Origin of the sequence: Alcanivorax hongdengensis A-11-3 (assembly GCF_000300995.1) — a bacterium.
Lineage (GTDB): Bacteria > Pseudomonadota > Gammaproteobacteria > Pseudomonadales > Alcanivoracaceae > Alcanivorax > Alcanivorax hongdengensis.
In genome coordinates this window covers 1-57,281 of record NZ_AMRJ01000008.1, presented here as the reverse complement: position 1 = coordinate 57,281, position 57,281 = coordinate 1, and the positions used below count along the sequence as shown (strand labels likewise).

Below are 57,281 nucleotides of genomic sequence, written 5' to 3'. Positions count from 1 at the left end.
AAGTAGGAATTGACCACCGCAGATTCGTACTTGCTCTGGGTGCGGAAGGGCACCGGCTTGATGCCGTAGCGGCTGGCGGCTTCCTGGGCCACTTTCGGGTCGGATTGCGGATCCACGATCTCCACCTTCACGTTGCGACCGCCGCGCACGCCATATTCATGCAACAGATCCTTGAGCTGCGGCACCAGTGGTGCCAGTAGCGGGTGGGTCTTCTTGCTGAAGTAACCACGGATCAGCAGTGGCTCGCGCAGCTGTTGCAGGTAGGTGGTGGTGGTTTCCGACAGCGAGTAGATGTTGCCTTCGGTGAGGTCGGCGCGCAGGCCGCGAACCGGGGCCAGCCACAGGTTGAGCAATAGCACGTTGGCGATGACCAGGGCGGTGGCGATACGCCAGCGACGGTGGCTGCTGCCGCCGCCGCTGGACCAGCGCTGGCGTTCCAGCACCAGTACGTTGAGCGTCAGAAACAGCAATGTCAGGCTCAGGTAATAGACCAGATCACGCACGTCCAGCACACCACGGGTAATGCTGTCGAAGCGTGCGCCGGTGCCCAGGCTGCTGAGCAGGTCCGCCACCGGCTGGCTGGCCAGATCGGTGAGGGCGGCGGCGCCGATAAAGTAGAGCGCCAGCCCCACCAGCAGGGTGCCGATCAGGCTGACAATCTGGTTTTCGGTGAGCGAGGAAATAAACAGACCCAGGGAAATATAGGCACTGGCCAGCAGCAGGGTGGCCACATAGCCGCCCACCACCGGGCCCCAGTCCAGCGGACCGATCAGGGAAACGGTGATCGGCACCGGCAGGGTCAGCAGCACCGCCACGGCAACCAGGCCCAGGCAGCCGAGGAATTTCCCCAGTACCAGCTCCAGGTCGGAACGCGGTGCGGTCAGTAACAGTTCGAGCGTGCCGGAACGGCGCTCTTCACTCCAGCTTCGCATGGTAATGGCCGCCACCAGGAAAATAAGCAGCAACGGCATCCATTCGAACAGCGGCCGGATATCGGCCACATTGCGGGAGAAAAAGGTGTCTACCCAGAAAAAGACAAAAAGGGTGACTCCCAGAAACGCAGCCATGAACAAATAGGCTACCGGGGAGCCGAAGTAACCGCGCAGTTCGCGCAGGGTTACCTGTGCGGTGTTACGCATTGGCTTGCTCCTCAAGCTGAGTGTCGTTGACTTCCCGGAACAGGGCTTCCAGGTCCCGGCTGCGAGGTTGCAACTGGAACAGGGCATGGCCCTGGCCGACCAGGGTGCTGGCTACCTGCGGCGCCACCTGCTCCGCCGGCTCATTAAGGGTGAGCAGGTAATGGTGGTCCGGGGATTGGGGGTGAATGCCCTGTACACCGGGCAGTGATTGCAGTAGTGACTGCATCTGCGCGGCGCTCGCATCGCTGCCCACCAGCAATTGCTGGTCGTGGGCCAGGTCCGCCAGGGGCGAGTCCACCACCAGTTCGCCGTGGCGCAGAATCAGCACGTGCTGACAGACCGCTTCCACTTCCTGGAGGATATGGGTAGAGACAATCACCGTGGCATGGCGTGCCAGCTCACGGATCAGGTCTCGCATGTGGCGGATCTGCTGCGGGTCCAGGCCATTGGTGGGCTCGTCAAGAATGACGATGTCCGGGTCGTGGATGATGGCCTGGGCCACGCCCACCCGCTGCCGATAGCCCCGTGACAGGGTGCTGATGGGCGATAGCAGTTTGCTTTCCAGCTCGGCCTTGCGCACCGCCTTGCGAATGGCAGGCATGCGTTGCGCCGGCGGCACGTCCAGCAGGGTGGCGCGGTAATCCAGGTATTCGACCACGGTCATTTCCGGGTACACCGGGCAGTTCTCCGGCAGGTAGCCGATACGGCGCTGCAGGCTCTGGCGGTGGTCGGCCATGTCGCGGCCATGGATCAATACCTGTCCGGCATCCGGTTCCAGGGCGCCGGTGAGCATTTTCATGGTGGTGGTTTTGCCGGCCCCGTTGCGTCCCAGCAGGCCGACGATCTCGCCGGGTTGTATCCGGCAGGTGAGGTTGCTGACAGCGACATAGTCGCCGTAGCGGCGGGTGAGATTCTCCAGTTGGATCATCCTCATGCTCCCGTTCGTTGTTATGGTTCCCGGTGCGGTACACCGGATGGGAGAGGGCCGGGCGGCGGCGGAGGACTACAGGACCGTCGCAGACCGTCGCGCCGGTCCCGCGATGCCATTGAATGGCAACGACATGGACAGCCAGTCTGTGAGGGAGTTCACTGATTGGCCCGTGCGGGCCGCAAGGGATAAAAAGACGCAGGCCGGGGCGGCCTGCGGAGGGTTTTCAACATGCCAACAAAGGGAACATCCTGTGGCCTTGTGTGCCTGTGGGATAACCGCCCGGTTATCCCGGCAGGCCGATTGTTAGTGGATTAGGGCTCCGGTCAATGCATCACTGCCTGCAGTCGCGGCGGCTCCTGCTGATGAATACTGAGAATCAGCTGATCTTCCAGGGAGAACCGTTCTTCCAGGGTTTCCATCAGGTGGCTGATGCGGTCGGGCAGCTCATGGATCTTCTGCTGGCATCGTTCCGGTTTTTCGAACTCGGCATTGAACGCCAGGGCCTCATCGGTGGAACTGTCCAGCCGCGCCAGAATATGACGGGTGAGTTCCGGGTTGTCGCGCCGGAAGGAGCGGGCCTCGTTGACCAGCTCCCGATAAATCTCGAAATAACCGGCACTGATATAGTCCATCAATAACTGGCAGAAGGCCTGTACCTGCTGGTGCACCGGTTGCGGTTTTTCCTCACTGTAATTGCGCAGGCCCTGAATGGCGCACAGCAGCACGATCAATTGCCGGCGTTCATCCAGCCAGGCCTGCACCAATGCTTCGATCCGTTGCCATTGCCCCAGGGTTGTCGGTGTCGGGCTTGCCATGGTGTTCCCTCCTTGAAGAATCGCTCACCGGTTAACCGTTCCTTGCACACCTTTCTGGCGGACCTCCGAGACTAGCGGTCCGCTTTCGTCACCTGCAATGGACAGAAAGTGACGATCTTTCCCGGCAGGCCTGCAAACGGGGAAAAGCATTGGTGTCTCAGACAGTTGCGGCAAAAGACGAATTTTTCATAAAGCGGCGCTGCTTATAAGAACGGTGTGCCCTGAATGGGCATGTCGCTGATCGGCAACGTTTTCTTCAGCTTGTGGTCACCAAAGCGTCATTACCGCCTCCTACAGTCCCAGGGCAGCCGGCGTTGCCGGAGCCATGAAACCTGGGGGCAATAACAATGAAACACTTTCTTGCCGGTGGTCTGGCAATGCTGGGCGCGCTGGCGACCCTGCCGGTACAGGCCAATCCGGATGTGATTTCCCGCGAATACAAACTGATCCTCGATGCCAGCCAGTTCCATTACCAGAGTGAACAGACCGCGGTGCAGAGCCTGATGCAGGCGGTCAAGCCGGCCATCGAGAATGCCATCGACCGCAATGTCACCGGCACCGCCACCCTGGACCATGACCGGCAGGTGCGGTTTTTCGACACGCCGGGCTCCTGCATGCTGGAACAATTGGGTTACAGCTTTCGCGAGCGGGTGGAAAATGGCGATTCGGAAGTCACGCTGAAATTTCGCAGCCCGGACCGTTACATCGCGGATTTCGAGGATCTGTCTTCCAGTACCAACGGTGCCGAAAGCAAACTGGAAGCCGATGTCGGCGCCACCAGCAGCGTGCCGTTCAAGGTGGTGTACAGCCACTCCACCAAAGCGCCCAACAGTCGCACCCTCAATCACATGGATGATGTCCATGCCCATTTTCCCGGCTTCGAGGATGACTACGGCCTGGATGACAACCTGACCCTGTCCGTGGTCGGCGGCCTGACGGTAACAGAGCGCGTCTATCGCAATGTGGATATTGATCTGGGCCAGCACGATGCCGAGATCAGCATCACGCTCTGGTATGCCGGCACACCTTCCGGCAGTCAGTCACCGGCGGTGGCCGAGATTTCCTTCAAGTATGAAGACCCGTCTGCGGACTACACCCGCAAGGTGGTGAATCGCGCGCGGCAGGCCTTTGATGCCCTGCGTGGTCTGAGCAGCTGGGTGGAGCCCGATGGCCAGACCAAGACGCGGTTTGTCTACCAGTACGACAGCAGCTTCTGTCAGCCCTGATATTTCCCTGAAAAAAACACCAAGGAACGTGTCCATGTTCAAGAAAACTTTGCTTGCCTCCGTGGTCTCCGCCGCCCTGCTTTCCGGCTGCGGTGGTGACTCCTCCAGTAACAGTGCCGCCACCTCGTCCGCCTCGCTGGCCGACAATTTTCCGGCGCAAGGCGTGGCGCTGCCCTATACGGTGCTGCGTTCCGACCTGATCGATGCCAATACCCAGCAGCCCTTTGAAGTGCGCAATGGCGGTTATGGTTCCTCCATGACCGGTGATCCGGCCAACAAACGCCGTTTTTATGCACTCACTGACCGGGGCCCCAACGCCACCTTCACCGGTAACTATGGCAAGGGCAAGAAATTCCCCACCCCGGATTACACGCCGCGCATCGGTCACTTCGAAGTGACCGACGAGGGCAAGGTGGTGTTGCTCGATACCATCCTGCTCAAGCGCCCGGATGGCACCCTGATCACCGGGCTGCCCAACAGCAGCGCACTGGGTGGTACCGGCGAGACGCCCTACAACGCCGATGGCTCCCCGGTACTGGAAGACCCGGCCCAGCCCTATGATGCGGATACCAACCCACTGCGCCTGGATGATTACGGCCTGGATGGCGAAGGCATGGTGGCGCTCAGTGATGGCACCTTCTGGGTGTCTGACGAATATGGCCCGCACATCGTGCACTTCGATGCCGACGGCAAGGAAATCGGCCGTATCAATCCGTTCGCCGGCGACAGCCGCGACGATTACACCCTGCCGGCGGAGTTTGCCAATCGCCGTGCCAACCGCGGCATGGAAGGCCTGGCGATCACCCCGGACGAGAAAACCCTGGTGGGCATCATGCAGTCGACCATGGACAACCCGGACAAGGGTGTCCGCGACCTGAACCTTACCCGCATCGTCACCATCAACCTGGACGATGGCAGCATCGGTCAGTACCTGTACAAACAGGAGAAAAACCAGAACTCCAACTCCGAGCTGGCCGCCCTGAGTGCTACCCAGTTTCTGGTGCTGGAGCGTGACGGCAGCTTCCTGTATGGCGGTCCGGATGGCGCCGCCGCGGCCAAGCCGGCCGCCCAGAAAACCGTTTACCGCATCGACCTGAGCACCGGTACCAACCTGGAGACCCTGGCCACCGGCGGTGACCTGAGCCAGGACGCGGACCTGGGTCTGACCATTGCGGGCAAGACCCTGGAGGAAGTGGTGCAGGCAGACGGCTGGGCCGGCCTGGCCGCCCACAACATCGTGCCGGTGGAAAAGCATCTGGTGGTGGATATGGTGGCCCAGGTGAGCTACCCCCACGACAAGATGGAAGGCCTCTGGGTGATCGACAGCAAGACTCTCGGCGTGCTCAACGATGATGACTTTGCCACCTGGTCCACCGCCAGCGGTGAGCTGGAGCAGAAGATGCTCGACAGCAATACCATTGATGGCAACCGTCTCTACATCGTGCCGGCGGATCTGTCCGTCAAGTAAGGCGGGATGGTGCCTGGTGTGAACAGGCCCTAGCCGAGCAGGCCGGCAATCCAGGGCCACACCCAGGGCAGGGCCAGTGCGGTGAACAGTCCGCACAGGCCCAGCGCCAGGCCGGCAAAGGCGCCGGCCTTTTCCCCGTATTCAAAGGCCCGTGCCGTGCCAATGGCATGGGCCACCAGCCCCAGGGCAAAACCGCGGATGCGGTGATCGGTGACCCGCAGCAGGCGGAATACCGGCCCGGCGGCCAGGGCACCGACAATACCGGTGATGGCCACCGCCCCGGCGGCCAGCGACACATAGCCACCAGTGGATTTGACCACTTCCACGGCAATCGGTGTGGTGATGGATTTGGGCGCCAGCGAGCCGACCACGGCGGAGGGCGCGCCCAGCCACCAGGCCAGCCCCACGGCAATCCCCGCGCACAATACGGCACTGATGGCGGTGGCAATCAATATGGGTTTCCAGACACTGCGCACCGTGTGTAGCTGACGGTAAAGTGGCCAGGCCAGCGCTACCGTGGCCGGGCCCAGCAGGAAGGAAATGGCACTGGTCTGTTGCCGGTATTCGGTATAGTCCACGCCCACCAGTGGCAGAATCACGATCACCGGAATGGACGCGACAATAAAAGGATGGAACAGCGGCAGGGCATGGCTGCGCCCGTAGATCCACAGGGCCAGCCGGTAGCTGGCCAGGGTCAGCAGAATGCCGAACAGGGGCGTGTGTACCAGGCCGGTCAGCTCATTCATGGGGCGTTTCCCCCTTGCGGCCACCGTCGCGGAACAGCACCTTCAGCATCAGCGTCACCAGTACCAGGCTGATCAGCGTGCCCAGCACCACTGCCACGCCCAGAGCCAGGGCATTGTCCTGGTAACGGTCCCACTGCAGCACGATGCCCACGCCGAGCGGGAAGATCAGCAGACTAATGTGCTTGATCAGGCCGCCGGCGGCGGGGGCCACTCGCTGGGTGAAGGGCGTCTCCAGCAGCAGGGCCAGCAGCAACAGCACCATGCCCACCACTGACGCGGGCAGGGGCAGGCCGGTGAGGCGAACGATGATTTCGCCAAAGAACTGGAACAGCAGAAGAATCAGTAAACCGTCGATCATGGAGCAAGCCCGGGGCTGGCGTGAAGACGCGCCGCCCGGCAGCCGTTATCAGGCGGCCCGGGGCGGCAGGGGACGGAACAATTGTACCAGTGCCACGACCAGAAGACCGACAAACACCAGCAATGACCAGCCCGGCAAGCTCACGCCGAGCAGGCTCCAGTGCACTTCGGCACACTCGCCGGAGCCGGCCAGTACCTGAGCCAGTACATCCTTCAGAGGGAACACGTCGAGCATGTAGTTGAGGCCCGGACCACAGGCGGGGACCTGGTCGGCGGGCAGATGTTGCAACCAGATATGGCGAATGGACACGGCCCCGCCGGCCACAGCGGCCAGGCCAGTCAGGGCGCCATAGATCCGTACCCCAAGGGCCTTGGGGCCATGCAGCATGGCGACCAGTAGTATCAGGGCGGCGGCGATCACGCCCACTCGCTGGAAGATACAGAGCGGGCAGGGTTCCAGCCCTTCCACATGCTGCAGGAACAGGGCACCGCCAATGGCGACCATGCAGGCGAGAAAGGCAAGCAGATTGAGCAGGCGAGGGGACGGCATGGCAGACTCTTTTGCAGAAGACCGGAGAAGGTTAGGCAAAAGCCGGCACGGCGGCAAGCTTGCCGGGCCGGGGAGTGGTCAGCCGGGCTGTTCAAGGCTGCAAAGGGGGCGCGCCAAAACGGCTAGCAACTGGCCTTGGTCTGCTGATCACTGCGGTCCTGCCAGGCACTGTGGCCATCCTGCCAGCCAATCAGCCACCAGCGGGCCAGCTCCTCGTCCTGGTAAGGACAGTGGCTGTCATCATTCCCTGACATTCCCCACATGCAACCTCGGTTGTAGGCTTTTTCTCTTGCGGCGTTCTGATCCTGTGCTTCCGGGCCGTTCATGGCTTCCTCCATGCCGGGACGCTCCCAGACTAGCACTCGGGTACCATTGAACAAGGCGACCTGGCGCGCATTTTTGTAGGAAAAACGTGACATCTGGATGGGCGTAAGCAGCGGGTCGACCGCTGGTTGTTCATCCTGCGCAGAAACCGGTTCTCTGTGAGTGTGCGTGGGAGATTCTATGGTGCCTCGCAACAGTTAAAAGAGCTTTGCGGGGCAATACGCCTGTTGCTGCTTCATCAGGGCGAATGCGGTGCGAGCCATCTTCCTGGCCAGGATGACCAAGGCTTGAGTGGTTTTCAGCCCCCGATCCCGATAGCGCTGATAGAAGGCGCGCCAGACGGGGTGCCGTGATGCACTCATGGCGGCGCAGTGTAGCAGTCGCCTGACTTCTGTATCCCCTTGCTTGGTCAGCTTGCGTTTGCCTGTCAGTTTGCCCGAGTCACGGACTCTGACATCCAATCCCAGGAAGGCAACGAAGGCATCGCTATTCTTGAAGTCCCCTCTCAGGAAGGCCATGACCAAGGCAATGGCGGTGATCTCGCCGATCCCATTGATCGCCTCGCAACGTTGAACCTGATCCTGTAAGCCAGCCTCCTTCACCGCGTTCTTGAGGCGTTTTTGGATCAGACTGTCAATGCGATCCATCTCAGTGATCAGGGCATGCAGAGGGGCCTTGAGCGCCGGTTCTCCGCTCAGGCTCTGGCATAACGCCGTGCGGGCTTTGACCAAGGCCGCTCGGCGGCGCAGCAGACTCTGCAGCAGCCGGTACGCCTTGGGGGGCGGGCTCCACTGACGTAACTCGTCTTTCTCGTTGTGCAGATAGCGGGCCAGCAACTGGGCATCGGCCAGATCCGTCTTGGCCCGCCCGCCAACGCCTTTGCGGTAATTGCTGAGGCGGTAGCCGTCCACCACATAGACCCGATGGCCCTTGGTGTGTGCGCGCTCGGTGACGTCCATGTGATAGGTGCTGGTTGCCTCAATGGCGATATCACAGCCTTTGGGAAGGGTAGCCAGCCATTGGCGGATGGCCTGGGGAGTATTGTCGATGGTGAGGGTTTGATTGAGGCCCTGAAGATGGATAACCAGGTTGTCTTTGGCTACATCAATCCCGATCTCCGGGCGGCTTGCCGGCATTGCCATGGGGTGCCCCTCTCAGCTAGGTTAAACGGGCTTGTCGGGGCGCACCGTAACGCTGGCTTGCAAAGTATCGTCGGTCTGAGTGTGCGCTCAGCCGATGGATTCCTTATCGGCGTTTGAAGGTGCGGGGTGGGGCCATATCTCCCACAGTCTGTACCCAAGGGTCAGAAGCGTGCTTGGTCCCTCCACCCCGACAAGTCTTTTCCTTTTAAGACTCGCCGGGAAACCATACAAGCGTGCTTGCACGCGAATGCTCTTTCGTTTGCAAGCAAACTCCCACAGGCTGACTCGCTGGTTGCCCTGTCCAGCCGATGCGGCCATTACCCCTCATTGTGGGGGTGGACCTGAGGCGGCAGGGGCGTAGGCTGATAATAACGGACAGGATCGGGATGGAGACCGTGAAAGTAGGTTTGATTCTTGAGGATCATGAGGGGGCACAGCACTGGCTCAAACAGGTGCTCAGTGATGTGTTCCCGGCCATGACCATCAGCGTGGCCAAGGGGCTGGAAGAGGCGCGGGCCAAATGTGAACACCTGGCCGCCGCCGGTCTGACCGTGGAGCTGGCGCTGGTGGATCTCAGTCTGCCGGATGGCACCGGCATCGATTTCATTCGTCAGTTGCGCCAGGAAAACCCGGCGTGCCTGAGTGTGGTGGTTACCATCCATGACGATGACCGGCATGTTTTCCGGGCGCTGCGGGCCGGCGCCGCCGGTTATCTGCTCAAGCAGCAATCGCAGCAAGAGCTGGCCGGGCGTCTGCGCGGTATCGTCAAGGGCGAGCCGCCACTGTCACCGGCCATTGCCCACCGCATGCTGGCCACCTTCCTGCAGACCCAGGAACCGCCGGAACAGGAACTCACCCCCCGGGAAGAAGAAGTGCTGGAGCTGATTGCCAAGGGTTTCACCCTGTCCAAGGCCGCCGAAGCCCTGGCAATCAGTCGCCATACCATTGCCGGGCATGTGAAGAATATTTATCGCAAACTGGAAGTGTCCTCCCGCGCGGAAGCCACCCAGGAGGCCATCCGGCTGGGCATGATCCAGCCGGGCCTATGAACTGTTCAGCGGCATGGGCAGGCAGATCTCCAGCTGACAACCGCCATGGCGGTTGTTGCGCCAGGTAACGGAACCGCCCAGGTCGCGGGTGCGGGTGCGAATGGTCTTGGTGCCGTGGCCGGTTGACCAGTCAGTGGGCGAGCCGCCCTCACCATCATCATCCACCGTAATGGTGAGAAAGTGCCTGCTCATTTGCCAGTGGATCTTTACCTGGCTGGCGTTGGCATGGCGGATGATATTGGTCACCGCTTCGCGCAGCGTGCGGGTGATGTTGGCGGAGGCGCGCGCCGAGGTCATGCGCTCGGGCAGGGATTCGGGCACCCGCCAGTCCAGCGTCAGGGGCGTTTCGTTGAGCCTGGCCCGGGTTTCCCCTTCGCAATTGGTACAAAGATGCCTGAGTGAAACCGCCTGCCCCGCCGTGGTGTCCACCAGTCCGTGCAGATCCTCGATGGCCTGCAGCGCCATATCCCGACAGCGCGGGCTGTCTGCCGCGTAGACCACATCCAGCAGCCGGGCGCCCAGGTCATCATGGAGGTCACGCATCATGCGATTGCGTTCCAGCTCGGCGCCGGCTTCCCGGGCACGCAGTCCCTGCAGGGCCTTGGCGGTGAGGTTGTAGAGCAGGTCGGCAATGCGCAGGTCTTCCGGTGAAAAAAGCCGGCCGCCCTGGCTCGGGAATTCCAGCATCAGCGATACGCCCTGCGGTCCCAGTGGCGGTACCAGCATGCGAACCCCATCCGCGGAGATGGTCAGGCCTTCCACGGTCTGGTCATGTATCTTCAGTTGCAACGGCTGGAAGGTGTGCTTGAGCAGGCTTGGCCAGGCCGTGCTGATTTCCTGTTCGCCGGCGGCGGAGAACAGCTTGTCGACGATTTCCTGCAGGGTCTGTTCTCGGGAGGCACCGTGCTGTTTGCTGATTTTCTGCCACAGCTGCTGGCGTAGCGGAAAGTACACCCAGCCGGATACCGCCAGAGAAAGGGCCAGGGCGTAGTGATCCGCCAGTTTGAGAAAAAAGATCAAGGCGAAGTCGATAAGAATGACCAGCAGGCCGGCGGCAAACCACAGCCAGGTCTTGAACCACCAGCGTTCGATATCGAACAGCCGGTAGCGAAGTAACCCGGCGGCCAGACCCAGATAGACCATCAGGAAGCCGGAGTAGCCGATGGCGATCGGGACAAGGGGCGCGGCCCCGAATACCGGTGGAATGGTGACCATGCCGATCAGCATCACGGTACCGGTGAAGATGGCCAACAGGCACCATTTCAACGCCGCCCGATCGGTGGGGTGGTGGCGGCTGGCGCGCCATTGCAGGGCGGCGAACACCAGGCCGATGCCATAGCTGATCAGGATGGGCAGGTAGACGGTGGTGCGGGCTCCTTCACCGGTGCGCATCAGCGTCAGCAACCAGCAGATGCCTCCCGCCGTGGCCAGCAGGGCGGGCACCAGCATGGGGCGGTTTACCAGTCGACGCGGATAGACCCAGAAAAGAGAGACCAGCGATGCGCAGATGGCCAGTGAGCCCAGGTGATTGATCGCCGACAGGGTTTCGAACAGAGAGTGGCTGATGTACAGCTCACGGCTGTTGTAAATCGACAGTGGCAGTTCGTTGATCAGCACGCTCAGCCCGGACAGGGCGAAGAAGCGTGTGGCGGCCTGGCCCGGCCTCACCACCCAGATACCGACACTGATAAAAAAGGCCACCAGCGCATAACTGATTTGCAGAGCGAATGAGCCCAGCAAGGATGTCCACGGTGTGGGGCTTGTGCGAATAGGCAGCTGGCGCCCCTCATCGGTGGTTACCACCGGATTGTTGCGCAGTATGCGGCCAAGCCGTTCCTGATCTTCGAGAAAACGGTCAAGCCGGGGATAGGAGAGAATGTCCGGTTCGCCCAACAGTAGATCGGCATGCAGTCTCAGGGTTTCACCGGAAGAAGACGAGATGAATCGCAGCACCATGCCGGGTTTCAGGAGGCTTCGGTTGGGCGAGTCCGGTGCAATACGCTGAACCGTCATTCCCGCGCCCCGGTCAGCGGGGGTAAAGTCCATACCCAGCCAGGGGAGAGTCAGACGTACATAAGTGGTGGCCGCGGTGAGAAGAATCACCAGCACGGCCACGGCCAGCATGAAGGTGCGCGGTGCCACCCTGAGCCGGCGACCGTTTGTGGATTGTTGTGTTGTTGAAGTTCGGGTCATGATCCCTTTTCGCCTCCCTTCCCTTTGCCGACGATAGCGAAGAAGGACGGCGGTATCCATATTGGTTGGCCTGGGTACTGGAAACTGGCCAGCGTAACCATTGCTATTATGTAGGGAGGAAGGGTGAAGGGCAGACCATGTTTGAGGGGGGTGGAGAGGTACGTTGCCCCCTCGAATGAGGGGGCGGCAGATTGGTAGAGATATGTGCCTTTGAATTTCCCCTACCGTAGCATCAGAGTGTTGTGGTTTTATTCGAAACGGTTGGCCCGGATGTTTTCCCGGGTACCGTCATCCTGGTACCACACGGCGGTGGCGTTACCCTTGTCGTCAAAGGCGATTTGCGGGGCAAGAGCATCACCCTCATCGCCGTGATCAATCCGCGTCGCCGTGTCCCAGCCATTTTTCGGCGTATAGGTGTTGGCCCGGATGTTGTAATGGGCCCCATCATTCTGATGCCACACGGCGATGGCATGACCGTCGCCGTCAACGGCGATTCGTGGTCTTCTGGCGTCGCCGTCGTCGTCTTGCTCAATTAGCGTCGCCGTGTCCCAGCCATTTTCCTGCGTATAAGTGTTGGCCCGGATGTTATAGTGGATCCCTTCATTCTGAACCCACACGGCGATGGCGTGACCGGCGTGGTCTAAGGCGATTTGTGGAAATCCGGCGTTGCCGTCATTGTCGTGCTCGATTCGCGTCGCCGTGCCCCAGCCGCCATCGGGTGTATAGGTGTTGGCCTGGATGTCGTAGCGCACGTCCGTGCCGCTGGCGTTGTCCTGCGCCCACACGGCGATGGCGTTGCCATCACCGTCAAAGGCGATTTGCGGGGCAAGAGCATCACCGTCATCGCCGTGCTCGATCAGCGTCGCCGGCGTGCTCCAACCACTGCTGAATGTGGACGTTCTGGCGTGGATGTTCCAGCGCGTGCCGTCGTACTGCCGCCAGATGGCAATGACATTGCCCGCGCCGTCAGCGGCGATTTGTGGGCGCTTCGGGCTGCTGGCCGAGTTACTGTTGCTGATATCAAAGCTCGCCAGAGTCAGGGACGCGGCGTCCCAGCCACTGCCGGCGCTATAGGTGTTGGTTTGTATCGTCGCGGTTGAGTAGTCGACGATCCTGTACCAAACGGCGATGATATGGCCGGCGCCGTCGGAGGTGATGCGCGGGTTATAGGCATCCCCGGCATCGTCCTGCTCGACCAGCACCGATGACGTGCTCCAGCCGCTGTCGGGTGTGTAGGTGTTGGCCCGAATGTTCCGATGTGCCCCATCGCTTTGTTGCCACACGGCAATGGCTTTTCCGGTGTCGTTAACAAAGGTGATTTGAGGGTGGCTGGCCGTTTTGTCCCCGCTTTCGATGGTTTCGGCGCTGCCCCAGCCGGTTCCAGGTGTGTAGGTGTTGGCCCAGATGCTGTACATCATACCGTCGTGCTGCTCCCAGACGGCGATCGCGTTACCGTCACTGTCGACCGCGACTTGCGGATCATAAGCGGGACCGTCGCCCTGCTCGATCTTCATATCGGTACGCCAAGAGCGGCACAGTATCCGGATATCGTCCACATTTTCACCCGCCATCGTGCCGCGGGCGTTGTCAGTGGAACAGAGCTGGTGCCGTGGAGGTTTGGCGACGGTGACGGCGTAGTCGCCGCCATCAGACAAGGGGGTATCGAAGACAAAGCTGTTACCCGCCACCGCCAGGCTGTCGTCGCCGTTGTTTTCCAGTGTCAGGCCGGGGTTGACCAGGCCGGTGACGGTACCGCCAAGCGTGAAGGTTTCGGCGGGCGGGTTGCTCGTTGTGTCTGTGTTGGAAGTGTCGTTGTCGCCGCCGCCACCGCCGCCGCAGGCGGCAAGGCTCAGGCCGATGGCCAGGGTCAGTAGGGGCAAAGGCTGTCGGAGCATGGTTATCCTCCCTGAAAGCATGCGACTGCAATCGTCTGTTTGTGTTTTTGAAAGGTTGATGACGATTATCGCGAGGCGGCAGGGGGTGGTGTAGACCGCGTTTGCGGGGGCAGCGGCGATGCTTGCCCCCTTGTTTGAGGGGTAAAAAGAGAGAGCGTGACAGGAAACAGCCAGGACATTTTGCTCTCCCTCTCAGAGGGAGAGCGGGAGGGCGTCAGTCGCGGAAGTAGTCGGCCAGGTAGTCTTCGAAGCTCTGGGTATCCGCCGCTTCCCAGTTCTGTTGTTCGGTGAGGCTGTGTTCGGCCAGTTGCTCCAGGCGGCGATTGGTGTCGTCACAGCGTTGACGTGACAGGAAATGGTCGCGGTGGGCCAGGGCCTGGTTCATGGCGAACTGGAAGAAGCTCTGCTTGCGGCTTTCCAGTTTGTCGAGAATCCGGGCAGACGGAGTGGCATCCGGGGTGTGAATTTTCTCCTGCTGGCGCGCCAGAGCGTCGGCATAGTTGTGGCCGCCGTGGGTGCGGTCGAACAGTTCGGCGATGGGCTGCATCTGCGACAGTTTTTCGCTGGCCCAGTCCTTGAGGGTGCGGGTACGGCCCCAGTTGTTCAATTCCACGTTGGTGTTGCGACCTTCGTAGACCACCTTGCGCAGGTTTTCCTTGCTGGCGTTCAGGTCGCACTTTTCCAGCTGCGGCGATTCGCGCAGCAGGCAATAGGTGGCGAACAGATCCAGGAAACGGATTTCCTGCTGGTTGATGCCCACCGGTTCAAAGGGGTTGAGATCCAGCGCACGGATTTCGATGTATTCCACGCCGCGTTTCTGCAACGCGGTGGTGGGCCGCTCGCCCTTGTTGATGGTGCGCTTGGGGCGGATCGAGGAGTAGTACTCGTTTTCGATCTGCAGGATGTTGGCATTGAGCTGACGGTATTCTTCACCCACTTTCACGCCGATTTTTTCGTAGGCCGGCTCCGGCGTCTTGATGGCGTGGGTCAGGGTCTGAACGTATTCATCCAGGTTGTTGTAGCTGATCGCCAGGGACGACTGGGCATTGTTCTGGTAGCCCAGGTCGCTCATGCGCAGGCTGGTGGCGTTGGGCTTGAACAGGGTGTGGTCGAAGGTGTCCAGCTGATGCTCGCGCCCGGCCAGGAAGGAGCGGCACAGGGCCGGCGAGGCGCCGAACAGATAGACCAGCAACCAGGAGTAACGCTGGAAGTTGCGGGTCAGATCAAAGTAACGCCGGGAGATGTAGTCCTGCAGCGGCGCACTGTCGCCTTCCAGTACCTGATTGAGCTGCCAGAATTCTTCCGGGTAGGAAAAGTTGTAATGGATGCCGGCGATGGTCTGCATCTTGCGGCCATAGCGATGGCCCAGCCCTTGCCGGTAAATGGTTTTCATGCGCCCCACGTTGGAGCTGCCGTACTGGGCCACCGGCACATCACTGTCGTTGGCGATCATGCAGGGCATGGAGTTGACCCACAGCACCTCGTCACCGATGTGGCTGTAGACGTACCGATGCAGCTGTTCGAGAAACGCGATGGGCTTGTGCAGCTCGGTGCTGGGCGGGGTAATGAACTCCAGCAGCGCTTCCGAGTAATCGGTGGTGATGTAGGGGTGGGTCAGGGCGGAGCCCAGCGCCTTCGGGTGTGGCGTGTGCGCCAGGGTGCCGTCGGTGGTAATGCGCAGGCTTTCCTTTTCGATGCCGCGACGGATGCCCGCCAGGGTGGCGGCGGCATCGGAATCAAGCAGGGCGCGGATGCGCTGTTCAAGCTGTGTCATGGTCTGGCCCGGTCAGGGCGCCGGTGGGTCGGCGCGGGTGTGACGCAATTCGGACAATTGTGGGACTGCCCGGTGACAGTAACAAGACGGTCAGGCGCGACAAGCACCGACTAGCGGCGCTTGTCCTTCTTCTCGGCCATGGCGTTGGCCAGCAGCTGGCCGAAGGTACCGGTGCCATTGCCGCCGCCATTCTGCTGGCCCTGACGCTTGCCGCCGCCGTTGTTGCGGTTGCCGCGATTAGGGCCGCCGGCCTTGCGGGCGGCGGGGCGTTGCCCGGCCGCTTTTTCGGCGGGCTGGTCGTCCATGCGCATGGTCAAACTGATGCGTTTGCGATCCAGGTCCACGTCCAGCACCTTGACCTTGACGATGTCGCCGGGCTTGACCACTTCGTGGGGGTTTTCCACAAACTTGTCGGACAGGGCGGACACATGCACCAGGCCATCCTGGTGGACGCCAATATCGACGAAGGCGCCGAAGTTGGTCACGTTGGTGACGGTGCCTTCCAGGATCATGGAGGGCTTCAGGTCCTTGAGGGTTTCCACCCCTTCCTTGAACACCGCTGCCTTGAATTCCGGGCGCGGGTCGCGGCCGGGTTTTTCCAGCTCGCTGAGGATGTCGGTGACGGTGGGCAGGCCGAAGCTGTCATCGGTGAAGTCCGCCGCGTTGACCTTCTTGAGGAAGGGCACATCGCCGATCAGCTCCTTGAGCGGGCGGCCGTGTTTCTCGGCGATCTTTTCCACCAGCGGGTAGGCTTCCGGGTGCACCGAGGAGCTGTCCAGCGGGTTGTCGCCGTTCATGATGCGCAGGAAGCCGGCGGCCTGTTCGAAGGTCTTTTCACCCAGGCGCGGCACCTGCTTGAGGCCGTCGCGGTTGGCGAAGGCGCCGTTCTTTTCCCGGTAGGTGACGATATTGCCGGCGATGGTGGCGTTGAGGCCGGCAATACGCGACAGCAGCGGCGCGCTGGCGGTGTTCACATCCACACCCACCGAGTTCACGCAGTCTTCCACCACCGCGTCCAGTGAGCGTGACAGTTTTACCTGGCTGACATCATGTTGGTACTGGCCCACGCCGATGGCTTTCGGGTCGATCTTCACCAGTTCCGCCAGCGGGTCCTGCAGGCGGCGGGCAATGGATACCGCGCCACGGAAGGATACGTCCAGCTCCGGGAATTCCCGCGCCGCCAGTTCCGAGGCGGAGTACACCGAGGCGCCGGCCTCGGAGACCATGATCTTCTGGATGTTGCCCTTGCTGGCCTTGACCACTTCACCGGCCAGCTTGTCGGTCTCGCGGCTGGCGGTGCCGTTGCCGATGGCGATCAGTTCCACCTTGTGTTTCAGGCACAGGGCAGCCAGGGCGGACAGGGACTGGTCCCACTGGTTTCTCGGCTGGTGCGGGAAGATGGTGCTGTGCTCCAGCAGCTTGCCGGTGGCGTCCACCACCACCACCTTGACCCCGGTGCGCAGGCCCGGGTCCAGGCCCATGGTGCACTTGGGGCCCGCCGGTGAGGCCATCAGCAGGCTCTTCAGGTTGCGGGCAAACACCTGGATGGCTTCTTCTTCGCCCAGCTCGCGCACGCGGCCCAGCAGTTCGGTTTCCAGGTGGGTATTGAGCTTGATCTTCCAGGTCCAGCGCATCACTTCCCTGAGCCAGTCATCGGCGGCGCGGCCCTGGTGCTGCCAGTCGGCCACCGCGGTGACCATGGCTTCACAGGGGTGCGGCTGGGCGCTCTCCAGCTCTTCGGGGAGCACCATGGAAACATGCAGGATGCCTTCGTTACGGCCGCGGAACAGGGCCAGGGCCCGGTGACTGGGGATGTCCTTGAGCGCTTCGCTGTGGTCGAAGTAGTCGCTGAACTTGGCGCCGTCCTTTTCCTTGCCGTCCACCAGCTTGGCCTGGATGTGGGCCTTGTCCCACAGGAAGGTGCGCAGGCGGGTAAGCAGCTCGGCGTTTTCCGCAAAGCGCTCCATGAGAATCTGTTTGGCACCGTCCAGGGCATCCTTGGCGGTGGCAATCTTGTGCTCGTCGTTGAGGTAGCCCCCGGCCAGCGCTTCGGGATTCTGGTCGGGATCGGCCAGCAGGCTGTCGGCCAGTGGCTCCAGGCCGGCCTCGCGGGCGATCTGGGCGCGGGTACGGCGCTTGGGCTTGTAGGGCAGGTAGAGGTCTTCCAGCCGGGTCTTGGTGTCGGCGGCCTTGATGGCCTTTTCCAGTTCCGGGGTGAGCTTGTCCTGCTCGGCGATACTCTTGAGGATTGCGTCGCGGCGCTCTTCCATTTCCCGCAGGTAGCGCAGTCGCTCTTCCAGGTTACGCAACTGGGTGTCGTCCAGTCCGCCGGTGACCTCTTTACGGTAACGGGCGATGAAGGGGACGGTGGCGCCTTCGTCGAGCAGGGCTACGGCGGCCTGTACCTGACGTTCCTGGCAGCTCAGTTCTTCGGCAATAATCTGTTCAATACTACGCATCGCGGGCACAACTTTCAGAAATGAAAACGACCGGAATCATAGGGAATGAAACCGGTCGTTGATAGATTGACATGTAAAAGGTGGTGTGGCTGCGACCCGGCCGGGTTCAGCCCAGTACCTCATTGATCTTGGCGATCAGCTCGGATTCCTGCGGCGGCTTGATGATATAGCCCACCGCGCCCTGGCGTTCGCCCCAGACCTTGTCGGTTTCCTGGTCCTTGGTGGTGACCAGAATCACCGGAATACTGCTGGTTTCCGGGTCACGGGTGATCTTGCGGGTGGCCTGGAAGCCGTTCAGCTCCGGCATTACCACATCCATGAGAATCAGATCCGGATGTTCACTTCTGGCGAGCTGTACCCCTTCCATGCCGTTACTGGCGGTAACCACATCGTGGCCCTGGCCCTGAACGATTTTGACAAGATTGGTCAGCTGGGTGGGAGAATCGTCCACCACGAGAATTTTGGCCATGCTGCTCTCCTCAGACCGGCCCGATTATTGGCTTTCTTATACGGGTGCTAGCACCGGCGGCGGTTTCACAACCGGTTGGCACAGTGGCTGGCGCGGCCAGAGGCGGCGCTGGCGGGTGATAGCAGACCCCAGTGGCTTGATGATAGCAGCCATTGTCTAAAACGTAATCTATTCAATTACGGCAGCTTTTGCCGAATTTTGTCACTTGTGGCCACGGGTGAGGGTGTGGGCACTGCGTCGCCCCCAGTGCAACGCCGGCAGAATCAGCAGGGCGGCGAACACGCCCCACAGTGCCAGGGACCAGAACGGCCCGGCCTGTTCTGGCAGCAGAGTGCGGATCAGCAAGCTGCCCAGCACCGTCACCGACAGCCACAGGCTCGCCAGTGACGGGGTGCGGTGCCAGCGGCGCCACAGCTGCACCGCCACTGCCAGGCCCAGCGCCAACATGGTGACCAGCAGCAGGGCGGCCAGCAGCACCAGCGGCAGGGGTTGGGCCTGTTCATGGGCCTGCTGCAGCACCGGCAGGCGGGCCGCGGTCAGTGCCAGCAGCAGGGCGGCGGCGATGGCCGCCCAGCGCAGGCTGCCGCGAAAGCCGCTGTCGATGGGTTGCTGGCGGTGCTGATGTGGGTCAAAGCGCCACAGGCCCGGCAAGCGCCGGATCAGCGAGGACGGGCGCAGGCCGTGCAGTTTTTCCTGCTGTTCCTCGATGATCATCAGCATGGCTGGCACCACCAGCAGAATCAGACCTGTGCCGAACAACAGGCCGAACACGATGCTCACGGCCATGGGCTTGAGGAACTGGGCCTGCAGCGAGGTCTCGAACAGGATTGGCAGCAGCCCGGCGACCGTGGTGATGGAGGTCAGCAGCACGGCCCGCAGACGGCGCACGCAGGCTTCCACAATGGCCTGGTAGCGCTCCATGCCTTCCGCGACCAGTTGCTGGTAAAAGCTCACCAGCACGATGGAGTCGTTGACGATGATGCCGGACAGCCCGAACAGCCCCATGATCGAGAACATGGAAAACTTGATGCCGAAGGGGGCGGTCAGCAGGTGGCCGATCACGGCACCGGTGAAGCCGAAGAAGATGGCCGTCATGATCGCTAGTGGCCAGGTATAGGCACTGAACACCCAGGCCAGGATCACGTAGATCAGCGCCAGCCCGAGCAGCGCGCCGGTGGCCATGTCGCGCAGGTTTTCCGCCTGCTCCTGCAGCTTGCCTTCATAGTCCACGCCAACGCCGTAGCGGGCCTGCAGCTTGGGCAGTAACCCCTGTTGCAGGGTGGCGATGATTTCGTTGGCGTTACCCTGTTCCGGGTCCAGGTCGGCGGACACGGTCACCGCCAGCTGACCGCCCACCCGGCGCAGCAGGTCCACGCCCTTGCGCGCCTTGAAGTGCACCACGTCGCGCAACGGGATGGCCTCGCCTTCGCGGGTAATGATGGGCAGGCGTTCCAGGGCGGTGAACTGGCGCCGCTCCGCGTCCGGCAGGATCACCCGTACCTCGATTTCCTCGTCCTCGTCGTTGTAGAGCTGCGCCAGGCTGCCATCAAAGGCGGCCCGTAGCTGGCTGGCCACCTCGCTGAGGGTCAGCCCCAGGGCCCGGGCCTTGGGGGTGAGCTGGAAGGTGAGCTGCTCCTTGCCGTAGGGCAGGTCGTCGTCCACGTTGCTGATGCCGGCAAAGCCGGACAGCCGGTCCTGCAGTTCCAGCGATGCCTGTTTGAGGGTGGGTACGTCACTGCCGGTGAGCTTGATCTCCACCGGTTTGCCCGGCGGGCCGGCATCGCCCTGGGTGATGGTCAGCTGGTCGAGCCCGGCGGGCATCTTGAGTTTCTGGCGCCAGGCCTGCATCAGCTCGTCGTTGGTAATCTCCCGGTCAGCGCCGGTATAGACCTCCACCACCAGGGTGCCGAATTCATCGCCGAACTTGTCCTGGCGCCCGCCGATATTGGGGAACCCGGCGGCGGCGCCGTGGTGGCTGATGACGGTATGCACCAGGTGGCCACCGAGTTCCTGGTTGGTCTCGTTGAGGGTGCGTTCCAGCTGGTCGAGAAAGTGGTCCACGGTGGTCGTGTCGGTGCCGGCGGAGAACTCTGCCACCGCGCGGATCTGGTCACTGTCCACCGGCGGGAAGAAGGTGAACTTGAGCCAGCCGGTGGCAACCACGGACAGTGCCAGCACAAAGGCGCAGATGGCCGACACACTGACCAGAACCCGGTTGCGGATGGCCCAGTAGACCAGCGGCCGGAAGCGCTGCTCGCGCAGGCGGTCGAAGCCACCATCAATACGCTGGCGCAGGGCGCTGGGCTTGAGCTCCACACCGCGGAAGGCATGGTGCAAGTGACCCGGCAGCACCAGGAAGCATTCCATCAGCGAGGCGATGATTACGCAGATCATCACGAAGGGAATGTCGAAGGCGATCTTGCCCATGGCGCCGCCCATCATGCCCAGCGGCAGGAAGGCGGCGATGGTGGTGGTGGAAGATGCCACCACCGGCCAGAACATGCGTTTGGCGCCGCCCAGGGCGGCGCGCTGGGCGGACTCCCCCTGCTGCAGGTGGGTGAGCGTGTCTTCGCCCACCACAATGGCGTCATCGACAATCAGCCCCAGGGCCAGGATCAGGCCGAACAGGCTGATCATGTTGATCGAGCCGCCAAACAGCCACAGCAGCCCCAGGGTGGTAAGGAAGGACACCGGAATGCCCATGGTCACCCACAGGGCCACGCGCATGTTGAGGAAGAAGAACAGGGTGGCGATCACCAGCACCAGCCCGGACAGGCCGTTACTGACCAGGGTATGGATGCGTTCCTTTACATGCTTCCAGGTCTGGAAGTAGAAGGTCATGTGCACGCCCTGGGGCAGGTCGTGACGGTGGCCCTCGGCCCAGGTCTGTACCTTGGCGGCCAGGTCCAGCATGTCGTCGTCCTTGCCCTGCATGACGCGCAACTCGATGGCCGGTTTGCCCTGGTAGGTGAGGGTGGCCTGGTCGTCCCGGGGGCGGCGCTTGATGATGGCCACATCGCCCAGGGTCAGGCGCTTGCCGCTGGCATTGTCCAGCAGTGGCAGGTCGGCAAAGGTCTTCTCGTCGCGGCGCTGGCCCAGTGCCCGCAGCTGCTTGGCCGCGTCATCACGGCCCACGGTGCCGGCGGGAATGTCCTGGCTGGAATCGCGCACCTGGCTGGCGATCTGGTTGAGGGTCAGGCCCAGGTCGTGGAGCGTGCTGGTGGGCACCTGGATGGCCATTTCCTCGTCCGGCAGGCCGACGAATTCCACCTTGCCGACGCCCAGTGCCAGCAGCTCGTCTTCCATCTTGCGCACCACCGGGCGCAACTCCTCGCGGGTGCCATGGTCGGTGGATACCAGGATCGAGGTGACCAGGGTATAGGGCGTGATCTTCTGGATCACCGGCCGTTCCGCGTCCTGGGGCAGGTTGCGGATGGAGTCGATACGCTGGCGTACCTCGTCCAGTGCCAGGCCGATGTCACTGCCGTCTTCCAGTTCGATGAAGATGGCCGCCGCACCCTGCTGGGAGCGGGCAATCAGCTTGCGGGTATCGGGCAGGGTCTTGAGCGCCTGTTCCACCGGGATGGTGATGGAGCGCTGGATGTCCTCCGGGCTGGCCCCGCGCCAGGGAATGGTGACGGTGACATAGTCGAAGTCGAAATCCGGAAACAGCTGGGTATTGAGCTTATGCCAGCCCAGCAGGCCGAGCATGATCATCAGCACCATCAGCAGGTTGGCGGCGACCTGGTGACGGGCGAAGCTGGCGATCAGGCCGCGCGGTTCACTCACCGCCGTTCTCCTGACCGGCCGGCGCGTCGCTGTCGTCCTCGCTGGCCTGCGGGCGGGCATCCACCGGCAGCCCGGCAATGGCCTGGGGCAGCTGGGTGATCATTACATGGTCACCGGCGTGGATGCCGGGGGCGCTGAGCAGCAGTAGCGGGTCCGGGCCTTCCAGGGCCTCGCCGACGATATGGGCCTCTTCCCGCTCCAGGTGGCCCTGGTCGCCGATGCGGTAGAGCCGGTCCAGGCCGTGCAGGGCGCTGGCGGGCAGGGCCAGAAGATCCGGGCGGGCCGGCAGGGTGAGCACGATGCTGAGTGGGCGGCCCAGGGCGGTGGCCGGGGTGCCCCGGTCAAAGCTAAAGAGGCCGTCGATGCCGCCGCGGGAACTCACCGCGCTGGCGGCCAGTCGGGTCAGGCTGAGCGGGTGGGTCTGGCCTTCCAGTTCAGTGCGGGCATCCAGCGGGCCCTGCTTGAGGCCCTCGCGCACCGCCGGCAGGTACCGCTCGGGAATCTGGGCGCGTACTTCCAGGTCCTGGTCCGCATACAGGCTGACCAGCGGTTCGCCGGGGCGCACTCGCTCGCCGGGGGCCACGCTCACATCGGTGATGCTGCCACTGAAGGGCGCTTCCACGCGGGTGCGCTTGAGGTCCAGTTCGGCCTGCTCCAATTGGGCCTGGGCGCTGGCCAGCCGGGCCTGGACCCGGGCCAGTTCGTTGGCGGAATCCTTTACGGTCAGCTGCCGCTGGGTCAGCGACAGCTCCGCCCGAGCCAGGTTTTCACTGGCCTGGTCCAGCTGGGTCTGGGAAATCAGTTTCTTGTCTTTCAGTGACAGCAGGCGCTGGTAATTCTGGCGCGACAGTTTGGTGAGCTTCTCTTCCAGCTTGAGCGCTTCCCGGTCGCTTTGCGCGCGCAGGCGGGTGGTCTCCAGCTGGGCGGCGGCTTCATCGCGGGCGGCTTTGGCCCGGTCCCGGGCGAGGGTCACTTCACTGTCATCCAGCTGGATCAGCAGGTCGCCCTTGGCCACCCGGTTGCCGGCCCGTACCGGGATGCGATCCACATTGGCGGTGACCACGGCGGTGAGCTGGGCATCGCGGGGTGACTGGATGCGACCGAACAGCTGGATCTGCGGCGCATGACTGGCCGGTTGTGCCACCATATAACGCACCCGCGCCGGATGTTCGCCGGCGGGTTGGGTGGGGGCCGAGGGTTTGCTGATCGCCAGCACGACAATGGCGATCAGGGTGCCCAGCAGCACCCGCGCAATGGGGGGGATTTTTCGCAGCCACTCGCGCAAGGGACGATCCTTTATCAATAATTATTATCAAAGGGTCTTACTTTAACGGCTCATTCGCATAGTGCCTATGGCATGAGACGGCAATGTTTATATACAAAGTTGTCGGGCCGTTAACTTGCGTCCCGGGCGTTCCGGGCGTAAATGAAGGGCCCGGTAACGGTGATTTCAGGAGGCCAAGTGAGCGAACAGCAAGACAAGATTCTGGTGGTGGACGATGATGCCCGCCTGCGCAGCCTGTTGCAGCGCTTCCTGGAAGAGGCCGGGTACACGGTCAAGGCGGTGGCCGATGGTGAGCAGATGGACCGGGCCCTGTCCCGGGAAATCTATTCACTGATGGTGCTGGACCTGATGCTGCCCGGCGAGGACGGCCTGTCCATCTGCCGGCGTCTGCGCGAGGCGGACAACCGCATGCCGATCATCATGCTCACCGCCAAAGGCGATGATGCCGAGCGCATCGAGGGCCTGGACGCCGGTGCCGACGATTACCTGCCCAAACCGTTCAATCCCCGTGAGCTGGATGCCCGTATCCGCGCGGTGCTGCGCCGCCATGTGCGCGAGGTGCCCGGCGCTCCCAGCAAGGAAGAGAGCCAGGTGAGCTTTGGCCCCTGGACCCTGGATCTGGCCAATCGCCTGTTGTACCGGGAGGACGATCCGCAGAACCTCACCACCGGCGAGTTCGCCGTGCTCAAGGCGCTGGTGCAGAATCCCCGTGAACCGCTCACCCGCGACAAGTTGATGAGTCTGGCCCGGGGTCGGGAATGGTCGGCCATGGAGCGCTCCATCGATGTGCAGGTGTCACGGCTGCGCCGCCTGCTGGAGGATGACCCGTCCAAACCCCGCTATATCCAGACAGTGTGGGGCGTGGGCTATGTGTTTGTGCCGGATTGACCAACGCTTGCACGCAACACGTCTGCACCCTTTCACGCGAAAAGCGTAGGATGGTCTTTTCTGTCTTTGCGTGCCGGCGTGAAGCGTGTTTGCGTGTCAGCGAGCCCTTATGAAATTTTATCCCCGTACCGCCTTTGTCCGTTCCGCCATTGTGGTGGGGCTGGTGATCGGCATCAGCCAGGCGCTGACCCTGTGGTTTTTTGCCCGCAATGCCTACCTGCCCGGTATCCGCGAATATGCCCGGCTGACCGTACTTCAGGCGGAACTGGCCTTTGCCCATGATGGCGGTGAAGACGCGCAGATGGCTCGGCGCCTGGGGCAGGCCACCGGTATCGAGCTGGGGCAGCCGGAGAACCTGCACGGCGACCGCAGTCTGCTGGTGGCCCGGCCGGTGGTGGAGCGCTTTCGCGAAGAAGTGCAGGAGCTGCTCTCCGAGCCGGTGACTGTGCGGGTGGAAGACAACCGCGAGCCGACCCTCTGGGTGACGGCGCCGTCCTTCCAGCAGCACTGGCTGCGGGTGCCGATGGCCTTCTTCCGCGACTATGATCGCTACCTGTTGCTGGGCTGGGGCGTGGCGGTGCCGCTGCTGTCGATCATTGGCGGGCTGCTGATTGCCCGTGGGCTCAACCTGCCCCTGCGCCGGCTGGCCCGGGTGGCGCTGAAAGTGGGCCGTGGCGAGGCGGTGCCGGTGCTCGATACCACCCTGGGGCCAGAGGAAATCCAGGCGGTGAATGCGGCCTTCAATCGCATGACCAGCGATCTGCAGCAGGCCCAGCGCGACCGGGCCCTGCTGCTGGCGGGGGTGTCCCATGACCTGCGTACGCCGCTGACGCGATTGCGTTTGTCGGCGGAATTCCTGGATGACCGGGAGCTGTCCCAGGGCATTATCGAGGATATCGAGGACATGGATGCCATCCTCGATCAGTTCATCGCCTTTATTCGCGATGGCGCCGACGAGCAGCCGGACTTTGAAAACCTCAATGCCCTGATTCAGGAAGTGGCCGGCAAGTACCCGCCGGACCAGCTCGGCTTCGACCTGCAGGATCTGCCCCGGTTGATGCTCAAACGGCTGACCGTTAAACGCATGCTGGCCAACCTGATCGGCAATGCCCTCAAATACGGCGCCGCGCCGGTGGAAGTGGCCACCCGGGTGGACGAGAACACCGTCTGCCTGACCGTGCGAGATCATGGCAAGGGCGTGCGTGAAGATGATATTCCCCTGTTGCTGCAACCCTTCTCCCGCGGGGAAAAGGCCCGCACCCTCAGTGGCAGTGGCCTGGGCCTGGCTATCGTCAAACGGATTGTGGACATGCACCACGGTCGTATCGCCCTGGCCAACCACCCCGAGGGCGGCTTGCAGGTCACCATTCACTTCCCGGTTACTGGCCAGTTCGTGCAGCCGGAGTCCCTGTCCGCCGGCGTGCGTTGATCGCGTGTTTTTTTGTTATTCGGTGAGAGCCGTTGTTGAGTCTGGCCGGCTGTCTGGCATGCTGTTTGTGACGGTCATGTGACCGCAAAACAACAATCGCACCAACAAGGACACAGGGAGTTTCTGCCATGAAAAAAGTGCTTCTCGCCACGGGCTTGCTGGCGTGTAGCCTGCCGGCTTTTGCCGGCGGCATGTATCAGCAGGATGGCTATGTGGGGCTGATGTACAACGCCCTGAATCAGGAAACCGATGGCGATGATTTTGAGCCATCCGCGCTGCAGGCCCGCTTTGGTCTGCAGTTCACGCCCAATGTGGCGGTGGAAGGGCGTCTGGGCTACGGCATCGACAGTGACGAAATGAGCTCGGTGGAAATCGATCCCAAATGGCTGGTCGGCGCCTACCTGAAGCTGGGGCTGGACAAGTCCCTGCCGGTGTCGCCCTACCTGTTGGCCGGTCACTCCAGTGCCCAGGCTGATATCAAGGTGAGTGGCCTGCTGGGTAGCAGCACCGAAGAGCGTACCGCCAGTGACCCGTCCTACGGGGCCGGGGTGGATTTCAACCTGGCGCCGCAGCATGCCATCAACGTGGAGTGGTTGATGCTTGATGACGATGACGGTTACGACCTGACCACCATCAATGTGGGCTACGTGCACCGTTTCTGAGTGTCACCGTCGTCAGGCGGCGATAGCGGCCTGACGACGTTTTTCCTGCCAGCGGCCGGCGATGAAGATCAGCAGGCCGCCCAGCGCCAGCGCCGTGCCCACCAGACCGGTGCTTGACCAGACCACGCCCTGTTTGACCGTGATTCCCGCCAGCCAGGCGCCCAGCGCATTGGCCATGTTGAAAGCCGCGTGGTTGAGCGAGGCGGCCATGGTCTGGGCATCCTCCGCCACATCCATCAGCCGTGTCTGCAGGGCCGGCCCCAGGGCGATGCTGGTACCCACCAGGCCGGTGAAGAGAATGCCGGCCCAGATAGTGTTGGCGGCGAAGAAGAACAGCCCCTGCACCAGCGCACACCAGATCAGAATGCCGGGGATGGCCCGCATCAGGTTGCGGTCCGCCGCCCGGGCGCCGGCCAGGTTGCCGACAATGGTGCCGACGCCGAATACCGCCAGCACCAGTGGCCCCCACGCCTCGGCCATGCCGGCCTGCCCGGTGAGCGTGGGCATCACGTAGCTGAACACGGCAAACATGCCGCCAAAGCCGATACTGGCCACCCCCAGTGTTACCAGCACCCGGGGTTTGATCAGGGCGGACAGCTCCCGCTTCGGGCTGGCATCCGGGTCCGCAGGTTGCGGTGCCACCCACAGGGTAATCAGGCCGGTGGTCAGCAGGGCAATGACGCCGACCCCGATAAAGGCCACCTGCCAGCCCAGCAGGTTGCCGGCCCAGGTGGCCAGTGGTGCACCCAGCAGGATCGCCAGCGTCAGCCCACTCATGACCCGGCCCACCGCCCGGGCGCGCTGGTGCAGGGGCACGGCGCCGGCGGCCACCAGGGCCGCCACGCCGAAGTAGGCGCCATGGGGCAGGCCGGCCAGAAAACGCAGCCCCACGAAACTCCAGAAGCCCGGCGCCAGGGCGCTGGCCATATTGCCCAGGGCGAACACCAGCATCAGCGCGATCAGCAGGGCCCGTTTGGGCACCCGGGCGGCAAAGGCAGAAATCAGCGGGGCGCCGATTACCACGCCCAGGGCGTAACTACTGATGGCATAGCCCACATCCGGTACGGCGACCTGCAGATCGCCGGCGACCCGGTTCATCAAACCCATGATGACAAACTCGCCGGTACCGATACCAAAACCACCCAGTGCCAGCGCCAGTTCCGCCAGCCGGGGATGTGAGGGGGTGTGGGAAGACATGGACTCTCCAGCTGCAAGAGACAGTGGGACAACAGGGCGGGGCATTCTGTCAGAGCCGCATGAACAAACGAAGTAGGTATTGGCTATGGCGCCAACAAGCAAAAACCGTAACGGGGCCGACAGGCCCCGTTACGGTTCAGTGTTTGATGCTGGTGGTGACGTCAGTGTGTCAGTGCACTGGTGGGCACCAGCGGAATATTGACTCGCGACGGCATGGCCGGCGTGCTGTAGACGGTGAGCCCGCCGATCAGGCTGGACAGCAGGTTGGGCACCGTGCTCAGGCCATGGGGCAGGTCACTGGCGCCGACGCTGATGCGCAGCCGGTGGCCGGCCTTGATCACGGCGCTGGTGGGGAAGACTTCCACATCCGCCCGGAAGGGGGTGAGTGGCGTGATGCCCTGTTTGGAGGCCTTGGTGAAAGGATGCCAGGGCTGAATCATCTTGCCGTCCATGAAGCGGGTACGGGCCAGATCAAAGTGGCTCATGGAGGCCATCTGGATGCCGTCGGTGAGCTGGCGGGAAATGCCATTGGCATCCACGTCGCTGATGCGCACCACGATATCCGCATCCAGGGCCGTGGTGGACGCCCAGATCTGTGCGCCGATGGGGCCGTTGATGGCCATGTCCTGCTCCAGTGGCGCGGTGGTGTAAACCGCTTCCAGCAATTCGGTCAGGTTGCCTTGTGCCTTGCAGGGCGGTACCACCAGCCCCAGAACGCCGGCGGTCCACTGGCTGGCGCTGGCGGAACACAGGCCGTTGACCGGTTGTTGCACGATGGTGGTTTGGGCCTTGCCGGTGGGCGCGCTGTTGTCCACGGTACCGGCCAGCGGCAGGGTCTTGCCGTGCAGGTAGAAGGTTTTCGCGCTGGCCTGCGGATGGGGCCAGTCGGCGGCGGTGATGTAGCGCTCGGCGCCGGTGTAGTACTGGGTCACCGGCGGATAATCCTGGGCGCCGGTGTCCATGTCTTTCAGGTAGTGGTCAAACCAGGCCAGGCGGATGTTGGACAGGGCCGGCACGCCATCGGCGGGCAGCCCGGCGCCCAGAGAGCCGGCCAGGTGTTCCCAGGGGCCGATCAGCAACTTGGCATTGGTGTGGTCTTTCAGTGCCTCGTAGAGCAGCGGTTCGCCGCGCTGGAACAGGTCGTTGAGACCGCCGACCACAAAGGTGGGGGCCTGGATGCGGTCGGTGTACTCCAGCGGCGACTTGATGCGCCAGAATTCGCTGTCATAGCTGTAGTCGCCACCCAGCAGGGCATCGGCCACCACCGGTACCGGGAAATCCGTGAGGCTGCCGGTGAGATGATCGAGCAGCGTTTCCAGGTAGTACTGCGGCTCGCCGTTATCCAGCCCGGTCTGGGTGGGAATGATGCCCAGACCGGTGACCAGGGCAATCCATAGCGGAATGAAACCGGCATTGATCTGGCCGCCGGAGAAAACGATATCCCGGTAGGCATCGCCCATGGGGACGATGGCAAAAATGGCTTTCAGGTGCGGGTTGCCAGTAGCACCGGCCAGCAGACCGGTGATGCCCATGTAGGAGGCCCCGTTCATGCCGATACGACCGTTACACCAGGGTTGGGCGGCGATGTAGTCGAGCAGGGTGCTGATGTCCTGGTGGTCGGTTTCGGTAAAGGCCTGCCAAGTACCCTCCGATGCGCCGGTGCCGCGCATGTCCACGGTAATATAGGCATAGCCGCGCTTGACCAGGGCCGGGTCGGAAAAGATCGACGCCGTGTAGGTCTGGCTGTAGCCGGTAAAGGTGGCCACGGTAGGGAAACTGCCGTCAATGGCATTGCCGTTTTCATCGGCGGGCAGGGTCACGCTGGCGGCCAGCCGGGTGCCGTCGCTCATGGTGATCAGCAACTGCGGCAGGGTGACCGTGTTGGGGTATTCCTCCTCACGATCATAGGCTGTGCCCCAGTCCAGGTTTGCGGCCTTGGGTTGGGCCGGCGCGGGCGTTTCGGTATCTGGCCCGGCATTGGGTGTGGCCGTCGTCGCGTTGTCAGTCGGTGTGGCGCCACCGCCACCTCCGCCTCCGCAGGCGGCCAACGTCACTGACAGGGCCAGGCAAACGCCGGCCCCGAGCCCGCGAATGGCAGACAATGTAGAAAACATGATTTCACCCCTCTTGTTATTCGTGGGGCCGACAGGCCCCGCAATTTTGCTTATGTGCAAGTTTAGGCAAGAGGCGTTTGCCACTCTGTTGTGACCTGTGTGAGCCGTTGTCACCACGTGCCGGCTCTCTGTAACGTGGCTGTAAATGGCGCGACACCCCGCCGGATTATGAATACCTTTTTCGGTGCCGGGTCCGCTATGCTGGGCGCCGAAGAACAAAACAGGGAACAGGAAGATGGTGAAACGGGGAGGGTGGTGGCTGGTCTGTCTGTCGGTGGCATCCGGGGCCTGGGCGGAACCCCTGGTACAGCGCAACCCGACGGTGGTACCCCAGGATGTGCCTTACTACCGGGCCACGGTGCGCAATACCGAGTTGATTTTCACGCAGCAGAACAAAACGTTTGCCGAGCACGCCGCCGGCGTCGAGCTGTCCCTGCAGCCGGATTATGAGGCCACCTTCGGTTACCGCATGGATGCTCCCCTGAACGTGGGGCTGATTTCCGACAACAATCAAATTGCCAACGGCTTCTCCACCCAGTATCCCCTCAACCGGCAAATCAATTACGTCGGCGGCGCCGCCGCGGTGGATTATTTTGCTGCCACCTCCTGGCTCGATACCCTGCTGTTTCACGAGACGGCCCACAACTACCAGCTCAATGCCAAGGACAACCGGGTTTCCCGGTCGCTGCATACGGTGCTCGGTAATGGCAGCTTCATGTTGCCGTTTTTCCCGGCCATTGTGCCCAATGCGTTCGAGTCGTCTTTCATGCTTGAGGGCAACGCGGTGCTCAATGAGTCGCGCCACGGAAATGGCGGGCGTCTCTACAGTGGCCGCTTCGATGCGCTGGTGCACGCCAAGGCAAAGGCCGGCGAGCTGACCCCGGCGCGGGCCTACAATCAGACGCTGTTTTTTCCCTACGGGGAAAACAGCTATGCGCTGGGCAGTCACTATCAGTATTTCCTGGCAGACCATTACGGGCTGGATGCCACCAACCGCTACTTCAAGGTGCGCTCGCGTTACTGGTATCTGCCCTTCGTGACCAATGCGCCGCTGCAAACGGCCATTGGCAAGGACTTTGACAGTACCTTTGCGGATTGGGTCGCCCATGAACGCCAGCAGGCGGACAAGGCGGTGATGTCTTCCGGCACGCCGTTGATGACCTCCAAGCATTTCAATGCGCTCAACAGTGATAGCAAGGAGATATTTTTTCTGGCCAGCCCCCAGGATGTGCGAGCGCCTTACAAGGTCGAGCTGGACCGCCACACCGCCACCCTGCAAAAGACCCGCACCACCTTCCGGGCCGGCGAGCTGTTTCGCCATGCTGGCAGCACCTGGTCCATGGCCAGTGCCTACAGTTCCCCCTGGCGAATTTCCCAGGGACTCTACAGTGAAAGTGCCATCCTCAAAGGCGATACCCGTGGCCGCGTGATTCAGGGGTATACCCGCGCCGGTGTGCCGGTGTACTTCGATGTGGCCAGCTCCTATGACCAGCCGCAACTGTATGTGGGTGAGCAATTCTACGGCCAGGTGAATTCCTCCGTGGAGGTACACGGCGATGACCTTTATTACTTCGTGCAGAACGGTGCCGAGCGTACCCTCTATCGCAATCGCACGCCGCTCTATCACTACCAGGGTTACTATGGTGTGGTGGCGGATGTGGACAGTCAGGGGCGTGTGCTGTTCGTGGCCAACAGTGAGTACGGCTCGGCCCTGTACCGGGTGGCCACCGACGGGGCGGTGGTGCGGGTGCTGCCGGAGGATGACATCGTCGCGGCGCGCTTGCTGGATGATGAGCGGGTACTGGCGGTGGCCATCCAGGCGGACCATTACGGCTATTACCTGAAATCTCTGCAGCCTCGATCCGGGCAGCCGTTCGTACGAACCCTGCGCTGGGATACCCCGGCCGGTCAGGCGGATAACCTGACCACGGACGCTCCTTCTCAACCGCTGACCCTGGATCGCCCCTACCATTCATGGACGGCGCTGCGTTACAGCGGCAGTGATGTGTATCTGTCCCTGCTCAGTGACGATGATGACCCCGCAACTCCCCAGGACGAATCCGATACCCACACGCTCTATAACGTGCAGGTTCGTTTTGCCGACCCGCTGGAGCAGAATCAACTGTCCCTGTTCAGCTACCGCGACAGCGACCTGAGCAAGGTGTCCGGGCTGGGCTACAGCAATAACCAGTTTTTCCTGATTGGTGGCATCAAGCAGTACTGGGTTACTGACGATCAGCTGGACCGGGAAACGCCGCCGGAGGACGCCCGCAATCATGGCCTCAGTGCCGAGCTGCGCCTGCCGCTGTTGCAGACCGGTTACTGGTACAGCGAACTGGCCGGCACCTGGTACCAGGATTATCACCTGGACGAGCGCGAACCGCTGGCGGCCCAGTGGCGCCTGAATCGCACCACCCGGTTTGGCAACAGCTACCTGCCCAACAAGGCGTTCGACCTGGGTGCCTACCAGGTGGATGACCGGGATGACAGCAGTTACGGCGGCACCCTGAGCCTGATGACCGACCTGCCGGCGGAATTCTATCTGGGTGCACGGGGGCAGTTCTCGCGCAGCGATGCACCAATTAGCCAGGCTGGTCGGCGCGGGGTGGAGCTTGACGACGCCCAGGACTACATTGCCAATGACCCGTCGCGGCTGGTGATCCCGGCACTGAAGGGCACCTACTATGCCCGCCGGGCCAGCTTTGGCGAAGCGAGCCTGTCAAAGGTCATCAACCTGCCCCTGTACCTGTTCAAGTCACCGGTATCCCTGCGCCGCGAGGCCCTGCACCTGCGCTACCGCCACTATGATCTGGATTTTGACAGTGTGGATGTGGCTCTCAATCAGGCCGTCGTCGGCCTGGATCTGGAGTTGTTGCTGGTTCACCGGGCGCCGCTGCGCGCGGGTGTTGAGTATGCCTACACCGATGATGACCGGATCACCGACGCGCACAGTGTCAATGCCAGCCTGGGGGTGAGCTTCTGAGCTTCATTGCCTGAGGCGGTTGATCAGTGCCTGATAATGCTGTGCGTCGAAGGCCGGCAATGAGCAGCGACTATCGGTGCAAAAGTAGCCGGCGGCTTTACCGGTTGTCGGGTAATCCACGTCACCGCGTGGCAATGGCCCGTCGCGCCGGTCCCACCACTCTATTCGCTTGTAGCTGCCAGGCTGACGCAGGGCCACCTCGAACAAGGCCGCCGCCGTGGTCGCATCCCTGTGGCCAACCACGGTGTAATGCGCCGGGGCCTGGCCAAGCTCTCTGTCAGCCAGCAGTATGCCGGCATCTTCGATGCGGGCTTTCGCCACGGCTGGAGTGGCGAGAAAGCCCATGGCCTGACGGGCCAGCATTCGGTTGTCTTCTTTGCCGGTATATTGATAAAGGCGATTGGCAAAGCGGGCAAGATGGATGTTCTCTTCGATATCCGCCGTTGGCTGCAGCGGGCTATCCGGGGCTTTCACGGCGGTGACTACGCCTGCCGCGGACGCGAAACGGTCATGGATGAAATCCGCCGCCTGCGTTGCACAGGCCAGCCAGCGCCGTTGGGCTGTCGCCTGATAGAGCGCCAGGCAGGCTTTGCCTGCCGCCAGAGAGTCCGCCAGGTAAGGGCCGGCCGGATCCTGCTGATCATGTCGGAAGCCGCCGCCGGGGAGGCGCCGGTGCGCCAGTACCCAGTCCATGGACTGTACTGCCGCCTGTAATGCCTGCTTGTCACCGCTGGCCTGGTAGAGCTGTACCAGGGCTTCGCTGGCCCAGCCGTTTTCACGGCTGTAGCGGTGAGTATCGATATGGGGAATGCCTGCCCGGCGACGGTCCGCATCATTGAGGGCAAAATAGTCGGCGCCATGCTGTCCGGGAATAGGGTCGGCATCCTGGCTGGTATAGAAGGCGCCCTCGGGGCTGCGCAGAAATGTGAGCAGATAGTCTCGAATGGCCCTGGCTCGGGCCAGGTCTTCAGGGGCTTGCCATTGCGCGTAGGCCAGGCTGTACAGACGAAGATAATCGGCTTGTACCGACATGATTTTTTCAAAGTGCGGGTAGTGCCAGTCACCTCCGGTGGAATACTGATAGGCGCCACCCCATACCGGATCAATCAGCCGGGCGGCACTGTTCAGTGTTTGCCTGGCGCGTTCGCCCTCGGTGCCATCGCCAAGCCGTGCCTGTAGCAGCATGTATTCCACACTGTCTGCGTCCAGAAATTTCTGCGCCAGTTTCAGGCCGCCATGCGTCTGGTCATAGCTTTTCCGGTGACGCTCTTCCAGAGAGTGGCGAAGGGTATCGCTGAGCGCGTGCTGAGTAACGGGCCGGGTCGTCGGGGTATCCGTAAGCGGGGCGGGGTTTTCTGCCACTGTTTGCAACAGTGAAAGGAAGGCGTCCGGGTCGATATAACCGGCCCGTTTGACCAGTTCGGAGCCGTCGGGCAGAAAGATGACGGTGGCCGGCCAACCGTAATCCCGGTAGCGATTGGCAAGGTCCGGGCGGGAATCCTGGTCGACTTTGATGGTCAGGTAATGTTGCTGTAGGTAAGCGGTTACTCGGGGATCCGAATAGGTGTTGTGATCCATTACATGGCACCAGTGACACCAGCCGGCGGCAAGGTTCAACAGTACCAGCTTGTGCTGCTGGCGAGCCTGCTCGAACAGGGCGGGTGACCATGGCTGCCAGGAGATGGCCGCACCGGCCAGGGCCGGCAGCATGCCCAGCAACCACACCAGAATACGCCGCTTCATGGTTCACCTCTGTTTGCCTGATTGGCAACTGATTGCTCCACAGTGGGGGAGTGGAGCGTGAATGATGGTTGCCGGGTTTTTCAGAGGTTCCCTAGAGAATGCCCAGCGCCTGCAGTACCTCCCGGTCCGGGAAACCGTCGGCGATCATGCCGTGCTGTTGCTGGTAGCGGGCCAGGGCGCTGCGGGTGCCCGGGCCCAGCAGGCCGTCCGCCTCGCCGGCGTCAAATCCCTGCTGGTTGAGGGTTTGCTGTAGCTGCGTGACCTGTTCACGGCTGAGGCGTGGGGCGTCCACCGGCGCATGGCGCAGGGGGCCGGCGCCGGCGATGCGATCCGCCAGTCGACCCACGGCCAGGGCATAGGATTCCGAGCGGTTCCAGCCCATGATCACCCGGAAATTGGGGTAGACGAGAAAGGCCGGCCCGCAGTGGCCGGACGGCAGCAGCAGAGAGGCTTTCCAGTCCACCGTCTCAGCCAGGCGCTGGCCGTTGGTCATGCGCAGTCCCAGGGCATTCCACTCGGCCAGGCTGAGCGACTGGTCGAGCCCCACCTTGCTGAAATCAAACTGTTCCGGCAGCAGTACCTCCCGGCCCCAGCGCTGCTCTCGCTGCCAACCCAGGCCCTGCAGAAAGTGAGCGGCGGAGGCCAGCGCATCCGGTGTGCTTTGCCACAGGTTACGGTGGCCGTCGCCGTCGCCGTCCACCGCGTAGCGCAGAAAGACCGCCGGCATGAACTGCACCTGACCCATGGCGCCGGCCCAGGAGCCCTTCATTTGTGCCGCATCGATATCGCCGGCCTGGATAATGCGCAGGGCATTGAGCAGCTCGGCGCTGAAATAGTCGCCCCGACGCCCTTCACAGGCGAGGGTGGCCAGCGCATTGAGTGTGGGGGTATTGCCGATGAAGCTGCCGTAATTGGTTTCCAGCCCCCAGAAGGCCAGCAGGTAGCGTCCGGGCACGCCGTACTCGCGGGTCAGTTGCGTCAGCAGGGGCGCCAGGGTCTGGCGATAGTGCCGGCCCTTTTCGATGCGGGTATCACTGACCCGGCGGGTAAAGTAGTCGGCGAAGCTGCTGGTGAATTCCGGCTGGCTCTGGTCCAGCTCCACCACTTTCGGGTCCAGCTCTACCCGGTTGAGGGTATCGCTGATTACCTGGGCGGGAATGTCCGCATCCAGTGCCTGTTTGCGCAGTTTGCCCACACAGAGGTCGAAGGTCTGGGGGTCCAGGGCCCGGCTGGCCGGGCTACACAGCATCAGGGCGGCAGCGGTGGCCAGGGAAAGAAAACGCGGGGAAAGCATGCTGTCTCCATACAAAAATGCCGGCGGCACCATGACGGCCGCCGCAGAAAAGGATAGCGTTGTTTTTCAGGGGCGTCGCTGTAAAAACGCGTCAAAGGTGATCGCCTCTGTATTTTATGACGCGGAAACAGGGCCGCGAGTTCGCGCCTTGTCGAGTCACAAGGAGAGACTGTGAAACATCAGTATGCGGTGATTGGCCTGGGCAGTTTCGGTTCGACTGTGGCACTGGAACTGACCCGTCTGGGCCATGATGTGCTGGGCATTGATAGTGATGCCTCGCGGGTGGAGTACTATGCCGACCAGTTGTCACAGACGCTAATCGCCGACGGTGCCAGCGACAAGGTGGTGGAAGAGCTGGATCTGCCCGCCTACGACGCCGTGGTGGTGGCGATCGGTGAGAATCTCGAAGCCAGCATTCTCACTACCCTGGCGCTGAAGAATGCCAAGGTCAAACAGGTCTGGGTGAAGGCCATCAGTGAGGCTCACCACCGCATCCTGTTCCGGCTGGGGGCGGATCGTATTATTCACCCGGAGCACGAAATGGGTATTCGCGTGGCCCAGACCCTGCTGCACCCGGAGATGCTCGATTATATCCCGCTGGGCAATGACTGGCTGGTGGTGGAAGTGAAGGTGGACGAGCGTTTTGCCGACCAGCCCGCCGTGGAGCTGCCGCTGGAAGACCATGATCTGCGCCTGACCCTGGTCAAACGCGGCACGGAAGTCTGGCAGGCGCCCTTTACCGACCTGGTGCTGCGCGAACGGGATCAGCTGGTGCTGCTGGGCACCATGCATAACCTGCTGCGGTTTGCCAAGAAACAATGAGGCTCTGGTTCGGACGCCCCCGGGGCTACCACAAGGCCCGCACCCTGCAGCCCATGCTGTCGCCGCCGGCGGTGCTGTCGATCAGCTTTCTGTTACTGATCGTGCTGGGTACGCTGTTGCTCAAGCTGCCGGATGCCACCCATGTTTCCATTACCTGGATACAGGCCCTGTTTACCGCCACCTCGGCGGTCACCGTTACCGGCCTGTCGGTGGTGGATACCGGCAGCCAGTTCACCCTTTTCGGACAGTGCATCATCCTGTTGCTGATCGAAGCCGGGGGCATCGGCATCATGACCTTTGCTGCGGCTACCCTGCTGGCCATGGGGCACCGTCTGGGCATCGGCGAGCAGCGTCTTATTCGTGACTGCATGAACTACACCCGGGTCAGTGACATTGCCTGGTTGATCCGGCGCATTCTGGTCATGGTGGTGGTGGTGCAGTCGGTGGGCCTGTTGCTGTTGATGACGGTATGGGTGCCGGCGCTGGGTTGGTCATCGGGCTTCTTCCACAGCCTGTTCTATGCGGTTTCCGCCTTCAACAATGCCGGCTTTGCACTCAGTGCCGACAGCCTCAGCGCCTGGGCCGGCAACTGGCCGGTGGTGCTGATCATTACCGCGCTGATCATTATTGGCGGGCTCGGTTTTACCGTGCTGGCGGAGTTCCGGCGCGGCATGCGCTGGAAGACCCTGAGCCTGCACAGCAAGCTGATGTTCACCGGCACCGCCGGCCTGATTCTGTTGGCGTTGCTGTTTTTCCTGCTGGCCGAGTGGCGCAACCCGGGCACCCTGGGTGGCATGGCCTCTACCAGTGACAAACTGGCGGCGGCCTGGTTTCAGGCGGTGACGCCGCGCACCGCCGGCTTCAACGTGGTCGACATGAGTGCCCTGAGTCTGCCCACCTCGCTGCTTTATCTGCTGCTGATGTTCATCGGGGCCGGTACCAACTCCACAGGCAGTGGTATCAAGGTCACTACCTTCATGGTGCTGTTGATGGCCACCCGGGCGTTTCTGCGCGGGCGGCCGTTGCCGGTGGTCTATGGCAGGCAGATATCCTCGGCGCTGGTGTTCAAGGCGCTGGCGGTGACATTTATTGCCTGTGGTGTGGTGTTCATGGCGCTGATGGCGCTGTCGATCACCGATGCCCGTCTCGGCTTTGAAGACCTGACCTTCGAGGTGGTGTCGGCGTTTGGCACCGTGGGCCTGTCACGGGGCATCACTGCCGAGTTGTCCGAGCCCGGGCAGTGCATCCTGATGTTGTTGATGTTCGTGGGCAGGGTGGGGCCGTTGACCCTGTCCTTCCTGTTGACCCGCCGCAGTCAGCAGGCCATCGGTTACCCGGAAGGAGAGGTGCACATCGGCTAGTGATGTGTGACGGCCTTGTCAGGCATCAACATGCTGGCGCTTGATGCGTACCGCGGTGCTGCGCGCCTTGACCTTGATGCCCCGCGCTTCGGTGTGGGCGCGGGTGAAGGCGGCGCCGAACAGCAATATCAGCGACGAGTAGTAGACCCACAGCAGCAATACCACCAGCGAGCCGGCCGCCCCATAGGTGGAGGCGGTGGCCGTGTGGGCCAGGTAGAGGGCTATCAGGGCGCGGCCGATCACGAACAGGCCGGCGGTGACCACGGCGCCGGGCAACACATCCTTCCAGCGCAGCACCACATCCGGCAGCAGGCGGAACATGGTGGCAAACAGCAGCGCAATCACCAGCACCGATATCATCAGTTCGGTCACCATCACCAGCTCGCCGGGGATCGGCAGCCAGCTGCGGGCATATTCCAGCACGGCGCTGACCGCCACGCTCAGCAGCAGGGAGACCATCAGCACAAAGCCCAGTGACAGCACGATGGTCAGTGACAGCAGGCGGCTTTTGACCAGGGCCACGATGGTGTTGCGCGACGGTCGCGGCGCCACTTCCCAGATGGTGTTGAGCGAGCGCTGCATCTGCGCGAACACGGTGGTGGCGCCAACAATAATCAGTGCCAGACTCATAAGGCTGGCAAACAACCCGGTATCGTTGAATTGGGAGTTGGCCACGGCGCTGCGCACCTGGTCGGCGGCGTCGGCACCGATGGTGTCCTGCAGCTGCGACATGATCTGCGCCATGGCCGCATCGCTGCTCATCACCAGCGAAATCACCTTGACCGCCAGGATGACCACCGGCGCCATGGAAAACAGGGTGAAGAAAGCCAGGGCGCCGGCGTAACTGACCGCGTGGCCTTCCAGCCAGTAATTGACCGTCTGTTTGAGTATGCCGAAGGCATAGCGCGCAACATCTTTCATGGTGATCCCGGCGTCCCTGTACTGATGGCAGTGTAACCACTGCTACCGGGTGTGGCGACCGGCGCCATTTACTCGGCGGGCACTTCCCAGCGGATGGTCACGTCCTGGCGCCCCCAGTCACGGGCATCTTGGCGGTCGGCCATAAGGATGTCGATGTGGTCGGTCCAGCGCTTGTTCATCTTGTCGAGCACCGTATAGGTGCCGGGCAGCCCCTCGATGGTGACTTCCGTATTGTGGGTGAGGCCGGCCTGGATCAGATCCCGGGAGACGGCAATGGCCTTCATGCCCGGTTTCAGCTGGTCGCCCCAGGCCGCCAGGCCCACATTGCCTTTCTTGGTTTCCGCTTCGGACAGTGTGTAGGCGGAGGCGCGCACTTCTCGGGCTTTTTCAGTGGTGTTGTCGCAGCCGGTCAGGGTGGTGGCCAGGGTCAGGCCAGCCAGTGTCAGAGCCAGTCGCATAAAGTCCCCCTGTCGTTGTTTATGTGTTACCACGCTGGCAGGGCGACCGTGAAGGGGTGATCAAGGCAATAGTAAGAGACGGGGCGCCGGGCGGCGCCCCGCGGGGATCAGTGCAGCTTCAGGCGCGGGCGCACCAGTTTGTTGAAACGCCCGGCAATCAGCAACATGACGGTGCGGGGCCAGCCGTAAAGCGCCGCCTGGTGCATGCGATAGAGGCTGATGTACATCATGCGTGCCAGCCAGCCCTCCACGAAGAAGTTGCCGCCCTTCAGGTTGCCCATCAGCATGCCCACGGAGCTGTAATTGGACAGCGACACCAGGGAGCCATGGTCCTTGTAGATGAACGGTTTCGGTTCCTTGCCGGCAACCAGCAACTGCAGGCTGCGGGCGGTATGGTGGGCCATCTGCTGGGCGGACTGGGCTCGCGGCGGGATGGGCCGCTCGGCGCCGTCGGGAATCAGGAAGGCGGCATCACCGATGATGAAGACATTGTCCTGGCCCTTGGCCTGCAGGGTGGGCTGCACTTCGATCTGGTTAATGCGGTTGCTGCTCAGGCCGTCAATCTCGCCCAGCCATTCCGGGCATTTGACGCCGGCGGCCCAGACCATCAGATCCGCGGCAATCTGATCGCCGTCCTTGGTGATAAAGGCCTGTTCGGTGGCTTCGCTGACCATCACGCCGGTGCGCACCTTGACGCCCAGGGCTTCCAGACGCTTGGTGGCGGTTTGCGACACTCGCTCACTGAGCACCGGCAGGATGCGCGGTGCGGCTTCGATGATGTCCACGCGCAGGTCGCGACGGTTGAGATGCTCATGGCCGTAGTACTTGAGCATGGTCACCGCGTGGTGGATCTCCGCGGCCAGCTCCACGCCGGTGGCGCCGCCGCCGACAATGGCCACGGACACCGGCTTGTTTTCGTAGTTGGCGTGCAGGCAGGCATTCATGAAGCGCTCGCGAAAGCGTTCCGCCTGGGCGCGGCTGTCCATGAACAGGCAGTTGTCTCGCACGCCCGGGGTACCGAAGTCGTTGCTCTGGCTGCCGGTGGCCAGTACCAGATAATCGTAGTGCAGCTGGCGCTCGGGCAGCACGGTGACGCCGTAGTCGTCGGTCAGTGGCGCCAGGGTGATGGTGCGGTTTTCCACGTCCACGGCGGTCATGGTGCCTGGCTCGAAGCGGTAGTGGTTGAGGCGGGCATGGGCGCGGTAGTCCACCGCATCCAGATCCGCATCAATGGCGCCGGTGGCCACTTCGTGAAAACGCGGTTTCCAGACATGAATGCTGGAGGCATCCACCAGGGTCACGTCGGCCTTGCCGCGCTTGCCCAGTTTGCGGCCCAGCTGGGTGGCCAGCGGCAGGCCGCCGGCACCGCCGCCAACGATCAGAATCTTGGGTTTACTCATGGGAGGCTCCCTGTGCGGCCGGCTTGCGGCCAATCAAACATAGTCACCGCAGGATGAAAAGGCTGAGGCGCTGCTGCGCGGGCGGTTCCGTGGAAAAGGCGGGACCGGCCGTGGCCGCAAGTCTAGCCGGTTATGCGGTCAAGTCCAGACGGTAAACAGCCTGTTGCGGCCATAAAAAAGCCCGCCAGAGGCGGGCTTTTTGTCACGGCAACCGGACTCAGGCCTTGGGGCCGGCGGCGCGGATGTCGTCGGACACATCCGCGTACTTCTCGGCGAAGTTCTTTTCGAACTGTTCGGCCAGGTCGCGGGCGCGGGCTTCGTAGTTTTCCGGGTTGGCCCAGGTGTTCTTCGGCTGCAGCAGGTTGCTGTCCACGCCGGGAACGCTCTTGGGCACATCCAGATTGATGATGTCCAGGTGCTCGGTTTCAGCCTCGTCCAGCTCGCCGGACAGGATGGCGTTGATCACGCCCCGGGTGGTGGGGATGCTGAAGCGCTCACCTTCACCGAAGGGGCCACCGGTCCAGCCGGTGTTGACCAGGTAGACCTTGGAGCCGAACTCTTCCATGCGCTTGATCAGCAGCTCGGCGTATTCGCCGGCACGACGGGGGAAGAAGGGTGCCCCGAAGCAGGTGGAGAAGGTGCTCTTGATGCCGCCACCGGAACCCATTTCGGTGGAGCCTACCAGAGCGGTGTAGCCGCTCAGGAAGTGATAGGCAGCCGCTTCCTTGGACAGCTTGGACACCGGCGGCAGAACCCCGGTCAGGTCGCAGGTCAGGAAGATAACGTGCTTGGGCTCGCCGGCGCGGTTCTCGATCACGCGCTTTTCGATGTTTTCCAGCGGGTAGGCGGCACGGGTGTTCTGGGTCAGGGACACGTCGGTGTAGTCGGCGGTGCGGGTCTCGTCATTGATGATGACGTTTTCCAGTACCGCGCCGAACTTGATGGCATCCCAGATTACCGGCTCGTTCTTCTGGCTCAGGTCGATGCACTTGGCGTAGCAGCCGCCCTCGATGTTGAACACCACGTCCTTGCCCCAGCCGTGCTCGTCATCACCGATCAGGTAACGGTTCGGGTCGGCGGACAGGGTGGTCTTGCCGGTGCCGGACAGGCCGAAGAACAGGGCCACATCGCCGTCTTCGCCCACGTTGGCGGAACAGTGCATCGGCAGAACGTCTTTTTCCGGCAGCAGGAAGTTCTGCACGGAGAACATGGCCTTCTTCATTTCACCGGCGTAACGCATGCCGGCGATCAGTACCTTGCGCTGGGCGAAGTTGAGAATCACGCAACCGTCGGAGTTGGTGCCGTCACGCTCCGGCTCACACTGGAAGTGCGGGGCGTGCAGGATTTGCCATTCTTCCTTGCTGCGCGGGTTGTACTTTTCCGGGCGAATGAACAGGGTGTTGGCAAACAGGTTGTGCCAGGCGGTCTGGGCGGTGACTTTCACGGCCAGGTAGTGGTCCGCATCGGCGCCCACATGCAGGTGGGAGACAAAGGTGTCGGCTTCGGCCACGGCCAGGGAGACCCGATCCCACAGGGCATCAAACTTGTCCGCCGGGAACGGGCGGTTGATGGCACCCCAGTGGATGTGTTCGCTGGTGCTCGGCTCATCGACGATGAAGCGGTCCATGGGAGAGCGACCGGTGCGATGACCGGTTTCTGCCACAAAGGCGCCGGTGTCGGACAGGCGGCCTTCGTTACGCTGAACAGCCAGCTCTACCAGCTGGGCCGGGCTGAGGTCGTTATAAACAATCGGGTCGGTCATGGTCATTCCTGGGCTTGTGGCCGTGCAAGGTGTACACAAAACGTGCCGGTCTTGGCCGTTGCAGGCGGCAGGGCAAGACCGAAATAAAGGGCAACCGGGCAACCCGGAGGCCAGCACAGGCGCGCGATTATGACAGAAACCGTTGGCAGTGGCGATGCTGGTTGGGACCGGCCGGTCACGCCTCCTGGGCGCATCGGCCAGTGTTGCCCCTGAATGCCGGGCGCTGTGGATCAGGCGTCCAGTTGTCGGATCAGCTCGCTCAGGTCCACCGCATCAAAGTGTTGCCGGCTGCGGCAGAAATCACAGGTCAGGGTGACTTCACCGTCCTCGTCGAGCAATTGCTGCAATTCTTTGCTGCCCAGAGAGAGCAGGGCATTGCGGGTGCGCTCCCGGGAGCAGGTGCAACCAAAGGCCAGCGACTGGGCGTCGGGCAGCTGTGGCGGTGATTCGTGGAACAGACGGTGCAGGATGGTCTGGTCGTCCAGGTCCAGCAGCTCTTCCATGGTCAGGGTGGTGGCCAGGGCTTCCAGGTGCTGCCACATCTGGCTGTTGGCATCGCTGCCGGCCAACTGGTTGGGCAGGCGTTGCAACAGCAGGCCGGCGGCGCGGTTGTTGCCGCTGCCCAGCCATAGCCGGGTGGGCAGTTGCTCGGATTGCTGAAAATAGGCTTCCAGGCATTGCGCCAGGGTGTCACCGGTGAGCGGGACGATGCCCTGGTACTGGCGACCCTGGTCCGGGGTAATGGTGATCACCATGGTGCCATCGCCGATCAGGGTTTTGACATCCCCCTGGCTCCAGTCCTCCCCCTCGCCATGGCGGGCCAGGGCGCGCAGCTCTCCGTCATGGTTGCACTCGGCCAGTAGCAGGGAGACCGGGCCGTGGCCCTGGGCCTGCAGGCTTAGACGGCCCTGAAACTTGAGGGTGCTGGCCAGCAGTGCCACCGCCGCCAGGGCTTCGCCCAGCAGGCCCTGCACCGCCAGGGGATAATTGTGGCCTTCGATGACACGGGCCAGGCTGCTTTCCACTTTGACCAGCTCGCCGCGAATGTCGGAGTCGGGAAACAGAAAGCGCTGTTTGTGATCTTGCATGTGAAATATCCTGAGTAATCGGTGCCCGGCAGGCTGCCGGGCTATAAATCGTTGTCGCGCTTGAAGCGCTGGATATCCCGGCGCTCCTTCTTGCTGGGTCGATGGTCCGGGGCTGCGGCGGCGGCCCGCGCCAGCTTGCGCTGTTCACTGTTCATTTCCCGGCGGGCCTGGCTCTGGGCGGTTTCCTCGTACAATTGCTGCGCCTCGCTGGCCGGCCCCCGTTTGCTGCTCAGGGACTGCACCACCACCTCGAAATGCTCGGTGCCCTTGGTGATGGTGATTCGCTGACCGGGTTGCACCGTCTTGCTGGGCTTGGCCCGGTTGCCGTCAATCTGCACCTTGCCGCCCTCGATGGCGGTTTTGGCCAGGGTGCGGGTCTTGAAAAAACGGGCCGCCCACAGCCATGAATCGATGCGCACCCCTTCCATCAGGGCAGCACCGCGAGAAAGTCGTCGATGGCCGGGAACGGGCGGGTGTGCTCGCGCCTGGGCAGGCTGGAATCCGGGTGCAGAATGCTCACCGGCTGGCCGATGCCGTAAAGCTGGGCGCTGTGCAGTACCGGCAGGGAGTCGTCCACCAGCAGTGCCCGGGCCGGCTCAAACGGCAGGTGGCGTTGCAGATGCTGCCAGAAGGCCTGGGCCTCCTTGGCGTGGCCGTAATCATGGCTGGAAACCAGCTCATGAAAATAGCGGTCGATGCCGGTGCGCTCGATTTTCAGGCTGAGGGCATCGCGGTGGGCGTTGGTCACCATGATCACCTGTTTGCCGCTGTCCTGCAGACGCTGCAAAAAGGTTTCGGCACCGGGTCGAACGGCTATGCGGTCGGCGGCTGCGCGTTTCAGGCCGGCAATGTCCAGGCCCAGTTCCTGGCTCCAGAAGTCCAGACAGTACCAGTTCAGTGTGCCCAGATGGCTCTGGATCCAGTGGTTGAGGATACGGTCGGCCTCGGCCTGCTCGATGCCTTTGGCGCGGGCATAGCAGTCAGGCACATGGCGTTGCCAGAACCAGTTGTCGAACTGCAGATCCAGCAGGGTGCCATCCATGTCCAGCAGTACGGTGTCGACATTGTGCCAGTCAATCATGAATTTCCTGCGTGTTCGGGTTAGTCTTGGGGGCCTCTGTGAAGCCCCGTCAGGACGTTGCCTTTATTATGGATGAGAAACCGGAGATTCTCGACACCCGGCTGGTGGCGAAAAGCCGACTGTTCGGTATCGAGGAACTGCACCTGCGCTTTTCCAACGGCGAACAGCGCACCTACGAACGCCTGCGAACCCCGCCCATTGCCGCTGTCATGATGGTGCCCATGCTTGATGACGACACCGTGGTGCTGATTCGCGAATACGGTGCCGGTACGGAAAGTTATGAACTGACCCTGCCCAAGGGTGCCTATGAGCATGGTGAGGACTGGCGCCAGGCGGCCAATCGGGAGTTAAAGGAAGAAGCCGGTTACGGGGCCCGTGATCTGACCCTGCTCAAGGAGCTGACCCTGTCGCCGGGCTACATGGGGCATCGCATCAAGGTGGTGCTGGCGGAAAATCTCTACGAGGAGCGCCTGCCCGGTGATGAACCGGAACCGCTGGAAGTGATCCCCTGGAAGCTGTCCGCCCTGGACGAGCTGATCGAGCGCGATGACGTGACCGAGGCACGGGTGATTGCCGCGCTGCTGATGGTCAAAGGATTGATGGAACGACGATAGTTCCCGTGCCGGCGCCCCGAGCGCGCGCCGTGCACGCCCCCTTTATTGAATTGTGAATAACAGGAAAGCAACGATGACTGATTTTAATGCCCTGCTGGACCCGCTCGCCGATATCGCCCGTGAAGCAGGCAAAGCCATTCTCGAGGTGTACGAGCGCGAGGATCTGGGGGTGGAAACCAAGGACGACAAGTCGCCGATCACCGAAGCGGACAAGGCGGCGCACACCATTATTGAGGCGCGTCTGCAGGCACTGACCGCGGACATCCCGGTTTATTCCGAGGAGTCCGGCGATATTGCCTATGCCGAGCGCAGGGACTGGCCGCGTTTCTGGCTGGTGGACCCGCTGGATGGCACCAAGGAATTCATCAAGCGCAATGGCGAGTTCACCGTCAACATCGCCCTGATTGAAGGCAATCGCCCGGTGCTGGGTGTGGTGCATGTGCCGGTAACCGGTGTCACCTACCTGGGTGGCGACGGTGTGGGTGCCTTTAAAGAAGAGGGGGGCGCGCGCACCGCCATCCACTGTCGCCAGCGCCGTGAGCCTGTGATCATGGTGGCCAGTCGCAGCCATGGCGGTGAAGCGGTGGAAAGGCTGGAAGCCTTTATCCGCGAAGAGATTGGTGACGTGGAGCGTGCCTCCATGGGGTCCTCGCTGAAACTGTGCCTGGTGGCCGAAGGCAAGGCGGATATCTATCCGCGTCTGGCCCCCACCAGTGAGTGGGATACGGCCGCCGCCCATGCGGTGGTCACCGCCGCCGGCGGCGAGGTGGTCAACACCGCGTTCGAGCCGCTGCAATACAACAAGGAAGATATTCTCAACCCGCATTTTCTGGTGCTGGGGGAGAGCGTGGATCAGTGGCGCTTCATCGCCCCGGCGATTGCCGGTTAAGGACAGGCGTTATTGTCGACGCCGCCGTAGGCCGGCAATGGGCGTGATCCCGTCTCCGGCGTGGCATGGCAGAGGGCCGGGCCAGGCAAGGAGGAGGTCGGCGTACGCGTCCTCCGTGTCCTCTGCGGTAAAAAAACAACCATGGAGTCAGTCATGAGCGCAATGCGTGAACTGCAATTTGTCAGTGACGGCCAGGCTTGCCGGGGAGATCTGCATCTGCCGGACGGTGATGGTCCCTTTCTTACCGTGGTCATGGGCCACGGTTTCGGCCTGACCCGGGCCTGCGGCCTGGACCCGTTCCGTGATGCCTTTTTACAGGCAGGCTATGCCGTGTTTCTTTTCGATTATCGGCACTTTGGCGAAAGCGAAGGCATGCCCCGTCAGGTGCTGATGCCAAACCGGGAAGTGGCGGACTGGCAGGCGGCCCTGGCCTGTGTGCGCAAACAGCAGGAGGTGGATAACCAGCGCATCGTGCTGTGGGGGACGTCCTTCGGCGGCGGGCTGGTGACAGCGGTGGCGGCCCGCGAACCGGTGGCTGGCATTATTGCCCAGTGCCCGATGATGGATGGCATGGCGTCGGTGCTGGAGGTGATGCGTTACGCCGGGCCGTTGCAGGCTCTCAAGCTTACCGGCCTGGGGCTCTGGGATGTGGCCAGCAGTGCGCTGGGGCTGGGGCCGAGAATGCTGCCCTCCGCCGGGCGCCCCGGCGAGCTGGCGGCCATGTCCAGCCATGATGCCTATGAGGGCTACACCGCGCTGATGCCCAAAGGTGTGCCCAATGAGGTGGCGGCCCGGGTTGCGCTGCTGCTGCCGCTGTTTCGGCCGGTGTCCCAGGCCGCCAGGGTAACCTGCCCGGCCCTGATTCTGATCTGCGATCAGGATACGGTGGCGCCGGCGTCAGCGGCGCAGAAAGCGGCAGAGGCCATGGCGCAGGCAACGGTGAAGCATTATCCGGTGGGGCATTTCGATATCTATCAGGGGGAGCCGCGAGCGCAGTCCCTGGCGGATCAACTGGCGTTTCTGGAAACGCTCTGAGCGTCTGGCCTCAGATCGGCCACTGCTGGACCAGGTCCATCCAGGCCAGGTTCAGCTCGCTGCCCAGACTGTGCAGGCCGACCAGAATCAGGGTCAGGTTGATAACCGGCAGCAGGATGCCCAGACACAGACTGTTGGCCAGGTGCGGCTGGCGTACCCGTCCGCTCCACAGTACGGCAATCACGAACAGGGCGATGCCCAGTGGCAGTGATACCCAGTCCGCCAGTGGCGGCAGGTCAAAAAGAAGGGTGTGGAGATCTGCGTTATAGGGGGCCATGGTCGTATCGTTATTATTGGAGTGGCTGTCCATGGTGGCGCGTAGGCATCCTGCCGAGGCATGAGTATGGGGGTATTGCTGTCAGGCGCGCCGTGATGATTGTCACACTTGTCAATGTTAAAATGATGGCACTTTTGTGCCATTTTGTATGAGGGGAAGAGGGTGCGACAGGGAAGACGCCTGGCAAAACGGTCACGCCGGTGGCTGATGATTCTGATCGCAGGGGTGAGTGGGCCGGTATGGGCGGATGACTTTCATTATTCCCAGGATCAGTTTGCCCGCATTGAGGGGACACGTCTGTGTGTGGCGCTTATTGCTCCGCACAAGGGGGCCGGCCAGCAGGCGGCGCTGGTCGATGACCTGCTCAGGAAGCAGGGCCTGTCATTCAATGCCCGGCGGGTGGCCCAGGACGAGCGGCTCTGGCGTTATCCTCGCTATCGTTCCCAATACCATTTGATCGGTTATTTGATCCAGGGCTACAAGGGCGATTGTGTGGAACGCTATCGTGGCCGTTATTGAGGTTAACTTGCCGGCCCCTGCCGCGCCTTGCCAAGAGATAATTGCATAATGCCAAAACCCAAACGCCTGATTCTTAACCTGATGTCCGCAGCCGATGGTCAGGCCCTGGCCGCCCGTAATGCCATTGGTGCCTGTCGCCTGTTTGGTGTCAGTGAAAACAATGTACGGGTTTCGCTGGCCCGGCTTGCCACGGAAGGACTGATCGTATCCCACAGCCGGGGCACCTATCAGCTCACCGACAAGGCCCTCAAGGTGGTCGGTGAGCTGCGTCGCTGGCGGGGTATTACCGAGCGGGTTACCGCCTGGCAGGGGGCGTGGTTTGCCGTGCATTGCGGCGGCCTGGGTAGAAGTGATCGCTCACTCCTGCGTCAGCGCGAGCGGGCGCTGGGGATGAGCGGCTTTCGGCCCTTCGAGAGAGACTTGTACCTGCGCCCGGCCAACCTGGCGGGGGGCGTGGATGCGGTGCGCGAGCGGCTTTACCGGCTGGGGCTGGATACGTCCGCCCCTGTGTTTGTAGTGAGCGGCCTGGATGACGAGCGTGATCAGCAGGCGCGCGGGTTGTGGCGGGCCATGAAGCTGGAAGCCGGTTACCGCCGCGCCATCGACGAAATGGAAGGCTGGCTGGCCAAGGCGGCGGACCTGGAGCTGGAAGATGCCGCCCGGGAATCCTTCGTGATTGGTGACGCGGCCATTCGTCAGGCGGTGTTTGACCCGCTGTTGCCCGAGGCGCTGGTGGACATGGCCCTGCGGCAGACGTTCTTTGATGCCCTGCTGCGTTTCGACCGGGAGGGGCACCGCATCTGGCAGGCCCTGTACGAAGGGGCCAAAAAACCCTGAACAGCCTTCATGATCCCGCCGCGCCGATCAGGGCGGCGGCGCCACAGGCGCCGCCCCATGCCGGTTGGGCCGTTGGGCCGGTCCGCAGCGGCATTTTCTTTTGTCTCCAGGGTCAATTAACGGCCCGTTTTGGCCTTTCCTCATACCCGTGAGTACGGCTATTCTGTCTGCTATTGAACTGTGCCATTGACCAATGTCAATGTTTTGCACTGCTGAGACCAGGCGGCCCGAGGGCTGGAGGTAGAGAAAATGTCCAACAACCATGTTGATGTACTGATTATTGGTGCCGGCCTTTCCGGTATTGGTGCGGCTTGCCACCTGACACGCAAGAGCCCCAACCGCAGCTATGCGATTATCGAACGCCGCGACCGTATTGGTGGCACCTGGGACCTGTTCAAGTACCCGGGCATCCGCTCCGATTCCGACATGTTCACGCTGGGCTACAGCTTCCGTCCCTGGACCGAGCCCAAGGTACTGGCCGATGGTCCGTCCATTCGCCAGTATGTGGAAGATACCGCCAAAGACTATGACGTGACCCGCCATATTCGTTTCGGGCGCAAGGTGGTCAAGGCCAACTGGTCCAGTGAGGACAGCCAGTGGAGCGTGGAAACCACCAACGAGAAGACCGGCGAGAAGGAAACCTTTACCAGTAATTTCCTGTTCTCCTGCACCGGCTACTATAACTACGATCAGGGTTTCCGCCCGGACTTTCCCGGTGAGGAAGACTTCAAGGGTCAGATCGTGCATCCGCAGCACTGGCCGGAAGACCTGCAATATCAGGGCAAGAAGGTCGTGGTGATCGGCTCCGGTGCCACCGCCGTGACGCTGGTGCCGGCCATGGCCAAGAACGGTGCGGATGTCACCATGCTGCAGCGCTCGCCGACCTATGTGGCCACCGTGCCGGAGGTCGATCCGATTTCCGTAGGCATGCGCCGCTTCCTGCCGGAAATGGCGGTCTACCGTTTTGCCCGTGCCCGCAATATCGGCATCCAGCGTCTGGTGTTCAAACTGTCCAAGCAGCGCCCCAAACTGGTTCGCCGCGCCCTGTTGGCTGCGGCCCGTCGTCAGCTGGGTGACGATTTCGACATGACCCATTTCCGTCCCAGCTATAACCCGTGGGACGAACGCCTGTGTGCGGTACCCAATGGCGATCTGTTCAAGAGCCTGCGCAAGGGTGAGTCGAAAGTGGTCACTGACCATATCGAGCGTTTTACCGAAAACGGCATTCTGCTCAAGTCCGGCCAGGAGCTGGAGGCGGACATCATCATTACCGCCACTGGCCTGAACATCCAGATGCTGGGTGGCGTGCAAGGCACGGTGGACGGCAAGCCGGTGAACCCCAATGACACCATGGTCTACAAAGGCGCCATGCTGAAAGACGTGCCGAACATGGCACTGGTCTTCGGGTACACCAACTCGTCCTGGACCCTGAAGGCGGATCTGGTCTGCGAATATGTCTGTCGTCTGCTCAATCACATGGAGAAGACCGGAGCTACCACCGTGATTCCCCGCGACCGGGAAGACTGCAGCACTGATGAGAACTTCCTGGGCATGCAGTCCGGTTATATCCAGCGAGCCCATGACGAGCTGCCCAAGCAGGGCTCCCGTCAGCCCTGGCAAGTGGTGCAGAACTATATGTATGACCTGCCGCGTCTGCGTTTTGGCGGTATCGAGGATGGCGTGCTGGAATTCGACAACCGCAAGGCTGGCAAGAAGAAGGGGCTGGTCGCCTCCCTGCTGGGGGCTTGAGAGCCTCTGTCCCTGGGGCTCAACAGGTGCCGTCTCGGTAGTGTGAAAAGGCCCTAAAGCAAGCCAGCACGGCAAAAGCCGGGTACTCTTGGTATCCGGCTTTTTTGTGCCGGGCGGCTCTGGAGGGCGTTAATGGACGTGCGGTTACTGAATCATCTGTTTCGTGTTCTGGTGGGGTTGATGGTGCCTACCCTGGCCGGGCTGTGGGTGCTGGATGCGCCGCTGCACAACAGTACCTCGCCGCTGGGTATTGTGTCCTTCGAATTGTGCGGCTGGCAGGACAACTGTCAGGACATGCTGCGCCGCTGGAGCGAGCGTGAGCGGCTCGGGCTGATGGTGCTGCAGGGGCTGGATTATCTTTTTCTGCTGCTTTACCCGGCGGTTATTGCCGTGGCGCTGTTGCGTCTGCTGGGGCGCGAAGCATCACGTGGCCTGCTGCCGGTGGTGATCGGCCTGGCCGTGCTGATGGGGCTGGCCGATGCGGTGGAGAACTACGGGCTGATTCGCATGGTGCTGGAGATGCGCGCCCATCCCTTCGATGTGCTGGCCAGTACCGCTGCCACCCTCAAATTTGCCCTGCTGCTGTTCATGCTGGGCTGGTTGTTACTGCTGGTCGGGCGGGCCTTACTGGCCCGGCGTTAAACGAAACACCGGGTCGGCGCCATCGCGCACGATTCGACCCTGTTGCTGCAGATACACCAGCCGGGCAAAAACCTGCCCGGCTATCAATTGATACCCCGGGCCATGGACGGCACGACCGGTCAGGGTGTCAAGCAGCGTATCAATGGATTGCGGCCCTGTGGCCAGGCTTTCCCGTAACCGTGACAGGCGCCGCTGATGGGTGGCTTCGATCACGTCGCAGCGGGCGGCGTAGTGATCAAAGGGCTCGCCGTGGGCGGGCAGTGCCAGACTCACCGGCAGCTGGCGAAGGGTCTGAAGCGACGCCAGGTAGCCGGCCAGCGGATTGGCAGCCTGTTTCCACCACAGACTCACATTGGTAATGATCTGCGGCAGGATCTGGTCGCCGGTGATCAGAATTTGTCGATCCGGCTGGTGCAGCAGCAGGTTGCACGGGGTGTGGCCGTAACCGGCATGCAGGTGCCAGGCTTGCTGGCCGATCATCAGTGTGTCGCCGGCTTGAAGGGTTTTGATGCGGGTGTGGATCAGCGGGATGCCCATGGCAAAGCCGTCATACAGCTGGTCGCTGGCCTGGCGCTGGCTGTCAGTGGCGCCCCACTGTGTCTGCCACTCGTGTCGCCGGCGACGGCTCTCTGGCTCCTCGTGCCAGAGGCTGGTCATGGCCTGCTGTTCAGCCTCGGCCATCAGCACCGTGGCGCCGGTTTCCCGGGCCAGCCAGGCGGCGCTACCACTGTGATCCGGGTGGCCGTGGGTCAACACAATGCGGCTTATCCCGGAGCGATAGAGTGGTGACGCCATGAAGTCCCGCCAGATACGACGGATCTTTTCATGACGTACGCCGCAGTCCACCACCAGCCAGTGGTCGCCGTCTTCAATCAGCCAGCTATTGATATGGCCCGGCGGCACGCGGATCGGCAGCGCCAGTCGCCATAGTCCTTCACTGACCCGTTGCGCAGTGACCGGCGCCGCCTTGCTGTCTGCCATGACGGCTCTTCTCAGCCCAGCGTCAACCGCTCACGGGCGGCCTGGTATTCCTTCTTGAAGCGGGCGATCAGCTCCGCCGCCGGGCCCACGGTCTTGATGGCGCCGATGCCCTGGCCGCTCCCCCAGATATCTTTCCAGGGTTTGGCTCCCTTGGTGTCGCCCTGGTCGGCGCCATCGCCGAAATCCATCTTCGAGGGATCGCTTTCCGGCAGGTTGTCCGGGTCCAGGCCGGCGGCCTCGATAGAGCTGCGCAGGTAGTTGCCGTGGACACCGGTGAACAGGTTGGAATAAATGATGTCGCCGGCGCTGCTGTCGACGATGGCCTGCTTGTAGCGCTGGTCGGCGTTGGCCTCATCGGTGGCAATAAAGGCGGAACCGATATAGGCCAGGTCCGCGCCCATGGCCTGGGCGGCGAGAATGGAATCGCCCTTGGCGATGGCGCCGGACAGCAACACCGGCCCGTCGAACCATTCACGGATTTCCTGTACCAGGGCAAAGGGCGAAAGGGTGCCGGCGTGGCCCCCGGCACCCGCGGCCACGGCGATCAGGCCATCGGCGCCTTTTTCGATGGCCTTGTGGGCAAAGAAATTGTTGATGATGTCATGGAAGACCAGGCCGCCGTAGCTGTGGATGGCCTCGTTCACGTCCACCCGCGCGCCCAGGGATGTGATCACGATCGGTACCTTGTACTTCACGCACAGTTCCAGATCGTGCTCCAGGCGGTTATTGGAGCGGTGCACGATCTGATTGACCGCGAAGGGAGCGGCGGGCGCATCCGGGTTGGCCTGGTTGTAGGCATCCAGTTCTTCGGTAATGCGCTTGAGCCACACTTCCAGCTGCTCCGCCGGGCGCGCATTGAGCGCCGGGAAGGACCCGACAATACCCGCCTTGCACTGGGCAATGACCAGATCCGGGTTGGACACGATAAACATGGGAGAGGCAACGGCCGGCAATTGCAGGCGGCCTTGCAGGGAAGCGGGTAGTGCCATGGAACATCCTCGTTGGTGACTGCGGCCGGTCAGTGCCGGCCAATTCTCGTGGTCCACATAGTGCGATACCGGCTCGCCAATGTCAGCCCCGCCGCCGGGCGACAAGGGCGGGCAGGCACGCGCAAGCGGGTGATGAATATCCGAACAGGGAATGGAGAAACCGCCGCTCCAGAGGCCGGGCGCCGGCGCGAGGTGCGAGTTTGGCGCTTGCAGGGCTGCCGGAGTTTGCTGTTTTTTCTTTTTGAATCAGTGTATTGCGTTGGTGTTGTGCTTTCAGGTCGGAGGCTCGAGGTGGGCCATAGCAGGCCTGAGAGGCGACAGGATGGCGGCCATGACTCCGACTTGAAGCCGAACAAGCATTCGGTTTATTGTGCCACCATTCAATGTAACAGTGCCGGGGTTGCCTTTGTCGCCCCGGCCAGGCCTTGTTCTGAAAACGGGTGAATGCCAATGACCACAGCAACAATCCATCAGTATGTGCCCAAGGCGGCAGCACAAAAGCCGGATGTGCCGATTCGTCACATGGATTTCCAGTTCGATCCCAAGGACCTGGACGACACCTTTTTCCGCAATACCGAGCTGGCATCGGCCTACTTCGAAGCGCTGTCGATCTTCCTGACCTTTGGCGAGGATCTGGTGATCGATACCGCCCGTTACCACCGTCAGTTCGTCAAGGACCCGGAACTCAAGCGGCTTGTCACGGCCCTGATTGGTCAGGAAGCCATTCACTCCAAGATGCATAACGAGTTCAACGATGTGCTGGCCAAACACCGCTTTCCGGTTCCCCTCTACCGTTTTCTCGCGGACAAGGTTTTCGAACATGGCTTCAAGAAGCTGTCCAACCGTATGCAGCTCTCGCTGATGGCGGGTATCGAGCATTTCACCGCGGTGCTGGCGGAATACATGATGAAGCACGAAGAAATCTTCTATGAGTCCCAGGACGAGAAGCAGCGTGCGCTGTGGATGTGGCACATGCTGGAAGAATCCGAGCACAAGGACATTGCCTATGATGTATTCCAGGAGCTGTCCGGTGACTACGGGTTGCGCATGCGCGGTTTCGCGTTGGCGGCCTTCACGATCATTTTCCTGATTCCGGTTTCCGCATCGCTGATTCCGGTCATGCGTAAACCGCGCAACCTGTTGAGTCCGCGTTACTGGAATGATGTGCGGCGCAGCCTCGGGTTGCTGGCGGGCCCCAAAGACGGCGTGTATGGCAGTACCATCAAGCATCTGCTGGATTACACCCGCCGGGATTTCCACCCCAGCGACCATGACACCACCGCGTACCTGGAATATTACAAGGAGAAGCTGCTGAACCCGGAGACAGGGTTGCTGGCGCCTTATATGACCAAGGAATTCGTACCGGGAAAACGTGCCTGATCGCACCCCGAATGCTGAACCTGGATGGGTAAAAGGTAATGATGAATATTCTCAAATTTCGTTCCCGCAAGCCGAGCTATAACGGCTACGCGGTGGTTACCGGTGCCGGTAGTGGTATCGGCCGCAGCTTTGCCCTGGAACTGGCACGGCGCAACAGTGTGGTGGTCTGTGCGGATCTGAAGCTGGAAAGCGCGGAAGACACCGTATCTCTGATTGAAGAGGCTGGCGGCAAAGCCTATGCCGTAGCCTGTGATGTGGGCAAAGCCGATCAAGTCAAGAGGCTGTCCGAGCAGGCTGAAACACTGATGGGGCACCCGACGACCCTGGTCATCAACAATGCCGGCGTGGGCATCGGTGGCAAGTTCCATGAACTGAGCCTGGAAGACTGGAAATGGGTGATGGACGTGAACCTGTGGGGCGTGGTGCACGGCTGTCATTATTTCGTGCCCGGTTTCAAGAAGCTCGGTCATGGCGCGATCATTAACGTGGCCTCCGCCGCGTCCTATACCGCCGCCCCGGAAATGAGTGCCTACAACGTCACCAAGGCTGGCGTGCGCGCCCTGTCCGAGACGCTTTATTCCGAACTCAAGAGAGACAACATCAAGGTCAACGTGCTGTGCCCGACCCTGGTGCCTACCAATATCATCAAGGATGGCCGTATCCCGGACCGTTACTCGAAACTGGCCGATCATGCGCTGATGAACTACGCCATGACCACCAGTGACTCGGTGGCCAAACTGACCCTGAACCGCCTGGACAAGGGCGAGCTCTACACCACCCCCCAGGTGGACGCCAAACTGTTCTGGGTGATGAAGCGCGTTTCCCCCAATCTTTACGCGGACCTGCTCGGTTTTTCCTACCGGTTCGTGAAGTGAGCCCGACAGGGTTCATGCCTGTAAGACAGAGGTTTTTGACTCATGGCAGCAGCAAAAAAGAGCAAGGCCACCGAGGCCAGAATTTATGACTCCTTCATCGTCGGCGCCGGTATCTCCGGTTTGTGCGCCGCCATCAAGATGAAGAAAGAGGGCTATCACGATTTCAAGATTATCGAGAAAGCCCAGCGCGTTGGTGGCACCTGGCGGGAAAACACCTATCCCGGCTGCGGTTGCGATGTGCCGTCGTCCCTTTATTCGTTTTCCTTCGCGCCGAGCAGCAAGTGGAGCCACCTGTTTGCCCGGCAGCCCGAGATCCTCAGCTACCTGGAAGAGGTCAGCCAGGACTTTGGCATCCAGGAACTGATCGAATTCGGTACCGAGCTGGAGCAGGCCAGGTGGGATGAAGCGCGTCACCTGTGGGTGCTGGACACCCAGACCGGTGGGCAAAAGAGTCAGACGCTGGCACGCACCGTGGTGTTTGCCACCGGCCCGATCACCGAGGCGCAGATTCCGGCGCTGCCGGGGCTGGATACCTTCAAGGGCGAGATGTTCCATTCCGCCAAGTGGAACCATGATTATGACTTGACCGGCAAGCGGGTGGCGGTGATTGGCACCGGTGCTTCGGCGATCCAGTTTGTGCCGCAAATCCAGCCCAAGGTGAAAGCGTTGCACGTGTTCCAGCGCACCGCCCCCTGGGTGTTGCCCAAGCCGGACATGAACCTGGGTGACACCAGCAAGCAATTGATCGACAAGCTGCCGATCATTCAGAAAACCTGGCGTCGTGCGGTGGCCCAGTCCCTGAACGTGATCAACTTCGGCCTGCGTAACCCGGCGGCACTCAAGCCGGTGAGCACCGCGGCCAAACAGCTGTTGCGCGTACAGATCAAGGACCGGGCCCTGCGCAAGGCCGTGACGCCGGACTTCACCCTGGGCTGCAAGCGTATCCTGTTCGCCAACAACTATTACCCGGCCCTGCAGGCGGATAACGCCAACCTGATTCCCCATGGTCTGGTGGAAGTGGACGGTAACACCGTGATCGCGGCCAATGGCGAGCGCCACGAGGTGGACGTGATCATCTGGGGCACCGGTTTCGAAGTCTCCCATCCGCCGATTGGTCGCAAGGTCATCAATGCCAACGGTGAGCGCCTCTCGGATCTGTGGAAGGACAGCTCGCCGGAAGCCTATCTGGGTGCGACCATGAAAGATGTGCCCAATGCCTTCCTGGTGCTGGGTCCCAACGTGCTGGTTTATGATTCCTTCATCGGGCTGGCCGAAGCCCAGCTGGACTACATCATCGATGGCCTGAAGAAGATCAAGGCCCGGGGTATCAGCCGCATCACCATCAACCCGGACGTGTTGCGCAAGCACAATGAGAAAGTGCAGAAGCATCTCAAGGGAACGGTGTTCAACAGCGGTGGCTGCAAGAGCTACTACCTGGACCAGAACGGCCGCAACTTTGCCGCCTGGCCCTGGTCGCTGGCGGCCCTGAAGAAGCGCCTGAGTGCCTTCCGCGTGGCCGATTATGATCTGCAATACGGCGTCAGCGAGAAGCGCTCCGCAGCGTAGACATCCGGCGCCATAAAAAACGCCCGGCCAGGAAGGTCGGGCGTTTTTTATGTTCATCGCGCAATTGCGGGAAAACGTACAAGGACGGACGTCAGATATCTGACACCAATCTCA

The 57,281-nt window shown here is 62.0% G+C and carries 48 protein-coding genes (1 of these 48 running past the window's edge); 19 read left to right on the top strand and 29 right to left on the bottom strand.

What is annotated here, in order from left to right:
- The 3 genes from A11A3_RS07045 to A11A3_RS07030 form a co-directional block, all read right to left on the bottom strand.
- Window positions 1-1,139: the beginning of a Gldg family protein gene (locus tag A11A3_RS07045; RefSeq protein ID WP_008928585.1), read on the bottom strand. The gene continues 1,744 nt to the left of window position 1, outside the view; only the first 1,139 of its 2,883 coding nucleotides appear in the window; it begins with the start codon at window positions 1,137-1,139; its stop codon lies off the left edge, out of view.
- Window positions 1,132-2,067, bottom strand: coding sequence for an ABC transporter ATP-binding protein (locus tag A11A3_RS07040; RefSeq protein WP_008928584.1), 936 nt, complete (start codon window positions 2,065-2,067; stop codon window positions 1,132-1,134). Before A11A3_RS07040 ends, A11A3_RS07045 begins: the two co-directional genes overlap by 8 nt.
- Window positions 2,068-2,393: 326 nt before the next feature.
- Window positions 2,394-2,885 (bottom strand): Rsd/AlgQ family anti-sigma factor, encoded by a 492-nt coding sequence (locus A11A3_RS07030; protein ID WP_040296867.1) that lies wholly within the window; start codon window positions 2,883-2,885, stop codon window positions 2,394-2,396.
- 347 nt (window positions 2,886-3,232) lie between these two features.
- Between A11A3_RS07030 and A11A3_RS07025 the strand changes: the two genes are divergently transcribed.
- Together A11A3_RS07025 and A11A3_RS07020 are read left to right on the top strand one after the other, a co-directional pair.
- On the top strand, window positions 3,233-4,111 hold the full coding sequence (locus tag A11A3_RS07025; protein WP_008928581.1) for a hypothetical protein: 879 nt from the start codon (window positions 3,233-3,235) through the stop codon (window positions 4,109-4,111).
- Between the two features lie 34 nt (window positions 4,112-4,145).
- The gene (locus A11A3_RS07020; protein WP_008928580.1) at window positions 4,146-5,579 is read left to right on the top strand and encodes an esterase-like activity of phytase family protein; all 1,434 of its coding nucleotides are present in this window, start codon (window positions 4,146-4,148) and stop codon (window positions 5,577-5,579) included.
- A 29-nt stretch (window positions 5,580-5,608) separates the two neighbouring features.
- Here the strand turns inward: A11A3_RS07020 and A11A3_RS07015 are convergent, their stop codons facing one another.
- From A11A3_RS07015 to A11A3_RS06995, 5 genes are all read right to left on the bottom strand, one after another.
- On the bottom strand, window positions 5,609-6,325 hold the full coding sequence (locus A11A3_RS07015) for an LrgB family protein (protein WP_008928579.1): 717 nt from the start codon (window positions 6,323-6,325) through the stop codon (window positions 5,609-5,611).
- Window positions 6,318-6,683 (bottom strand): CidA/LrgA family protein, encoded by a 366-nt coding sequence (locus tag A11A3_RS07010; protein WP_008928578.1) that lies wholly within the window; start codon window positions 6,681-6,683, stop codon window positions 6,318-6,320. Before A11A3_RS07010 ends, A11A3_RS07015 begins: the two co-directional genes overlap by 8 nt.
- Window positions 6,684-6,731: 48 nt before the next feature.
- Window positions 6,732-7,232: a disulfide bond formation protein B gene (locus tag A11A3_RS07005; protein WP_008928577.1), complete on the bottom strand. Its 501-nt coding sequence runs from the start codon at window positions 7,230-7,232 to the stop codon at window positions 6,732-6,734.
- A gap of 122 nt (window positions 7,233-7,354) precedes the next feature.
- Window positions 7,355-7,558 (bottom strand): ribosome modulation factor, encoded by a 204-nt coding sequence (gene rmf, locus A11A3_RS07000; protein WP_157375436.1) that lies wholly within the window; start codon window positions 7,556-7,558, stop codon window positions 7,355-7,357.
- 195 nt (window positions 7,559-7,753) lie between these two features.
- Window positions 7,754-8,698, bottom strand: a complete 945-nt coding sequence (locus tag A11A3_RS06995) for an IS110 family transposase (RefSeq protein WP_008928575.1) — start codon at window positions 8,696-8,698, stop codon at window positions 7,754-7,756.
- Between the two features lie 386 nt (window positions 8,699-9,084).
- Here A11A3_RS06995 and A11A3_RS06990 point away from each other — a divergent pair, with 386 nt between their 5' ends.
- Window positions 9,085-9,747, top strand: coding sequence for a response regulator (locus tag A11A3_RS06990; RefSeq protein ID WP_008928574.1), 663 nt, complete (start codon window positions 9,085-9,087; stop codon window positions 9,745-9,747).
- Here the strand turns inward: A11A3_RS06990 and A11A3_RS06985 are convergent.
- From A11A3_RS06985 to A11A3_RS06955, 7 genes are all read right to left on the bottom strand, one after another.
- Window positions 9,742-11,940: an ATP-binding protein gene (locus A11A3_RS06985; RefSeq protein WP_157375433.1), complete on the bottom strand. Its 2,199-nt coding sequence runs from the start codon at window positions 11,938-11,940 to the stop codon at window positions 9,742-9,744. The two genes, A11A3_RS06990 and A11A3_RS06985, sit on opposite strands and share 6 nt — an antisense overlap.
- A 248-nt stretch (window positions 11,941-12,188) precedes the next feature.
- Window positions 12,189-13,835: a hypothetical protein gene (locus A11A3_RS06980; RefSeq protein ID WP_008928572.1), complete on the bottom strand. Its 1,647-nt coding sequence runs from the start codon at window positions 13,833-13,835 to the stop codon at window positions 12,189-12,191.
- A gap of 214 nt (window positions 13,836-14,049) precedes the next feature.
- Window positions 14,050-15,609: a glutamate--cysteine ligase gene (gene gshA, locus A11A3_RS06975; protein ID WP_008928571.1), complete on the bottom strand. Its 1,560-nt coding sequence runs from the start codon at window positions 15,607-15,609 to the stop codon at window positions 14,050-14,052.
- A 110-nt stretch (window positions 15,610-15,719) separates the two neighbouring features.
- On the bottom strand, window positions 15,720-18,068 hold the full coding sequence (locus A11A3_RS06970; protein ID WP_008928570.1) for a Tex family protein: 2,349 nt from the start codon (window positions 18,066-18,068) through the stop codon (window positions 15,720-15,722).
- Window positions 18,069-18,174: 106 nt separating this feature from the next.
- Window positions 18,175-18,537 (bottom strand): response regulator, encoded by a 363-nt coding sequence (locus tag A11A3_RS06965; RefSeq protein WP_008928569.1) that lies wholly within the window; start codon window positions 18,535-18,537, stop codon window positions 18,175-18,177.
- Window positions 18,538-18,738: 201 nt separating this feature from the next.
- Window positions 18,739-22,326, bottom strand: a complete 3,588-nt coding sequence (locus A11A3_RS06960) for an efflux RND transporter permease subunit (RefSeq protein ID WP_008928568.1) — start codon at window positions 22,324-22,326, stop codon at window positions 18,739-18,741.
- A complete protein-coding gene (locus A11A3_RS06955; protein WP_008928567.1) occupies window positions 22,319-23,611 on the bottom strand; it encodes an efflux RND transporter periplasmic adaptor subunit in 1,293 nt (430 codons plus the stop codon). The genes A11A3_RS06960 and A11A3_RS06955 overlap by 8 nt, the downstream gene beginning before the upstream one ends.
- A gap of 177 nt (window positions 23,612-23,788) precedes the next feature.
- On the opposite strand from A11A3_RS06955, the gene ompR reads away from it, so the two are divergent.
- The 3 genes from ompR (at window position 23,789) to A11A3_RS06940 (ending at window position 26,590) form a co-directional block, all read left to right on the top strand.
- A complete protein-coding gene (gene ompR / locus A11A3_RS06950) occupies window positions 23,789-24,499 on the top strand; it encodes an osmolarity response regulator transcription factor OmpR (RefSeq protein ID WP_008928566.1) in 711 nt (236 codons plus the stop codon).
- Between the two features lie 109 nt (window positions 24,500-24,608).
- The gene (locus tag A11A3_RS06945; RefSeq protein WP_008928565.1) at window positions 24,609-25,928 is read left to right on the top strand and encodes an ATP-binding protein; all 1,320 of its coding nucleotides are present in this window, start codon (window positions 24,609-24,611) and stop codon (window positions 25,926-25,928) included.
- Window positions 25,929-26,056: 128 nt separating this feature from the next.
- A complete protein-coding gene (locus tag A11A3_RS06940) occupies window positions 26,057-26,590 on the top strand; it encodes a porin family protein (RefSeq protein WP_008928564.1) in 534 nt (177 codons plus the stop codon).
- A gap of 12 nt (window positions 26,591-26,602) precedes the next feature.
- Here A11A3_RS06940 and A11A3_RS06935 read toward each other — a convergent pair whose 3' ends face one another.
- Together A11A3_RS06935 and A11A3_RS06930 are read right to left on the bottom strand one after the other, a co-directional pair.
- Window positions 26,603-27,787, bottom strand: coding sequence for an MFS transporter (locus A11A3_RS06935; RefSeq protein ID WP_008928563.1), 1,185 nt, complete (start codon window positions 27,785-27,787; stop codon window positions 26,603-26,605).
- A 161-nt stretch (window positions 27,788-27,948) separates the two neighbouring features.
- Entirely contained in the window at window positions 27,949-29,901 is a 1,953-nt protein-coding gene (locus A11A3_RS06930; RefSeq protein ID WP_008928562.1) for a CocE/NonD family hydrolase, read from the bottom strand.
- A gap of 235 nt (window positions 29,902-30,136) precedes the next feature.
- Here A11A3_RS06930 and A11A3_RS06925 point away from each other — a divergent pair, with 235 nt between their 5' ends.
- The gene (locus A11A3_RS06925) at window positions 30,137-32,884 is read left to right on the top strand and encodes a membrane protein (RefSeq protein WP_008928561.1); all 2,748 of its coding nucleotides are present in this window, start codon (window positions 30,137-30,139) and stop codon (window positions 32,882-32,884) included.
- 3 nt (window positions 32,885-32,887) lie between these two features.
- On the opposite strand, the gene A11A3_RS06920 is transcribed toward A11A3_RS06925, so the two are convergent.
- Both A11A3_RS06920 and A11A3_RS06915 read right to left on the bottom strand, forming a co-directional pair.
- Window positions 32,888-34,627, bottom strand: coding sequence for a thioredoxin domain-containing protein (locus A11A3_RS06920; RefSeq protein WP_008928560.1), 1,740 nt, complete (start codon window positions 34,625-34,627; stop codon window positions 32,888-32,890).
- A gap of 91 nt (window positions 34,628-34,718) precedes the next feature.
- The gene (locus A11A3_RS06915) at window positions 34,719-35,921 is read right to left on the bottom strand and encodes a lytic murein transglycosylase (RefSeq protein WP_008928559.1); all 1,203 of its coding nucleotides are present in this window, start codon (window positions 35,919-35,921) and stop codon (window positions 34,719-34,721) included.
- Between the two features lie 171 nt (window positions 35,922-36,092).
- Between A11A3_RS06915 and A11A3_RS06910 the strand changes: the two genes are divergently transcribed.
- Together A11A3_RS06910 and A11A3_RS06905 are read left to right on the top strand one after the other, a co-directional pair.
- A complete protein-coding gene (locus A11A3_RS06910) occupies window positions 36,093-36,743 on the top strand; it encodes a potassium channel family protein (RefSeq protein WP_008928558.1) in 651 nt (216 codons plus the stop codon).
- Window positions 36,740-38,104 carry a TrkH family potassium uptake protein gene (locus A11A3_RS06905; RefSeq protein ID WP_008928557.1) on the top strand — a complete coding sequence of 455 codons (1,365 nt, stop codon included), beginning with the start codon at window positions 36,740-36,742 and terminating at the stop codon, window positions 38,102-38,104. The genes A11A3_RS06910 and A11A3_RS06905 overlap by 4 nt, the downstream gene beginning before the upstream one ends.
- Before the next feature lie 18 nt (window positions 38,105-38,122).
- Here A11A3_RS06905 and A11A3_RS06900 read toward each other — a convergent pair whose 3' ends face one another.
- The 7 genes from A11A3_RS06900 to yrfG all read right to left on the bottom strand — a co-directional run bounded on the left by A11A3_RS06900 (window position 38,123) and on the right by yrfG (window position 44,814).
- On the bottom strand, window positions 38,123-39,025 hold the full coding sequence (locus A11A3_RS06900) for a YihY/virulence factor BrkB family protein (RefSeq protein WP_008928556.1): 903 nt from the start codon (window positions 39,023-39,025) through the stop codon (window positions 38,123-38,125).
- A gap of 68 nt (window positions 39,026-39,093) precedes the next feature.
- Window positions 39,094-39,483: a 3D domain-containing protein gene (locus tag A11A3_RS06895; RefSeq protein WP_008928555.1), complete on the bottom strand. Its 390-nt coding sequence runs from the start codon at window positions 39,481-39,483 to the stop codon at window positions 39,094-39,096.
- A 107-nt stretch (window positions 39,484-39,590) separates the two neighbouring features.
- Window positions 39,591-40,883 carry an NAD(P)/FAD-dependent oxidoreductase gene (locus A11A3_RS06890; protein ID WP_008928554.1) on the bottom strand — a complete coding sequence of 431 codons (1,293 nt, stop codon included), beginning with the start codon at window positions 40,881-40,883 and terminating at the stop codon, window positions 39,591-39,593.
- Between the two features lie 217 nt (window positions 40,884-41,100).
- Window positions 41,101-42,645 (bottom strand): phosphoenolpyruvate carboxykinase, encoded by a 1,545-nt coding sequence (locus tag A11A3_RS06885; RefSeq protein WP_008928553.1) that lies wholly within the window; start codon window positions 42,643-42,645, stop codon window positions 41,101-41,103.
- A gap of 230 nt (window positions 42,646-42,875) precedes the next feature.
- Window positions 42,876-43,733, bottom strand: a complete 858-nt coding sequence (gene hslO, locus A11A3_RS06880; RefSeq protein WP_008928552.1) for an Hsp33 family molecular chaperone HslO — start codon at window positions 43,731-43,733, stop codon at window positions 42,876-42,878.
- A 41-nt stretch (window positions 43,734-43,774) separates the two neighbouring features.
- Window positions 43,775-44,161 (bottom strand): RNA-binding S4 domain-containing protein, encoded by a 387-nt coding sequence (locus A11A3_RS06875; protein ID WP_008928551.1) that lies wholly within the window; start codon window positions 44,159-44,161, stop codon window positions 43,775-43,777.
- Entirely contained in the window at window positions 44,161-44,814 is a 654-nt protein-coding gene (yrfG, locus tag A11A3_RS06870) for a GMP/IMP nucleotidase (protein WP_008928550.1), read from the bottom strand. The genes A11A3_RS06875 and yrfG overlap by 1 nt, the downstream gene beginning before the upstream one ends.
- Window positions 44,815-44,882: 68 nt before the next feature.
- Between yrfG and nudE the strand changes: the two genes are divergently transcribed.
- The 3 genes from nudE to A11A3_RS06855 all read left to right on the top strand — a co-directional run bounded on the left by nudE (window position 44,883) and on the right by A11A3_RS06855 (window position 47,352).
- Entirely contained in the window at window positions 44,883-45,428 is a 546-nt protein-coding gene (gene nudE / locus A11A3_RS06865; protein ID WP_008928549.1) for an ADP compounds hydrolase NudE, read from the top strand.
- Between the two features lie 73 nt (window positions 45,429-45,501).
- On the top strand, window positions 45,502-46,317 hold the full coding sequence (gene cysQ, locus A11A3_RS06860; protein ID WP_008928548.1) for a 3'(2'),5'-bisphosphate nucleotidase CysQ: 816 nt from the start codon (window positions 45,502-45,504) through the stop codon (window positions 46,315-46,317).
- 153 nt (window positions 46,318-46,470) lie between these two features.
- Window positions 46,471-47,352, top strand: a complete 882-nt coding sequence (locus A11A3_RS06855) for an alpha/beta hydrolase (RefSeq protein ID WP_008928547.1) — start codon at window positions 46,471-46,473, stop codon at window positions 47,350-47,352.
- Between the two features lie 10 nt (window positions 47,353-47,362).
- Here A11A3_RS06855 and A11A3_RS06850 read toward each other — a convergent pair whose 3' ends face one another.
- On the bottom strand, window positions 47,363-47,629 hold the full coding sequence (locus A11A3_RS06850) for a hypothetical protein (RefSeq protein WP_157375430.1): 267 nt from the start codon (window positions 47,627-47,629) through the stop codon (window positions 47,363-47,365).
- 207 nt (window positions 47,630-47,836) lie between these two features.
- Between A11A3_RS06850 and A11A3_RS06845 the strand changes: the two genes are divergently transcribed.
- The 4 genes from A11A3_RS06845 (at window position 47,837) to A11A3_RS06830 (ending at window position 51,376) form a co-directional block, all read left to right on the top strand.
- Window positions 47,837-48,148 carry a hypothetical protein gene (locus A11A3_RS06845; protein WP_008928545.1) on the top strand — a complete coding sequence of 104 codons (312 nt, stop codon included), beginning with the start codon at window positions 47,837-47,839 and terminating at the stop codon, window positions 48,146-48,148.
- A gap of 48 nt (window positions 48,149-48,196) precedes the next feature.
- The gene (locus A11A3_RS06840; protein WP_008928544.1) at window positions 48,197-48,985 is read left to right on the top strand and encodes a PaaX family transcriptional regulator C-terminal domain-containing protein; all 789 of its coding nucleotides are present in this window, start codon (window positions 48,197-48,199) and stop codon (window positions 48,983-48,985) included.
- A gap of 249 nt (window positions 48,986-49,234) precedes the next feature.
- Window positions 49,235-50,734: a flavin-containing monooxygenase gene (locus A11A3_RS06835; RefSeq protein ID WP_008928543.1), complete on the top strand. Its 1,500-nt coding sequence runs from the start codon at window positions 49,235-49,237 to the stop codon at window positions 50,732-50,734.
- 132 nt (window positions 50,735-50,866) lie between these two features.
- Window positions 50,867-51,376 carry a hypothetical protein gene (locus tag A11A3_RS06830; RefSeq protein WP_008928542.1) on the top strand — a complete coding sequence of 170 codons (510 nt, stop codon included), beginning with the start codon at window positions 50,867-50,869 and terminating at the stop codon, window positions 51,374-51,376.
- Here the strand turns inward: A11A3_RS06830 and A11A3_RS06825 are convergent.
- Entirely contained in the window at window positions 51,359-52,357 is a 999-nt protein-coding gene (locus tag A11A3_RS06825) for an MBL fold metallo-hydrolase (protein ID WP_008928541.1), read from the bottom strand. The genes A11A3_RS06830 and A11A3_RS06825 overlap by 18 nt on opposite strands.
- A gap of 11 nt (window positions 52,358-52,368) precedes the next feature.
- Window positions 52,369-53,346, bottom strand: coding sequence for an NAD(P)H-dependent flavin oxidoreductase (locus tag A11A3_RS06820; protein ID WP_008928540.1), 978 nt, complete (start codon window positions 53,344-53,346; stop codon window positions 52,369-52,371).
- A 450-nt stretch (window positions 53,347-53,796) separates the two neighbouring features.
- Between A11A3_RS06820 and A11A3_RS06815 the strand changes: the two genes are divergently transcribed.
- The 3 genes from A11A3_RS06815 to A11A3_RS06805 are packed head-to-tail and all read left to right on the top strand — an operon-like array spanning window position 53,797 to window position 57,167.
- Window positions 53,797-54,726 (top strand): metal-dependent hydrolase, encoded by a 930-nt coding sequence (locus tag A11A3_RS06815; protein ID WP_008928539.1) that lies wholly within the window; start codon window positions 53,797-53,799, stop codon window positions 54,724-54,726.
- 38 nt (window positions 54,727-54,764) lie between these two features.
- Entirely contained in the window at window positions 54,765-55,601 is an 837-nt protein-coding gene (locus A11A3_RS06810; protein WP_008928538.1) for an SDR family NAD(P)-dependent oxidoreductase, read from the top strand.
- A gap of 42 nt (window positions 55,602-55,643) precedes the next feature.
- The gene (locus A11A3_RS06805; RefSeq protein ID WP_008928537.1) at window positions 55,644-57,167 is read left to right on the top strand and encodes a flavin-containing monooxygenase; all 1,524 of its coding nucleotides are present in this window, start codon (window positions 55,644-55,646) and stop codon (window positions 57,165-57,167) included.
- The last annotated feature ends 114 nt before the right edge of the window (window positions 57,168-57,281 follow it).

Bases quoted from the DNA above. Each gene is read 5' to 3' on its own strand.
- A11A3_RS06985 (WP_157375433.1), bottom strand. From the start codon at position 11,940: ATGACCCGAACTTCAACAACACAACAATCCACAAACGGTCGCCGGCTC.
- A11A3_RS06940 (WP_008928564.1), top strand. From the start codon at position 26,057: ATGAAAAAAGTGCTTCTCGCCACGGGCTTGCTGGCGTGTAGCCTGCCG.
- A11A3_RS06815 (WP_008928539.1), top strand. From the start codon at position 53,797: ATGACCACAGCAACAATCCATCAGTATGTGCCCAAGGCGGCAGCACAA.
- A11A3_RS06855 (WP_008928547.1), top strand. From the start codon at position 46,471: ATGAGCGCAATGCGTGAACTGCAATTTGTCAGTGACGGCCAGGCTTGC.
- yrfG (WP_008928550.1), bottom strand. From the start codon at position 44,814: ATGATTGACTGGCACAATGTCGACACCGTACTGCTGGACATGGATGGC.
- A11A3_RS07040 (WP_008928584.1), bottom strand. From the start codon at position 2,067: ATGATCCAACTGGAGAATCTCACCCGCCGCTACGGCGACTATGTCGCT.
- A11A3_RS06970 (WP_008928570.1), bottom strand. From the start codon at position 18,068: ATGCGTAGTATTGAACAGATTATTGCCGAAGAACTGAGCTGCCAGGAA.
- nudE (WP_008928549.1), top strand. From the start codon at position 44,883: ATGGATGAGAAACCGGAGATTCTCGACACCCGGCTGGTGGCGAAAAGC.
- A11A3_RS06840 (WP_008928544.1), top strand. From the start codon at position 48,197: ATGCCAAAACCCAAACGCCTGATTCTTAACCTGATGTCCGCAGCCGAT.
- A11A3_RS07010 (WP_008928578.1), bottom strand. From the start codon at position 6,683: ATGATCGACGGTTTACTGATTCTTCTGCTGTTCCAGTTCTTTGGCGAA.
- A11A3_RS06995 (WP_008928575.1), bottom strand. From the start codon at position 8,698: ATGGCAATGCCGGCAAGCCGCCCGGAGATCGGGATTGATGTAGCCAAA.
- A11A3_RS06875 (WP_008928551.1), bottom strand. From the start codon at position 44,161: ATGGAAGGGGTGCGCATCGATTCATGGCTGTGGGCGGCCCGTTTTTTC.
- A11A3_RS06980 (WP_008928572.1), bottom strand. From the start codon at position 13,835: ATGCTCCGACAGCCTTTGCCCCTACTGACCCTGGCCATCGGCCTGAGC.
- A11A3_RS07015 (WP_008928579.1), bottom strand. From the start codon at position 6,325: ATGAATGAGCTGACCGGCCTGGTACACACGCCCCTGTTCGGCATTCTG.
- A11A3_RS06885 (WP_008928553.1), bottom strand. From the start codon at position 42,645: ATGACCGACCCGATTGTTTATAACGACCTCAGCCCGGCCCAGCTGGTA.
- A11A3_RS06830 (WP_008928542.1), top strand. From the start codon at position 50,867: ATGGACGTGCGGTTACTGAATCATCTGTTTCGTGTTCTGGTGGGGTTG.
- A11A3_RS06990 (WP_008928574.1), top strand. From the start codon at position 9,085: ATGGAGACCGTGAAAGTAGGTTTGATTCTTGAGGATCATGAGGGGGCA.
- A11A3_RS06905 (WP_008928557.1), top strand. From the start codon at position 36,740: ATGAGGCTCTGGTTCGGACGCCCCCGGGGCTACCACAAGGCCCGCACC.
- A11A3_RS07025 (WP_008928581.1), top strand. From the start codon at position 3,233: ATGAAACACTTTCTTGCCGGTGGTCTGGCAATGCTGGGCGCGCTGGCG.
- hslO (WP_008928552.1), bottom strand. From the start codon at position 43,733: ATGCAAGATCACAAACAGCGCTTTCTGTTTCCCGACTCCGACATTCGC.
- A11A3_RS06930 (WP_008928562.1), bottom strand. From the start codon at position 29,901: ATGTTTTCTACATTGTCTGCCATTCGCGGGCTCGGGGCCGGCGTTTGC.
- A11A3_RS06965 (WP_008928569.1), bottom strand. From the start codon at position 18,537: ATGGCCAAAATTCTCGTGGTGGACGATTCTCCCACCCAGCTGACCAAT.
- A11A3_RS06845 (WP_008928545.1), top strand. From the start codon at position 47,837: ATGATTCTGATCGCAGGGGTGAGTGGGCCGGTATGGGCGGATGACTTT.
- A11A3_RS06825 (WP_008928541.1), bottom strand. From the start codon at position 52,357: ATGGCAGACAGCAAGGCGGCGCCGGTCACTGCGCAACGGGTCAGTGAA.
- A11A3_RS06820 (WP_008928540.1), bottom strand. From the start codon at position 53,346: ATGGCACTACCCGCTTCCCTGCAAGGCCGCCTGCAATTGCCGGCCGTT.
- A11A3_RS06945 (WP_008928565.1), top strand. From the start codon at position 24,609: ATGAAATTTTATCCCCGTACCGCCTTTGTCCGTTCCGCCATTGTGGTG.
- A11A3_RS06835 (WP_008928543.1), top strand. From the start codon at position 49,235: ATGTCCAACAACCATGTTGATGTACTGATTATTGGTGCCGGCCTTTCC.
- cysQ (WP_008928548.1), top strand. From the start codon at position 45,502: ATGACTGATTTTAATGCCCTGCTGGACCCGCTCGCCGATATCGCCCGT.
- A11A3_RS06890 (WP_008928554.1), bottom strand. From the start codon at position 40,883: ATGAGTAAACCCAAGATTCTGATCGTTGGCGGCGGTGCCGGCGGCCTG.
- A11A3_RS06810 (WP_008928538.1), top strand. From the start codon at position 54,765: ATGATGAATATTCTCAAATTTCGTTCCCGCAAGCCGAGCTATAACGGC.
- A11A3_RS07020 (WP_008928580.1), top strand. From the start codon at position 4,146: ATGTTCAAGAAAACTTTGCTTGCCTCCGTGGTCTCCGCCGCCCTGCTT.
- A11A3_RS07030 (WP_040296867.1), bottom strand. From the start codon at position 2,885: ATGGCAAGCCCGACACCGACAACCCTGGGGCAATGGCAACGGATCGAA.
- A11A3_RS06850 (WP_157375430.1), bottom strand. From the start codon at position 47,629: ATGGCCCCCTATAACGCAGATCTCCACACCCTTCTTTTTGACCTGCCG.
- A11A3_RS06920 (WP_008928560.1), bottom strand. From the start codon at position 34,627: ATGAAGCGGCGTATTCTGGTGTGGTTGCTGGGCATGCTGCCGGCCCTG.
- A11A3_RS06895 (WP_008928555.1), bottom strand. From the start codon at position 39,483: ATGCGACTGGCTCTGACACTGGCTGGCCTGACCCTGGCCACCACCCTG.
- A11A3_RS06915 (WP_008928559.1), bottom strand. From the start codon at position 35,921: ATGCTTTCCCCGCGTTTTCTTTCCCTGGCCACCGCTGCCGCCCTGATG.
- A11A3_RS06805 (WP_008928537.1), top strand. From the start codon at position 55,644: ATGGCAGCAGCAAAAAAGAGCAAGGCCACCGAGGCCAGAATTTATGAC.
- rmf (WP_157375436.1), bottom strand. From the start codon at position 7,558: ATGAACGGCCCGGAAGCACAGGATCAGAACGCCGCAAGAGAAAAAGCC.
- A11A3_RS06935 (WP_008928563.1), bottom strand. From the start codon at position 27,787: ATGTCTTCCCACACCCCCTCACATCCCCGGCTGGCGGAACTGGCGCTG.
- gshA (WP_008928571.1), bottom strand. From the start codon at position 15,609: ATGACACAGCTTGAACAGCGCATCCGCGCCCTGCTTGATTCCGATGCC.
- A11A3_RS06925 (WP_008928561.1), top strand. From the start codon at position 30,137: ATGGTGAAACGGGGAGGGTGGTGGCTGGTCTGTCTGTCGGTGGCATCC.
- A11A3_RS07005 (WP_008928577.1), bottom strand. From the start codon at position 7,232: ATGCCGTCCCCTCGCCTGCTCAATCTGCTTGCCTTTCTCGCCTGCATG.
- A11A3_RS06900 (WP_008928556.1), bottom strand. From the start codon at position 39,025: ATGAAAGATGTTGCGCGCTATGCCTTCGGCATACTCAAACAGACGGTC.